This window comes from Streptomyces sp. SirexAA-E (genome assembly GCF_000177195.2).
GTDB lineage: Bacteria > Actinomycetota > Actinomycetes > Streptomycetales > Streptomycetaceae > Streptomyces > Streptomyces flavovirens.
Genome location: NC_015953.1, coordinates 5,479,803 through 5,536,959, shown reverse-complemented (window position 1 = coordinate 5,536,959; position 57,157 = coordinate 5,479,803). Strand labels below are relative to the sequence as shown.

The window sequence follows — 57,157 nt, the reverse complement described above, 5'->3', positions numbered from 1 at the left end:
ACCGTCCCGGCTTCTGGGAGGAACGGGGCTATCACCCCGTCGGGGAGGTCCGGACCGGGAAGCGATACAGCTACCAGGACGACGAGGACGACGCCTCACGGGCAGGCGGCTGACGCCCGCTCACCGGATCGCCGGCGCCTGCCGGATTAGGATGGCGCACGCGTCGTTCCGGCACCGCCGCGATCGGTGCGAACGCCACTCTTGGACCGGTTCCCGCACCGGCCGAACCGTCGCGCCGGCGGGGCGCCACGACACGAAGACCACAGGGGGCCACGACATGACGTCTGATCTTTCCGGACCGGATGAGGCCCGGCGGGCCGCGGGACTGGTGGCGGCGCAGGAGAAGGCCGTCGCTCTGTTCGCCGAGGCGGAGGCGCGCGGACTGGTCGCCCCCGGCGTCGGGGAGCGCGAGGCGAGCGACCGTATCCGGGACCTGGCCAACGACATGTTCGGCACGACCAAGCACTGGCACAAGCGGATCATCCGTTCCGGGCCGAACACGCTGCTCCCCTACCGGGACAACCCGCCCGACCGCCTCATCGGCGAGGACGACATCGCCTTCGCGGACTTCGGCCCGATCTTCGAGGAGTACGAGGCGGACTTCGGACGCACCTACGTCTTCGGCGACGATCCGGACAAGCACCGGCTGCTGCGGGACCTGCCGCGCGTCTTCGACGCCGGGCGCGCGGTGTTCGCGGCCGACCCGGACATCACCGGCCGCCAGTTGTACGCCGAGGTCGAGAGGCTGGCGGGCGAGGCCGGCTGGGAGATCGGCATCTGGCACACCGGACATCTCGTGGGCGAGTTCCCGCACGAGACGAACGACGGCGCCAAGGCGGATTCCTACATCACCCCGGACAACGCCACACCGCTGCGGCGTACCGACCGAAGGGGGCGGACCTGTCACTGGATCCTCGAACTGCACTTCGTGGACAGGCGACGCGGGTTCGGCGGTTTCTACGAGCAGTTGCTGGATCTGGCCTGACCTCCGCGAGGGCCGCCCGCGGCAGGTCCTCGTCGTCCGGGTCTTTACCAGTGCTTGACGGCTGTGCGAACGGGCAAGGATATCGGGAGGGATATCCGTGTCATTCCGCCTGATACCCGTCAGCCGCATCAATTGCTCGTTGCCGCCTGCCGGTACGACAGGAAGAATTGGACTCGCTCCCCGCACGGTCTTTTCGCGGGCCCGGAAGGGCTGTGCCGCGGCGCGCCCTCACTCGATCCTGCCCGCACCGTGGGCGCGTAGCGAAGGGAGGACCATGACCTTCGGATTCGCTCCGTCCGCAGCCACGTCGCTGTCTGCGTCCCCGGTGTCCGCGGGCTCCGTCAACAACCTTGCCCGCATGCTCGAACCCGCCGAATGGGCGGCCGCCGGAATACCTCTTCTGCGCAGTCCCCGCGAGGTCGTCAGCGGCCTGCACGCACGGCACCGGCCGACCCCTGACATGGCGGTCGTCGCCGTCCTCGACCACGAGGAACGGCTCACCGCCAGCGCCTCGTTCACCCGCCGGACCACCGTGGCCGCGGACGGCTGGGAGTTCCGCAACGAGCTGCTGGCCCACCTGCGCCGCGTCGTCCCGCACGACCTGCGCCGCCGGACCCCGGTGCGTACGGCCGTACTGCTCTACTGCCGCGAAGGGGACGAGCGGTGGACGGAGGAGGACGGGGCGTGGATGTGGGGCCTGAGGGATGCCTGCACGCTGCACGGCCTGCGCTGCGGGTCGTACATCACGCTCACCCGGGGCGGTTGGCAGGTTCTGGGCGAGGGCAGGGGCGGCCGCAGGCCCAGTTCGGTGTCGCCACCGGCCTCTCTCGCCGAACTCTCGGCCGAGGACGACCCGGGGCCGGTACGCACCGGGGGCGGTGCGTCGGAGGCGCTGAGGCGGACCGCCGCCCGGTGAGCGGGGCCTGACTCCCGGATCACGCGGACGGTCCCGGACGCCCTCACGGACGGCCGGGACCGGGACGGGCTCGGGTCAGACGCCCGCGCCGAGCGCGGCGTTGATCTTCTGCGGGTCACCGCACGCGATCAGCAGCGCGCCCGCACGCTCGCGGGCGACCGCCAGCGCACGGGCGGTCGGCTCGTCGATGCCGCTGTTGACGGCCACGACGACGACCGAACGCCGGTCGCAACGCCCGGCGTGCGAGACGTGAGCGAAGAAGACGTCGTCACCGGCGTCGTGCTGGGCCCAGTACGCGCTCTCTCCGAAGGAGAGTTCGTGGACGGCCCAGGGGTGCTGTTCACCCGTGGTGAGCACCAGGATGTCACCGGGCGCGCGACCGGAGTCGAGCAGCAGGTCCACGGCCTCCTCGGCGGCGTCGAGCGCGCCGCCCGCAGGGGCGGGGATCAGCTGGAGCTGCGCCGCGGAACGGTTCTCCGGCCGGTCGCGCCGGGCCGGGCGGGCCGTCGCGGACGGGGTGGGTGCGGGATTCTGGCGCTGCGCCGGGGGCGCGGGCCGTGCGGGGCCGGGGCCGGGATGTCCGGGACGCGGCGTGGCCGCGGAACGCGGTCCGGGTACGGGGCGGGGGGTCGGCGCGGTGCGGCCGGCGGCCGGTGTGACGCGGGGACCCTGGGCACTCTCGGGAATCGGAGGCTCCTCGGGGATGAGAGGCATGAATGGTTGTCTGTCGAACGCCGGCGTTTCACGCCGGATGGGATACGCCTTGCGATCAGAAATCGAAGCCGAGCTGGCCCCCGCTTTCCAGTGCAGCCGCCTCGGCGGAGAAACGGACCTTCTTCAGGTGCTGCCACTTGGGCAGCGCGTCGAGATAGGACCAGCTGAGGCGGTGGTGAGGCGTGGGCCCCCACTCCTCCAGCGCGGCCCGGTGAACCGGTGACGGATAACCGGCGTTCGCGCCGAAGGCGAAGTCTGCGTACCGGTCGGAATCCGCGCCGAGTTCGGCCATCATCGTGTCCCGGCGTACCTTGGCGATCACCGAGGCCGCTGCGACGGCGATGCAGGACTGGTCGCCCTTGATCACCGTGCGGACCTTCCAGGGGTCTCCGAGGTAGTCGTGCTTGCCGTCGAGTATCACCGCGTCCGGCCGGACGGGCAGCGCGTCGAGGGCCCTGACCGCCGCGAGACGGAGCGCGGCGGTCATGCCGAGGTCGTCGATCTCCTCCGGCGAGGCGTGACCGAGCCCGAAGGCGGTGACCCAGCTCTCGAGCACAGGCGCGAGTTCGGCACGGCGCTTGGGACTGATCAGCTTGGAGTCGGTGAGGCCCTCAGGGGGTCGGCGGAGACCGGTGACGGCCGCGCACACGGTCACGGGGCCCGCCCACGCTCCGCGTCCGACCTCGTCGACACCGGCGACGGTCTTGGCACCGGAAGTGGCGCGCAGTGAGCGCTCGACGGTGTGCGTGGGTGGTTCGTACGGCATGGCGCCTGCCAGGGTACGCCGACGGGCACGGCAAGAACACCCCGGGGGCACCCTCGGGCGGCGCGGGAAGGGAAGTCCTAGGGGTTCGCGTCGCCGTCGTCGCCCCGCTCGTCCTCGGTCCCGCCCCGGTCGCCGCGCTCGTCGGCACTCCGGGCGAGGGCGAGGCAGTCGGCACCGTGGGACCGGGCCGGGTTCGCCGCCAGGACGTCCCGGGCCCTCGCCTCACCCCAACTGGTGGCGTACCAAGGTGCGTCCGAGGTGGCGAGGGTGCGCTGGATCCGTTCCAGCGCACAGGAGCGCAGCGGCTCGGGCAAGGTGTCCAGCGCCGGTACCGCGTCGGCCGACAGGTCGCGGAGGTAGTCGATGTCGATCGCCATGCCCTTGTCGTGGCGTCCGACGTTCTGGTCCGCGATGAGCCCGTCGGGCGAGACCAGTCCGAAGACGAGCACGCCCGCGGCCGCGCTCACGGCGACGGCCCGCGGCAGCAGCCAGGCGCCGAAGACGCCCGCCAGGAGGATGAGGACGAGCACGACGCCGAGCCAGAGCTCCACCGCGGCCACGGAGATCCGCAGCCGGGTGAGGCCGAACGCCTCCACGTAGAGGCCCATGCGGCGTAGCGCCGAGGCGACGACGACGAGGGTGAGGACACACAGGGCACCGAGGACGCTCCGGACGAGAGCGCGGTCCCGGGGGCCGCCTCGCGGCGCCCAGCGCAGAGCGAGTGCGATGACGACCAGGGTGAGCACCGTGGCCCACAGGAGCTGCCAGAAGCCCTCACGCGCGTAGGCGGCCGGGGTGAGGCCCGTCTTCTCCAACACCTTGTCGTACCCGCCGAGCAGGACGACGAGCTGGAGTCCGAGGAAGACCGCGAAGAGCAGGTCGAGCACGATGAGCGGGACGGCCCACTCGGCCCTCCTGCGGGCCCGGCCCGGCTTGACCGTGAGGGTGTCCCAGCGCGCCGGCGCGGCCGCGGTGTACGCGGCCGCGAGGGAGCCGAGGAGCCCCAGCACGAACAACAGGGCCTGCCAGGGACCGCCGCCGAGCGTCACGTCCGGGGTGAGACTGTTCAGCAGGTCGGCGAAGGCGGCGTCCGCGCCGGCGAAGAGCGCGCCGAACACGACCAGCAGGGCGAGGGCGACGGCCGCGCTGCGCACCGCGGTGCCCAACCGGCCCCGGGAGCCGTCCGCCCGGTCGCGCACCCCGCGCCATCCCCAGCGGACCCCTGCGGCGACCGAGGTGAACAGTCCCCAGGAGCCCAGGAGCACGCCCGGCCAGCTACGGCCGCCGTGCAGGGCGAGCGAACCGACGGCGAGGGCGGAGACCACGGCGAGGAACGTCGGCCAGCCCGCGTCCCGGAGTGCCGGTATCGCCAGGAGCGCCAGACCGCCGACCGCCCAGACGGCGGTCCAGGGCCGGAGCCTGCGGCCCGCCGCCCGCGCGGCGAAATGGGCGGCCAGCGCGGCGGGCACCGCCACGAGCAGCAGATTGAGGCCCAGGCCGTCACCGAGCAGCAGCGCGCTGAGCAGCCCCGTGGCGAGAGCCGACCAGAGCGTGGCGAGGCCGATCGCCGACGGTCCGGAGGGACGCAGCCGGGTCAGGAGACCGCGCGGCTTCCCCTGGGAGCGGCGCCGCCACGGGTCGTCCGGGGGCGGCGGAGCCTTGAGGTAGGCCGGGACGTCCGGGATGTCGGGGCCGGAGTCCTCGAACGAACCTGGGTCTTCCGACGGCTCCTCGCCCCCGGACGGGTCCGCGCCCTGAGCCGGAACACCTCCCCGGGACACGGCCGGCCCCGGGGCCTCGACTACGGGCTCCGGCGCGTCGGGCTCGCCGGAGTGCGGCGGCGTACCGGGCGCAGCGGCTGCTTCGGACGAACGATCGGTCATGGGACCCCTCCCCCCACCGAGGTCCCCCCGTGCGGCCACGCGGCCCACAGCGTCCCCGGCGTCTCATCGACTCACGCCTCAAGATCACTGGGCATGGTGTGGCCGAAAGAGTAGCCGCGTGCCGACGCCGTCATCCCGCCCGGAATCGGCTGTGGCAGGACCGTGACACAGGGGGGCGGCACATCCGGGACATCGGACGCGAGGCGGTACAGGTCCGCGTCCCCGAGTCAGGCGGCCGTCCTGGGGAGCCAGTCGGGCAGGTGCTCCGTCCCGGCCAGCCACGCGGGCGGAGGGGCGCCCGCCGCGCCCGACGAGACGACGCCGCCGACGATCGCGCAGGTGGTGTCCACGTCGCCGCCGGCCTGGGCGGTCACCCAGAACGCCTCCTCGAAGTCGCCGAGGCTTCGGGCGGCCGACCACAGGGCGAACGGCACGGTGTCGTGCGCGCTCGTACGGCGCCCGTTGCCGAGCACCGCCGCGACCGTCCCCGCGTCCTGGTAGTCGAGCATGTCGCGCGCCCTGCGCAGTCCCGCCCCGACCGCGCTGCGCGGTACCAGCGCCACGACGCCGTCGAGCAGCGCCTCCGGCGTCGGCGGGCCCCCGGGGGCGGCGACGAGCGCCGCGGCCGCCGCCACGGCCATCGCGCCCACGACGGCTTCCCGGTGCTGGTGGGTGGTGTACGAGGAGATCTCGGCCTGGTGCGTGGCCTGCTCCGGGTCGTCCGCGTACCAGGCGCCCAGGGGCGCGATGCGCATGGCGGAGCCGTTGCCCCAGGACCCCTGCCCCTGGAAGAGCGCGGACGCCAGCTGACGCCAGTCGCCGCCCTCCCTGACCAGTCGCAGCAGACGGTTCACCGCGGGCCCGTAGCCCCGGTCGAAGTCGTGGTGCCGGGCGAACGAGCCGGCGAGCGCGTCCTGGTCGACGCGGTGGTGCGTGGCCAGTACGGCCAGCACCGAGCACGCCATCTCGGTGTCGTCGGTCCACTGCCACGGGCCGGGCGGCAGCTGTCGTTCCTTGAGCAGCGGATAGTTGGCCGGGACGAAGAACTGGGAGCCGAGGGCGTCCCCCACGGACAGTCCACGCAGGCTGGCCAGGGCGCGTTCGAAGCGCCTGTCGGTAGCGGAATCAGGGGTCATCGCCCGGCCACTCTATCCGGTGGGGCCGTACGGCTCGGGGGTACGCCACCGCACGAACGGCCGGTCGAGCGTGTAGCGGCCGTCCGGTCCGAGCAGCAGCGTCCTCGTCTCGCCGTTCCCGGGATTGGAGAGCGACTCGAACTCCGCCACCGACCAGTGGAACCAGCGCATGCAGAACAGGCGCATGGTCAGGCCGTGGGTGACCAGCAGGACGTTCTGGAAGTGGTCGTTGGTCTCGAAGCTGCGGTGCAGGCTCTCCAGGAAGGCGTCGACCCGGTCGTACACGTCCGCACCGGACTCACCCTGGGCGAAGCGGTAGAAGAAGTGCCCGTACGCGTCCCGGTAGGCCTTCTGCAGCCTCACGTCCTCCCGGTCCTGCCAGTTGCCCCAGTCCTGTTCCCGCAGCCTCGGCTCCTCCCGGATCCGTATGCGCTCCGGGTCGAGACCGAACGCGGCGAGCGTCTCGTGGGTGCGGCGGTAGGGGGACACGAAGACACTGACCCGCTCCTCCCCGAAGACCTCGCGCAGCTCGGCGCCGGTCTTCCGGGCCTGGCGCAGTCCCTTCGCCGTCAGCCCCAGGGCGTGGTCGGGTTCACGTTCGTACACCGAGTCGTCGGAGTTGCCCTGGGACTCGCCGTGCCGGACGAGAACGATGCGCTGCGGTCGTGCCATGTACCGACCCTAGAGGGCGACCGGCGTGATCGAGCAGTCGTGCGGGAGTCACGCGGCGTATGTGACCAAGGAAACGCGCGGAGCGGCCGGCGAGGGGCCGTCACACCGTCCAGGACGGCTCGAGCTCCACCGCGTCGCCGGTCAGAGCCTCGACGTCCCTCTCGGTCTCCGCGCGGGCCGACAGGCGGGCGGCGCCCTCCGGGCGGTACTTGCCGCGCTCGGCGCTGGACTGCCACATCGAGAGGACCAGGAACTCACGCCCCGGCGCCTCGCCGAAGATCCCACGCAGCATGCCGGGGGAACCCGCCATGGCGGGGTTCCAGACCTTCTCCTGCATGAGCGCGAAGTGCTCGACCCGGTCCTCGCGCACCCGGCTGTGGGCGACCCGGACCACGTCCGCGTCGGTGAAGTGCGGCTCGAATCCCGTCTTCACGTCGAACCGGTACTCGAAGAGTTTGACCTGAGGGTCGGTGTACGTGCCGGACTGGTCGGCGGCCAGCCGGTCGTGGCCGCGGGCCATGAACGAGTCGTAGAAGACGCGGTTCTCCCAGAAGGCGAAGACGTGGGCGACATCGGGGCGACCCCGGCTCCACCCACCGCCCTGCCCCCGGAATCCGGGCTCGCCGAGCAGCTCGGCCCACTTACGCTGCCCTTGTTCGAAGCCTCGACGGTCCACCACGGTGCAGCGCATCCACTTGACCAGCACCGCGCCATCGTACGGGGCTTGCCGTGGCGCGCGTCACGCCCGTCCCGGTCCTGGGCCGGCGGCGACGGCTCCACCGATCATCCTCGGCCATGCGATGGCCCGAATCCGCCGCAGGGAGCCAACACGGTTGGATCCACGCAGCGTTACCGACATCATCTGTGGTGGAAGCGGCCGGCCTGCGCAGCGGCGCCATCCGTAGGGCGTCGGCCAGCGGCAAGGAGGGAAGTCCGGATGAGCACCCCCAACAAGGACATCGACAAGGTAGAGGTGCGGATCAAATGGGATCCCAGCGAGACCGGTGAACCCGCCAACGACCTCGACATCATCGCGGCCACGTACACGGCCGACGCACCGTTCGGCAGCCCCGCCTACCTCGTGCACTTCGACAGCAGGTCACCTGACGGCACGATCACGTTGAACCGCGACAGCAGGACCGGGCAGGGCTTCGGCTTCGACGAGGTGATGACGCTCGAACTGAACCGGCTGTCGGAGACGTACTCCAGGGTCGTCGTCGGTGTCGCGATCCAGCAGCGGGACGGGCGCAAGACCTTCGGCGAGGTGGAGAACACGGCGGTGGAGATCCTCGAGGGGTACACCACCCTGTTCGAGGACGACTTCTCACGGGTGTCCGCCGCCACGGCCGCCGTCGTCGCCGAGTTCACCCGGGACTCGGCGGGCGCCTGGGGGTTCCGTGACGCCGTCCGCGGCTTCGACGCCGACCCGGAGGCGTTCGCCGCGGCGATGGGCGGCCGGGCCGGCTGACGCCGGGCCCCGTCCGCACGCGGGAACATGAAGGGGACCGGCCGTGGGCCGGTCCCCTTCATGGTGTCGCTGGTCAGCTACGCGTACGGGCTACGCCGGACGGTGCGTCCGGCGTCTTCCCGAGTCAGCTGCAACCGCTGGTCGAGCCGCAGCCCTCGCAGATGTAGCAGGAGCCGGCGCGCTGCATCTTCGTACCGCAGGAGAAGCAGAGCGGGGCATCGGCACTGATGCCGAGCTGCATCTCCACCAGTTCCGCCGACGTGTGCGCCGTCCGGGGAGCGGGCTGCGCCGCGGCTCCGTCCTCGGTCACCGTGACCGTCTTGAGCGGCTCGGCCTGCACGGGCGCGGACTGGGCCAGGCTCTCCACGTCGACGTCACCCTCGCCCTCCCCGTACGCCGGCTCGTACGAACCGGTGTCCAGGTGACGCTGGCGCTCCTCGGCGGAGTGGATGCCGAGCGCGGAGCGCGTCTCGAAGGGCAGGAAGTCGAGCGCCAGGCGACGGAAGATGTAGTCGACGATCGACTGCGCCATCCGCACGTCCGGGTCGTCCGTCATACCGGCCGGCTCGAAGCGCATGTTGGTGAACTTGGAGACGTAGGTCTCCAGCGGCACGCCGTACTGCAGACCGACGGAGACCGCGATCGAGAAGGCGTCCATCATGCCCGCGAGGGTCGAGCCCTGCTTGGACATCTTCAGGAAGACCTCACCGAGACCGTCGTCCGGGTAGGAGTTGGCGGTCATGTAGCCCTCGGCGCCGCCCACCGTGAAGGAGGTGGTGATGCCGGGACGGCCCTTGGGCAGACGCTTGCGGACGGGGCGGTACTCGACGACCTTCTCGACCGCGGCACGGATGGTGTCCTCGGTCTTGGCCGTGACCTCGTCCTTCTTCTCCTCCCACTTCTTGGTGGAGAGGGGCTGGCCGACCTTGCAGTTGTCGCGGTAGATGGCGAGCGCCTTGACGCCCATCTTCCACGCCTCGAAGTAGACCTCCTCGACGTCCTCGACGGTGGCCGTCTCCGGCAGGTTCACCGTCTTGGACAGCGCGCCGGAGATCCACGGCTGGATCGCCGCCATCATCCGGACGTGGCCCATGGCCGAGATGGAACGCTCGCCCATGGCGCAGTCGAAGACCTCGTAGTGCTCGGTCTTGAGGCTCGGGGCGTCGATCACATTGCCGTTCTCGGCGATGTGGGCGACGATCGCCTCGATCTGCTCCGCCTGGTAGCCGAGGCGGCGCAGTGCCTGCGGGACCGTGCCGTTGACGATCTGCATCGAGCCGCCGCCGACCAGCTTCTTGAACTTGACCAGGGCGAGGTCGGGCTCCAGGCCGGTGGTGTCGCAGGACATCGCGAGACCGATGGTGCCGGTCGGGGCGATGACCGAGGCCTGCGAGTTGCGGAAGCCGTTCTTGGCGCCGAGGCGGAGAACGTCCTGCCAGGCCTCCGTGGCGGCGGCCCAGACCGGCGAGTCCAGGTCGTCCACGCGGACGGCCGTGGCGTTGGCGTCGGAGTGCTGCTTCATGACGCGCTGGTGCGGCTCCGCGTTGCGGGCGTAGCCGTCGTACGGGCCGACGACCGCGGCGAGCTCGGCGGAGCGGCGGTAGGAGGTGCCGGTCATCAGGGAGGTGATGGCACCGGCGAGCGAGCGGCCGCCGTCGCTGTCGTAGGCATGGCCGGTCGCCATCAGCAGGGCGCCGAGGTTGGCGTAGCCGATGCCGAGCTGGCGGAAGGCGCGGGTGTTCTCGCCGATCTTCTGGGTCGGGAAGTCCGCGAAGCAGATCGAGATGTCCATCGCGGTGATGACCAGCTCGACGACCTTGGCGAAGCGCTCGGCCTCGAAGGACTGGTGTCCTTCGCCGTCGTCCTTGAGGAACTTCATCAGGTTCAGCGAGGCCAGGTTGCACGAGGTGTTGTCCAGGTGCATGTACTCGCTGCACGGGTTCGAGCCGTTGATCCGGCCGGACTCCGGGCAGGTGTGCCAGGCGTTGATCGTGTCGTCGTACTGGATGCCCGGGTCGGCGCAGGCCCAGGCGGCCTCGGCCATCTTGCGGAAGAGGGACTTGGCCTCGACCTCTTCGATGACGTCGCCGGTCATACGGGCGCGCAGGCCGAACTTCCCGCCGGACTCGACGGCCTTCATGAACTCGTCGTTCACGCGGACCGAGTTGTTGGCGTTCTGGTACTGGACGGACGTGATGTCGTCGCCGCCCAGGTCCATGTCGAAGCCCGCGTCGCGCAGGGCGCGGATCTTCTCCTCCTCCTTCACCTTGGTCTCGATGAAGTTCTCGATGTCGGGGTGGTCGACGTCGAGGATGACCATCTTGGCCGCGCGGCGGGTGGCGCCACCGGACTTGATCGTTCCGGCGGAGGCGTCGGCACCGCGCATGAAGGAGACCGGACCGGAGGCGTTGCCGCCCGAGGAGAGGAGTTCCTTGGAGGAACGGATGCGGGAGAGGTTCAGGCCGGCCCCGGAGCCGCCCTTGAAGATCATCCCCTCTTCCTTGTACCAGTCGAGGATCGACTCCATGGAGTCGTCGACGGCCAGGATGAAGCAGGCCGAGACCTGCTGCGGCTGGGGCGTGCCGACGTTGAACCAGACCGGGGAGTTGAAGCTGAAGATCTGGTGCAGGAGGGCGTACGCCAGCTCGTGCTCGAAGATCTCCGCGTCGGCGGGGGAGGCGAAGTAGTTGTAGTCCTCGCCGGCCTTCCGGTACGTCTTCACGATCCGGTCGATCAGCTGCCGCAGACCGGTTTCCCGCTGCGGCGTGCCGACGGCCCCCCGGAAGTACTTGCTGGTGACGATGTTGACCGCGTTCACCGACCAGAAGTCGGGGAACTCGACGCCACGCTGCTCGAAGTTGATCGAGCCGTCGCGCCAATTGGTCATGACGACGTCACGGCGCTCCCACGCCACCTCGTCGTACGGATGCACGCCGGGGGTGGTGTGGATGCGCTCGATGCGCAGACCCTGCTTGTTCGCAGTCGACTTGGCTCCCTTGGTGCGGGAACCTCGTGCCGGGCCGCTCGCCGTCTCTGTCATGCCGCCTCCCATATATGGGCAAAAACGCCCTGAAGTGCCCAGTTCTTCCCAGGGCACAGTGTGTGTCTGATGCTCGCGGCGCCACGCACAGCGCCGCGGAGCAGGTCTTGTAACGCCTACCGCCGGTCCGGCCCGCCCCTGTCCTGAGCAGGCCCCGTCAATCAGTCGGCGGCGACGGCGGCGGGGGCTTCGAGGGTCTCTCCGCTCCCCCGCTCCCCCGTGGGTGGCCGCTGCTCGCGGAGTTCCGCGATGGCCGCCTCGAAGTCGTCGAGCGAGTTGAACGCCCGGTACACGGACGCGAAGCGCAGGTAGGCCACCAGGTCGAGTTCCTGCAGGGGACCGAGTATGGCCAGACCCACGTCGTGCGTGGTCAGCTCGGCGCTTCCGGTGGCCCGCACCGCCTCCTCGACCCGCTGGCCCAGCTTCGCGAGGGCGTCCTCGGTGACGGGGCGCCCCTGGCAGGCCTTGCGAACGCCGGAGATGACCTTGGTCCGGCTGAAGGGCTCGGTCACGCCACTGCGCTTGACCACCATCAGCGAGCAGGTCTCCACCGTGGTGAAGCGGCGCGTGCAGTCGGGGCACTGGCGCCGCCGTCGGATCGACGTCCCGTCGTCCGTGGTGCGGCTGTCGACGACCCGGCTGTCGGGGTGCCTGCAGAAGGGGCAGTGCATGTCTCCGAACCCTCCTTCACGGCACGACTGAATAGCCTTGTCAGGTCCGTCACGGACCTGTCCGGGCAGCAGTAAGCATAGGCGATGGATCCGGCCCCGAAAGACCCGGGACCACTACTTCTAGGTGTGCGCGGCAATCCAACCACTAGATCTAGGGTTTTGCCGCAGTGGCGCCCTGGGGCGTGTCGCACTCCCCAGGTCGTTCGGGGGGCAGCGTACGGCCCGGCACGAGGGTACGTGAAACGCATGCCCGATCCGATCGCGGGTCCCCGGGGTGGCAGACTGGCGCGGGACCCCGGAGGGGGCCCGCACCGGTCCCCGTACCGGCGCTCGGGGCACCCCGGAAGCGGGTGCGCGGAGCCCCCACGCCGGGCTCCGGAGGCCCCGTCCCGGGGGCGCCGTCGGCGAGGTCACCGCATACACCTCGCGGCACACCCGCGACAGGCCTTTATTCGTTTTTCACTCGAACGTGTGTTTGGCGCAACCTTTCGAAAGCTACTACCGTTGCCTAACTAGGGAGAACACTCGAGAGGGGCCGACGTGACCACCACCGCTGACAGTGCCACCATCACCGCCCAGGACCACCGCTCCCAGAGCCGACTTGAGCCGGTGCATGCCATGAATGACGCAGCCATGAACCCGGAGGGGCCAGAGCCCGCGCGACCCGCGAGGTCCTTGCCCGGAAGGCCCCCAGGGATCCGGGCGGACAGTTCGGGGCTCACCGACCGCCAGCGGCGCGTGATCGAGGTCATCCGGGACTCGGTGCAGCGGCGCGGGTACCCGCCGTCGATGCGGGAGATCGGTCAGGCGGTGGGGCTGTCCAGCACCTCGTCCGTCGCCCACCAGCTGATGGCCCTCGAGCGTAAGGGTTTCCTGCGCCGCGACCCGCACCGCCCGAGGGCATACGAGGTGCGCGGATCGGACCAGCCCAGCACCCAGCCGACGGACACGACCGGCAAGCCCGCCGCTTCGTACGTCCCCCTGGTCGGCCGGATCGCGGCCGGCGGCCCGATCCTCGCGGAGGAGTCGGTCGAGGACGTCTTCCCGCTCCCCCGCCAGCTCGTCGGCGACGGTGAGCTGTTCGTCCTCAAGGTCGTCGGTGATTCGATGATCGAGGCCGCGATCATGGACGGCGACTGGGTCACCGTGCGTCGCCAGCCCGTCGCGGAGAACGGCGACATCGTGGCCGCCATGCTGGACGGCGAGGCCACCGTCAAGCGCTTCAAGCGGGAGGACGGCCATGTGTGGCTGCTCCCGCACAACTCCGCCTACCAGCCCATCCCGGGTGACGAGGCGACCATTCTCGGCAAGGTCGTGGCGGTCCTCCGGCGCGTGTGAAGGCTGCTGCCCTCACCTCGGGCCCTGGGCCTCCGTACCGCCGTTCCCAGGGCCTGTTCGAGGAGGCACGCGCCGGGCTGCGCGGCGTCCGGGGACGCCGCGCCTCGGTAATGCCCTCTGCCCACGCCCTCGGGCCCCTGCCCTCCCCGGCTACGCCGTCGGGCCTCCGGCCCTCCCCGCTCCCGCCTACGGGGCAGCCTTCGCCGCCGCGTCGATCGCCGCGAGGGAGCGCCGCACCTGGTTGCGGTCCGTGGTGTACCAGAAGTCGGGCAGCGAGGCTCGCAGATAGCTCCCGTACCGGGCGTTGGCCAGCCGTGGGTCGAGCACGGCGACCACACCCTTGTCCCCCGTGGCGCGGACGAGCCGCCCCGCGCCCTGGGCCATCAGCAGCGCCGCGTGCGTGGCCGCGACCGCCATGAAGCCGTTGCCCCCCGCTTCCTCGACCGCCTTCTGGCGCGCGCTCATCAGCGGGTCGTCCGGCCGGGGGAAGGGGATCCGGTCCATGACGACGAGCTGGCAGCTCGGCCCCGGGACATCGACGCCCTGCCAGAGCGACAGCGTGCCGAAGAGGCAGGTCTCCGGGTCTGCGGCGAAGTTCTTGATCAGCTCCCCGAGCGTCTCCTCGCCCTGCAGGAGAATCGGCCTGTCCTGCCGGCCGCGCAGCTCCTCCGCCGCCGCCTGCGCCGCGCGCATCGACGAGAAGAGGCCCAGGGTGCGGCCCCCGGCCGCCTCCACCAAATCGGCGAGCTCGTCCAGCATGTCCGTGCGGGACCCCTCGCGCCCGGGTGTGGCCAGGTGCCGGGCGACGTACAGGATGCCCTGCTTCGGATAGTCGAACGGGGATCCTACGTCCAGCCCCTTCCACTGCGGGACGTCGTCACCGGCCGTGCCCTCCGGGGCGAGGCCGAGCGACGCCCCCACCCCGTTGAAGTCGCCGCCCAGCTTGAGCGTGGCCGAGGTCAGGACCACCGAACGCTCCGTGAAGAGCTTCTCGCGGAGCAGCCCGGACACCGAGAGCGGGGCGACCCGCACCGAGGCGCCGAAGCGGTCATGGCGCTCGTACCAGACGACGTCGTACTCGGACCCCTGGGTGATGCGCTCGGCGACACTGTGGATGGACTCGACCGACGCCATCGCCTGCTTGCGCACGGCGTCCTCGTCCTGCACCGACTTGTCCCGGGTGGAGCCCAGGGCGGAGATCACCGTACGGGCCGCGTCGCGCAGCGCCATCAAGGCGTAGCCGAGGTCCTCCGGCACCTCCTCCAGGCGCCCCGGCAGCGCGAGCTCCATGACCCGCTCGAACCCCTCCGACGCCGTCTGCAGGGCGTCGGCCGCCTTCTCGTTGACCAACTTGGCCGCACGGCGCACCGCTCGGTTCACCTGGCCGGGGGTGAGCTCGCCGGTGGCCACCCCGGTGACCCGCGAGACCAGCTCATGGGCCTCGTCGACGATCAGCACCTCGTGCTGCGGGAGGACGGGGGCGCCCTCGATGGCGTCGATGGCGAGCAGGGCGTGGTTGGTGACGACGACGTCGGCGAGCTTGGCCCGCTCCCGCGCCGTCTCGGCGAAGCACTCGGCGCCGTACGCGCACTTCGTCGCACCCAGGCACTCGCGCGAGGAGACCGAGACCTGGGCCCAGGCCCGGTCGGAGACGCCAGGGGTGAGGTCGTCCCGGTCCCCGGTCTCCGTGTCGTCCGCCCAGTCGCGCATGCGCAGCAGGTCCTGGCCCAGCTTGCTGGAGGGCGCGGCCGCCTCGAACTGGTCGAACAGCCCGTCCTCCTCGTCCTGCGGGACCCCCTCGTGGAGCCGGTGCAGGCAGAGGTAGTTCGACCGGCCCTTGAGCATGGCGAACTGGGGGCGGCGGCGCAGCAGCGGATGGAGCGCCTCGACCGTACGCGGAAGGTCCCGCTCCACCAGCTGGCGCTGGAGGGCCAGGGTCGCGGTCGCCACGACGACGCGCTCCCCGTGGGCCAGCGCGGGCACCAGGTACCCGAGGGACTTGCCCGTGCCGGTGCCGGCCTGGACCAGCAGGTGGGCGTTGTCGTCGACGGCCTCGGCGACGGCCCCGGCCATGGCGGCCTGGCCGGGCCGTTCCGTACCGCCGACGGCGGTGACGGCGGCGTGGAGGAGCTCGGGGAGAGATGGCTTCGTCATAGCGCGTCCACCCTACGGCTCCCCACCGACAACGCCGCTCACTCCCGGACGCCCGTGCGGGACCGGACCCGCAGGAGGAGCCGGGGGCCTGCCGGGGACCCCGTCGGCGGGGAGGGGCGGATTCACGCGGACGGGTGGAGCGGGTTGGGAACACGGCCGTGGACCGCGGCGTGCGGGCGTTCCGGTCGGTCGCGGTAACCGTCCACATGCAGACGGTTACGGTTGAGGCAGAGGCGCTCGATGGTCGGGGTCAGCATGTCGAAGATCTCGAACCGCTCCTTGAGTTCGGGGAAGCGGGCGTGGTGGCGGAGGATCTCGGCGCGGACGAGTGACCAGAATTCGTCCTCCGTGACGCCCAGTTGCTCCTCGCAGAGCGGCGACAGATAGCGGAAGACGCCGACGAAGAGCCCCGAGTGGATGAACTGGGTGAGGAATCCGGGCTCTTCGGTCAGCAGGGTGCGCCGGACCTCCTCCGGCATCGAGTCGTGTTCGGGCAGGTGGCGGGCGCTGACGTTGACGTCGTCGACGAAGTCCTTGATGGCGAGGCGCACCGGCACGTCGTTCGCGTCGAACACGACGATGGCGTTCTCGCCGTGCGGGGAGAACACCGTGCCGTACCGGTAGAGGAAGTGCAGGAGCGGAGGCAGCAGCGCGGCGAAGAGGCGGGTCAGCCAGGTCTGCGGGGTGAGCCCGGAGCGGGCGACCAGCTCGGCGGTGAAGGCCCGGCCCCCGGGGTCCGTGTGGAGCAGGGAGGCCAGGGTGCGGGCCCGTTCGCCGGGCGCGAGCCGGGGCGGCAGCGGCTCCCGCCAGATCGTGCCGAGGATCTCCTTGAACTGGTAGGGCGCCTCGGGGAGGTGGTCGTACAGCGGGTGCTCGACGGACACCGAGGCGACCTCGCCGAGCAGGATGACCCCGCAGGTGTCCCGGAGGAAGGGGTCGCCGTCGCACAGGCCCTGGACCCAGGCGGTGACCGCCGGGGCGGCGAGGGTGCGCTCGGTCGGCAGCCCGCGGTAGACGAGGGTGTTCAGGATCGACAGCGGCAGCTTGACCGTGTGCCGGTCGGGCCGTCGGACGTTGCTGAAGGTGCGGATGGACTGCTGCGGGAGCCGGAGGTCGTCGTCGCTGTGCAGGGGCACGATGTCGCCGGCGGCGATGGCGGGGGCGAAGAGGGGGACGATCCACTCGTCCCACTGCCAGGGATGGACCGGGAGGAACAGATAGGCCGCGGGGTCGAGCCCCCGGGCACGCAGGATGCCGGCGAAGGAGTCCCGCACGGTCGCGTCGAGCTCGCGGGAGTAGAGGGCTTCCGGAGTCGCCAGGCGGGCCACGCCCCGGTAGCGGGCTATGCGGGTGCTGACGGCGATCCAGGGCAGTGTGGTGGCCGTACGCGCCTCCGGGGTGAACCGGGCCGCGTCGGTGGCGGAGAACCCGAGCCGGCCCTTGTTCGCCACGAGCCACGGGTGGCCCGTCTGGTGCCCCTCCAGTTCGGCGTACGGGAGGTCCGCGAGCCGGTCCGCGCCGAGCGCCGTGTGGGCGAGCCGGGCGTCGGCGGCCAGGGTGGCGGTGAGCTCCCGCACCAGGTGGCCGAGGGTGGCCCCGTCGAGCGCGAGGAGGCGGCGGGACCTGACGAGGAAGGCCAGCGGGTCCCGGAACGGTGTGCCGGCGTCGTCCGGGCCGTCCTCCCCGGCTCCGCCGGTCGCCGAGACCGAGTCGGGGTCGACGCGCCAGCTGCCGTACACACCGCGCCGGGCCCGGAAGCCCAGGGTCGCGCCGTCGTCGAGCGGAAGGGTGTAGCGCCCGGGGTCGGCCGGGTCCGGTGCGGGCTCGACGACCTCCTCGTAGGCGAACTCGCCGAGCATCTTCGCGAGCAGCCGCGCCGAGACCCGGTCCCAGACCGCCCCGGTCAGCTCCGGGGTGTCGTGTGCGGGGAACGGTTCGGCCGAGTCGTGGCGCGCAGGGTATGTCGGCACGGGGACACCTCCGGGTGGGACCGATGGGGTTCGAGCGGGACGGATATGAGGGCGCGTTGGTCACAGCTGTGCACGGTGGGCTCGCTCTCTGATCATCAGGGCGGCTCGCTTGCCGGGCAGTTCCACTTCTGCGGAGAAGCGGAATCCGGCGCCGAGGAAGGCGGCGACGGACGGAGTGTTGCGCAGGTCCGGCTCCGCGACGACCCGGGCGCAGAGCGGGTGGTTGTCGAGCACGAGGTCGCAGACGGCCCTCAGCAGCACGGTGCCGTTGCCCCGGCCCCGGTTGGCGACGCCTCCGACGAGGAGGTGGACGCCGATGTCGTGGGGCCGGGAGGGGTAGTGACGGGCCAGCGGGTCCAGGTCGGCGCGGTAGATCTCCCAGTAGCTCATCGGCCTGCCGCCCAGGACACCGAGGCAGGGGACGCTGCGGCCGTCCCCGGCCAGCTGCCGGCTCAGATGGTCGGCGGTGACGGACTCGGGCCCGGCGAGCTCCCAGAACGCGGCCACGGCGGGGTCGTTCATCCAGCGGGTGAGCACGCCCAGGTCGCGTGCGAGCTCCACCGGGACGAGCCGGAACTCCCCGGCGGAGGTGGTGACCGGGGGCCACGCGGCCGGGTCACCGACGAGATCGAAGGCGCCCCGGCGCACGCCGGACGACTGGGGCACGTCCCCGAGAACGGCGAGCAGTTCCTCCGTGAGCCGTAGTTCCAGGGTGTCTTCGCCCCCCGTGCCACCGGCCGGTCCCGCTCCGTCGGCGGCCTCGGGGCGCGCATCGGCCTGGTCCACCGTGACGCTCTCCTCTCGTGGGGTCGGCTGGTGAGATCCGTCAGGCGCGGAGCGGGTTGGCGATGGTGACGTAGACGGACTGGGTGTCGACCGGGCCGACCAGTTCGTCGAGGCCGTGCAGCCTGGTCAGCATGTTGGCCTTGCACCGGAGTTGCCCGGTGGTGAGCAGGTGTCCGGGCAGCGACGAGCCCAGTGCCTCGGTCTCCTGGAGGAACGAGCGCAGCGCGGCGAGGAGTGCCTGCTCGTCGGCCAGACGCTGGGAGCCGAAGGCCCCGATGAGCCCGAAGACGTTGTTGATGCCCAGGTAGTAGGCGAGCCGCTCGTCGGTGACGGCGTCGGTGACGAAGGTGTCGCTGACGGCGCCGATGCCCGGAAGCCGGTGCTCCAGAGCGGTGCGGTGGGACTCACGGAAGTAGTACCCCTGGTTGTCGCGATACCTGCCGCCGGCCGGCCAGCCGTCCGTGTCGAGGAGGACCAGCGTGTTCTGCTGGTGCGCTTCGAGGGCGACGCCCGCCGTGGCGTCCAACCAGATCACGGGGCGGATGACCTTGTCCAGATAGCGCCGGAACCACTCCACGCAGACCGCCTGGGTGGTGCGTCCGGTGCGTGCGGCGAGACGGGAGACGAGGTCCGCGAGCCGGGAGTAGGTGCCGGTGCGGCCGGGCCAGGGACGTGGTGCGGTGAGCCCGGCGATGCACACGGCGTCGTCGGTCGTCGCGAAGGGATTGTGACGGAGCATCACGTCGAGGCCGCGGACGGGGCCGCCGTCGGGGGCGTCGACGGCGAGCCACGCGGGGTCGCGGACGATGTCGAAGCCGGGGTGGGCCCGGTGCCACTGCCGCGCCAGCCCCGTCTCCAGCAGCCGGTGGACCTCTACGCCCCGGTGGAGTTCCTTGCGGAGGTTCTCCCGGCGGGAGTTGGTGATACGGACGCCCAGGGACAGCTTGAGCATGACGCCCGCGCCGGGCCGGTGCACGGTGCGTACGGAGGACGTGGGGTGCCAGTGGTCGCCGTAGGGACCCAGGTCGTGCAGGAGGCCCTTCTCCAGCAGGGCCACCACGTCCGGCCGCCGCGTGAGCTCCGCCGCCTGCCAGGGGTGCAGGGGGAGGGGGGCGGTGCCGTCCGGCAGCCTGAGCCCCTCGGTGTGGGGGGCGAGGAGTTCCTCGGCGGTGACCGCGTGGCCGTCCTGGACCCAGGACGACTCGGTGGCGAGGACCGACCGGTCGACGGCCAGCCAGTGCAACGGGAAGGATCCGCGCAACTCGGGTGAGTAGTGGGCGGTTTCGGACTCGGAGAGGCCTTCGCGGCTCTTGGGCGTGGGGTGCAGGGGATGGCCGAGGAGGAGCGCCTGTTCGGCGGTGAGGAAGAGGTCGGCCTCAGGGGCGGCGGCGGGCTGCCGGCGGCGTTCGGTGAGGAAGAGGGTGGTCTGGCGGACCGAGTCGGCGACCCGGGCCACCAGGTCCGTACCCGCGTTCCGGCCGCTCTCGCGCCCGAGGAGGGCGGCCACGGTGACGGCGTCGACGCCCGGGGCACCGGCCGGCGCGCTCTCCAGGACGGGGGTGTCCAGGCGGTGCCAGCCGGTCGCCGACCAGTGCCTGACCGGGACGAGCAGAGCGGTGCCGGTGGCGGGCAGGGGGACGCGCAGGGTGCCGCCCTCGGGCCGGGGCAGGTCGTTCTCCCGGATCCAGCACCGCAACAGGTTCTCGGTGCCCGCGTGGTCGGCGGCGCGGGACGGGTCGGGATCGTCGAGTACGTCCGGTTTGTCGAGCGATTCTGGGGCGCCGGACGGGTGCTCCTGGGCCGCGCCGGTGGCCTCCGGGGTGCGCGGCGTCGCACCGGGGCCGGATTTCTGACGCGGCACCGTCGCCGGTTCGACGGCGACGTCGCCGTCCGGCAGTTCCGCTCCTCGCTGCTGGCTGGTGAGGGGGCCGTCGGCCTCGGGTGCAGGGGTGGGGTTCACGGCGGTCTTCCTTGTGAGGGATCCGGGATCAGCGGGTCGGCCCGGCAGCGGCCCGACGGGGCGAAGAACGCTCCGCCGCACTCAGCGCGTCGGCGAGGCGGTCCACGACCGCCGTTGCCTGTTCGTCGGTGAGCGTGAGCGGAGGAAGCAGTCGGACCACGGCGCTGTGACGTCCGCCGAGTTCGACGATAAGGCCTCGGCGCAGACATTCCTGCTGGACGGCGACGGCGAGCGCGGGGTCGGGCGGCGGAGCGGATCCGTTCTCCGAGGTGACGTCGCCGGGCCCGGCCTCCGGGTCGACGAGCTCGATGCCGATCATCAGGCCGCGGCCCCGGACGTCCCCGATGCTGGGGTGGTCCGCGCTCAGCGCCTGGAGCCGGGCGAGCATCCGGGCACCGAGTGTCCCGGCGCGCTCGGCGAGGCCGTTCTCCCGCACGTACGCCAGAGTGGCGGCGCCGGCCGCCATGGCGAGCTGGTTCCCGCGGAACGTGCCGGCGTGGGCACCCGGTTGCCAGAGGTCGAGCCCGGAGCGGTAGACGATCACCGCGAGGGGCAGCGAGCCGCCGATGGCCTTCGACAGCACCATCACATCCGGGACGACACCGCTGTGTTCGACCGCCCAGAACGTCCCCGTCCGGCCGACGCCGGTCTGCACCTCGTCCGCGATCAGCGCGATGGACCGGTCCCGGGTGATCTCACGCATCCGGCGGAGCCAACCGTCGGGCGCCGGGTTGACGCCGCCCTCCCCCTGGACCGGCTCCACGATCATCGCGGCGGGGTCGGGCACCCCGCCCTTGGGGTCGTCGAGGAGGTATTCGGTCCAGCGGGCCGCGAGGTCGGCGCCGCGCTCCCCACCGGTACCGAAGGGGCAGCGGTAGTTGTGCGGGAAGGGCAGCCGGGTCACCCGTACGTCGGTGGCGCCCCCGGAAGCGGCCAGTGCCCCCGCGGTCATCCCGTGGTAGGCGCCCGTGAACGCCAGCAGTTCGCTGCGTCCGGTCGCCGCCCGCACCAGTTTGAACGCGGCTTCGACGGCGTCCGTCCCGGCCGGTCCGCAGAACTGGATGCGTGCGTCGTCGGCCAGTTCGGGGGGCAGCGTGGCGAACAGCTCGGTGGTGAAGGCGTCCTTGACGGGTGTGGCGAGGTCGAGCACGTGCAGCGGGGCACCGGAGTCGATGACCTTCCTGATGGCCTCCAGCACCACGGGGTGGTTGTGCCCGAGGGCCAGGGTGCCCGCACCCGACAGACAGTCCAGGTATCGCCGCCCGTCCGCGCCCTCGATGGTCATGCCCCTGGCCCGCACCGGCACGATCGGCAGCGAGCGCGCGTAGGTACGGGCGGCCGACTCCCGCAGTGCCTGGCGCCGCAGGATTCCCTCGTGCGCGGCGGGTGGTACCACCGGAGCTGGTTCGGTCACGGCCACGGCTGTTCGGTCCTCCTGCTGTCACGTTTGCGTCGCACGCCCGTACGGCGCCGGAAGGACGGACCGCGCCGGTCAACGCTGCCGGGGTGTCCCTCGTACGTACCAACGACGCCGCCCGCGAGGGATCACGGGTGGGCCGGAAGATCCTCGCGATGCGGAACCGCGGCCCTGCCGCGTACCGTCCCCCACGGCACCGGCATAGTGGGGGCCGCACAGGGAAGGAGCCGGCGCTCCGGCCCGGCGTGCGCGCCCGGCACCGGGTGTCCGCGCCGCACGGACCGGGCAACTCCGCAGTGCGGTATCGAAGTCAGTGACGAAGTCCCAGGGGGATCACCAGATGCGACCCATGCGCCCGACCGACACAGCACGCCGTGGGAGGGGCGCACGCCGCCCCGCCCTCACGGCGGCCGCCCTCGCCGCCGTGCTGACGTTCACGGCCACCGCCTGCGGCCCCGACGAGGACGGCCCGAGCGACAAGGCGAGTGACGCCGCCGCCGGACAGTCCGACGGCAAGATCACGATCCCGGACGACCTGAAGGACCGTCTCAAGGAACACGGGATCGACGTCGACAAGTGGCGGAACGGCGAGTGGAAGAACTGGGACCGGGACACGTGGCTGCGTGAGGCCAAGGACTACGTCAACCCGATCATCGAGGGCCTCTGGGACCCGGACCGGATGCGTGAGGCCGAACAGCCCCCGGAGAACCCGGTCGACAACGACATCTCCGGCGACGAGGGCGTGACGGACCCGACGCCCGCCCCGGTCGAGGCGGCGAAGCTCCCGACGCCGTACCACGACGAGGCACCGGCGTCCGGGAAGCTGCTCTTCGACGGGCCCGAGGGGCCGATGGTCTGCTCGGCGACCGTGGTGCGGGACCCGGCCCACCCGGGCAAGTCCAACATGGTGTGGACCGCGGGACACTGCGTCCACGCGGGCAAGGAGGGCGGCTGGTACCGCAACATCGCCTTCGTCCCGTCGTACAACGACAGCGGCCTGTCGACGGCGGAGCTGGACAGCGCGTCCAAGGAGCAGGTCGCTCCCTACGGCGTGTGGTGGGGCCAGTGGGCGCAGACGTCGGACCAGTGGATCGCCCAGGGGGCGTCGACCGGTGGCCAGGGCGCCCCGTACGACTTCGCCGTCCTCCAGGTCACCCCGGAGAAGGGCTCGACGGCCAAGTCCCTGGAGGAGACGGTCGGTTCCGCCCTCCCGGTGGACTTCGACGCCCCGGCGGTACCGGAGGTCCGGAGCATGACGGCGACCGGGTACCCGGCGGCCCCGCCGTTCGACGGCCAGGAGGCGTACCGGTGCACCGACAAGCCGGGCCGTCTCTCGGTCTTCGAGGACGAACCGACGATGTACCGCGTCGGGTGCACGATGACCGGTGGCTCCTCCGGCGGCGGCTGGGTCGCCGAGGGCGAGGACGGCGAGCCGGCCCTGGTCTCCAACACCTCCATCGGCCCGGTGACCGCGGGCTGGCTGGCCGGTCCGCGCCTCGGCCCTGAGGCCAAGGAGATCTACGAGTCGGCCAGCAAGAAGTACGCCGATCGCTGAGGCCCGCGCAGGGCACACCGAAGGCCCGGCCCCCTCTTCCACGAGGGGGCCGGGCCTTCGGCCGTGTTGTGCGGGCGTCCGCGGTGCCTAGTGGGCCGCGAGCGCGAACGTGGAGAGCTCGGCGGCCAGTTCCTCGTGGACCCGCGCCTTGAGCAGCGTGCCCTCCGAGGTGTGCTCCTCGGAGACGACCTCGCCCTCGGCGTGCACCCGGGAGACGAGCGCGCCCTGCACGTACGGCACGAGCGCCTCGATCTCGACGGACGGCCGGGGCAGTTCCGCGTCGATGAGCGCGAGCAGTTCGTCGATCCCCGCGCCGGTACGCGCCGAGACCGCGATCGCGTACTTCTCGTTGCGCAGCAGCCTCTGGAGCACTTCCGGATCGGCGGCGTCCGCCTTGTTGACGACGACGATCTCCCGTACGTCGACGGCGCCGACGTCCCGGATGACCTCGCGCACGGCGGCGAGCTGCTCCTCCGGCACCGGGTGGGCACCGTCCACGACGTGCAGGATCAGGTCGGAGTCGCCGACCTCCTCCATGGTGGAACGGAACGCCTCGACCAGGTGGTGCGGAAGGTGACGCACGAACCCGACGGTGTCGGCCAGCGTGTAGAGGCGCCCGCTCGGCGTCTCGGCCCGGCGCACGGTCGGGTCGAGGGTGGCGAACAGGGCGTTCTCCACCAGGACGCCCGCGCCGGTGAGACGGTTGAGCAGCGAGGACTTGCCGGCGTTGGTGTATCCGGCGATCGCCACCGAGGGCACCTTGTTGCGCTTGCGCTCCTGGCGCTTGATCTCGCGGCCGGTCTTCATCTCCGCGATCTCCCGGCGCATCTTCGCCATCTTCTCGCGGATACGGCGCCGGTCCGTCTCGATCTTGGTCTCACCGGGACCACGGGTGGCCATGCCCCCGCCGCCGCTGGAACCGCCGCCACCCATCTGCCGGGAGAGCGACTGACCCCAGCCTCGCAGCCGCGGCAGCATGTACTGCATCTGCGCCAGGGACACCTGCGCCTTGCCCTCTCGGGACTTGGCGTGCTGGGCGAAGATGTCCAGGATCAGCGCGGTCCGGTCGACCACCTTCACCTTCACGACGTCTTCGAGGTGGATCAGCTGGCCGGGGCTGAGCTCACCGTCGCAGACGACGGTGTCCGCACCGGACTCCAGGACGATGTCACGCAGCTCCAGTGCCTTGCCCGAGCCGATGTAGGTGGCCGGGTCGGGCTTGTCCCGGCGCTGGAAGACGGCGTCGAGCACCATGGCCCCAGCCGTCTCCGCCAGGGCCGCCAGCTCGGCCAGCGAGTTCTGCGCGTCGGTGACGGTCCCCGAGGTCCAGACACCGACCAGCACGACGCGCTCGAGGCGCAGCTGGCGGTACTCGACCTCGGTGACGTCCTCGAGCTCGGTGGAGAGCCCGGCCACGCGGCGCAGTGCCGCGCGCTCGGAGCGGTCGAGCTGCTCGCCGTCCCGCTCCGTGTCGATCGCGTGGCTCCAGGCGACGTCCTCTTCCATCAGGGCGTCGGCCCGAAGGCTCTCGGTGAGGCTTTCGGACGCGGTGTCCGTGGCGCTCTGCGCGTCCCGCGCGTCCTGGGGAAGGGAGGAAGAGGAGGTCATTGGATCCTTACGTCGATGGAAGTCGTTGTGTCAGTCACAACGCGTGACACAGCCGGAAGATTCCCGTGGGCAGGGATCCGTCGGCCGGCCGCCGTGCCGACCCGTCGATAGTGGCATGTCCCCGCCGGGGCCGTCACTCGGGTTTCGGTGCGGGGGCGGGGCCCTGCGCACCGCCGGCGGCGCGGGGCTTCGCGCTGGTCCAGTCGGGGTGCCCGGGCATGGGCGGCGTCTTCTTCCCGTGGAGCCAGCCGTCGAAGAACGCCGTGAGGTCCTTCCCGGCGATCCGTGAGGCGAGCCGCGTGAAGTCCGCGGTGGTCGCCGACCGGTCCCGGTGGGCGCGTACCCAGGTCCGCTCCAGGCGGTCGAAGGCGGCCGCGCCGATCTCCTGGCGGAGGGCGTACAGAACCAGTGCGCTGCCGTCGTAGACCACCGGCCGGAACAGGTTGATCTTGTGGTCCGGGGAGGGGACGTCGGGGTGGGCGGGCGGTCCGCCGGCGGCGCGCCAGGCGTCGGAGCGGGTATAGGCCTCGCGCATGCGTTGTTCGAGCGGCTTGTCGGCGTGGTCCTCGGCGTACCGGGCCTCGTACCAGGTGGCGTGCCCCTCGTTGAGCCAGAGATCGGACCAGACCCGGGGCGAGACGCTGTTGCCGAACCACTGGTGGGCGAGCTCGTGCACCATGATCGACTCGATGTACCAGGCGGGGTACCCGGGCTCGGTGAACAGTGACCGTTCGAAGAGCGAGAGCGTCTGGGTCTCCAGCTCGAAGCCGGTCTCGGTGTCGGCGACCAGCAGTCCGTAGGTCTCGAAGGGATACGGGCCGATCTGCTCCTCCAGCCAGGCCAGCTGTGCCGGCGTCTTGTCCAGCCAGGGTTCGAGCGTGTCCCGGTCGGCCGACGGCACCACGTCGCGGACCGGCAGCCCCCTGGGGCCGGTGCGGTGCAGGACGGCGGAGCGGCCGATGGAGACCTGGGCCAGCTCGGTGGCCATCGGGTGCGCGGTCCGGTAGGTCCAGGTGGTCGTGGCTCCGTGCCGCTGCCGTCCCGTCGGCAGACCGCCCGCCACGACGGTGAGGTCCTTCGGCGCGGTGACCCTGAAGGTGAAGTAGGCCTTGTCGGCGGGGTGGTCGTTGCCCGGGAAGACCCGGTGCGCGGCGTCCGCCTGGTTGGCCATGGCGAGACCGTCCGCGGTGGGCACCCAGCCGCCGCGCGCGGGGTCCCCGGAGGGATCGCTGGTGTGCCGGACGGTGATGTGTACGGGGGCGCCGGCGGGAAGGCGGTCCGGGGGCCGGATGACGAGGTCCTCGCCCTTGGTGGCGAACTCGGAGGGCCGCCCGTCGACCTCGACGGAGCGGACGGTGCCCTGGGCGAAGTCGAGGTTGATGCGCTCCAGGGGTGCCGTGGTCCGCGCGTCGATGCCGGTGACGGCGTCGAGGGGCTCGGTGTTCCTGCCGTGGTAGGTGAGCGAGATGTCGTAGGAGAGGACGTCGTACCCGGGGTTGCCGAGCTGCGGGAAGAGGCGGTCGCCGATGCCGAGCGGTTCCGGGGCGGGCAGGGCCGCGGCGACGAGGGTGGCCGACGCGGTGGCCACCAGGGCGGCACGCAGTCGGCGGGAGGTGTGCGGCATGGACTACGGCTACCAGCGCGGGCGCCCGGGGCCGGGGTGGCGCGCGCCGCACCACCCGAACGGGGTCGGCGGGACCCGTCATGGGGCGGCGGGTCAGCGGGCCGCGGCGGGCTGCTGGGCGCGACTGACGTCGTACACGCCCGGTACGTCGCGCATGGCCCGCATCAGGCCGGGGAGTCCGGCCGCGTCGGGGAGCTGGAGGGTGTAGGTGTGCCGGACGCGCTGTTCGCTGGGCGGCTCGACGGTGGCCGCCACGATGGCCGCGTCGGCGGCCGCGATGGCCTCGGTGAGGTCGGCGAGCAGCCGGGGACGCCCGAAGGACTCGGCGACCAGGGTGACCCGGTAGTCGGTCGGCCGACTCCACGCACCGGCGTCGTTCCAGCGGGCGCCGACGGCCGCACGGCCCAGGGCCTGCATCCGGGCGACGGCGGCGCACTCCCGGCGGTGCACGGTGACGGCTCCACCGCGCACGGGGAGACCGATGACGTCGTCGGGCGGGACGGGGGTGCAGCAGCCGGCGAGCCGGACCGGCGCCCCCGGGATGTCGACGGTCACCCCGGCGTCCCGGTCGCCGGTCCCGGCGGGCCCGGGAGCGCCGTCGTCGGCGGACCGGTCCGGCGCCCTGAGGGGCGTCGGGTGGCTCTTGGGATGTCCCGGGGCGCCGTCGGGGTGCGCCGCGAGCCATCCGGCGATCGCGATCCTGGCGGCGGGCGTACGGGCGTGGTCCAGCCATTCCGGGGAGGGACCGGAGGAGGCGTCCTGGGCGAGCAGCAGCTGCACGGTGTCGCCGTCGGTCAGGACCGTGCTGAGGGTGGCCAGGCGCCCGTTGACACGCGCCCCGATACAGCCGTGTGCCGCGTCGCCGTAGCGGGCGTACGCGGCGTCGACGCAGCTGGCACCGGCGGGCAGCCCGAGCGTCCCACCCTCGGCGCCGAAGACGGTGATCTCCCCGTCCTGGGCGAGGTCGTCGCGCAGGGTGGTCCAGAAGGTGTCGGGGTCGGTGGCGGACTCCTGCCACTGGAGGAGGCGCGAGAGCCAGCCGGGCCGGGTGGGGTCGGCCCGCTCGCCGTCGGCGGGCTCGTCGTGCTGGGCCGCGGTGCTGCCGTCCTGGGCGTAGGGGTTGCCGAGGGCGACGACGCCCGCCTCGGCGACCTTGTGCATCCGGTGGGTGCGGATGAGGACTTCGGCGACCGCTCCCTCGGGGCCCACGACCGCGGTGTGCAGCGATTGGTACAGGTTGAACTTCGGGGCCGCGATGAAGTCCTTGAACTCGGAGATCACCGGGGTGAAGCAGGTGTGCAGCTCCCCCAGGACGGCGTAGCAGTCGGCGTCCTCGGCGACCAGCACCAGCAGCCGTCCGAAGTCGGTACCGCGTAGTTCTCCGCGTTTGCTCCTGACCCGGTGCAGCGAGACGAAGTGGCGGGGCCTGATGAGGACTTCGGCGGTGATGCCGGCTTCGCGCAGGGTCGCGCGCACGCCTTCGGCGATCTCCGCCAGCGGGTCCGGTCCGCTCTCCGCCGCGGTGATGAGCGCCCGGGTGTCCTCGTACTCCTCGGGGTGCAGGATGGCGAAGACCAGGTCTTCCAGCTCCGTCTTGAGTGCCTGCACCCCCAGGCGCTCGGCGAGGGGGATGAGCACGTCCCGGGTGACCTTGGCGATCCTGGCCTGCTTCTCGGGGCGCATGACGCCGAGGGTGCGCATGTTGTGCAGCCGGTCGGCCAGTTTGATCGACATGACCCGCACGTCGTTGCCGGTGGCGACGAGCATCTTGCGGAAGGTCTCGGGCTCGGCGGCCGCGCCGTAGTCGACCTTCTCCAGCTTGGTGACCCCGTCGACCAGGTAGCAGACCTCGTCGCCGAACTGCTCGCGTACCTGATCGAGCGTCACCTCGGTGTCCTCGACGGTGTCGTGGAGGAGCGAGGCCGTCAGCGTCGTCGTGCCGGCGCCGAGTTCGGCGAGGATCAGGGTCACGGCGAGGGGGTGCGTGATGTACGGCTCGCCGCTCTTGCGCGTCTGGCCGCGGTGCGAGGACTCGGCGAGGACGTACGCCCTGCGCAGGACGGTCAGATCGGCGTCGGGACAGTGCGCGCGGTGGGCCTCCGCGACGTGTCCGATGGCGTCGGGCAGCCGGTCGCGGGCCACCGGGCCGAGCAGGGCGACACGGCCCAGTCTGCGCAGGTCGATCCGTGGGCGACTGCGCTTACGGGCGTGAGCACCTGGATCGGTGGCCTCTGCGCTCATGGGGCACCTCCGGCAGCGTCGACCGGCGGTGGAGGCGCGGATGCGCCTCCGGGCCGGTGCTTGATGCTATCGAGCCCACCACGTGGCACAGTCCGGCTCTCGCCCAGCGTGAAACGGATCACCCATTCGAGCGAAGCTCTACCCGCTCACCGTTTCGAGCCCGCCCGGGTCGATGACACCCTCGGCGACGATGACGGCGGGACCCGTCATGTCGACGGTGCCGTCGGGGAATTCGGTGATCACCAGCGTGCCGCCGGGCAGGTCCACGGTGTACGTGGCGGGCGCTCCGGTCCGGGCCGGGTCCACGCCGTCCCGGCGCGCGGCCGCGACGGCCACGGCACAGGCACCGGTGCCGCAAGAACGCGTCTCGCCGGAGCCCCGCTCATGGACGCGCATCGCGACGTGGCGCGGCCCGCGGTCGACGACGAACTCGATGTTGACGCCGTCCGGGTAGACGGACGACGGGCTGAACGGCGGCACGGAGCGCAGGTCGCCGGCGTGGGCCAGGTCCTCGACGAACGCGACGGCGTGCGGATTGCCCATGTTCACGTTGCGCGCGTCCCAGGTGCGGCCGTCGACCGTGACCCGCACACCGTCCTTCGGGAGCCTGGCGTGCCCCATCGAGACCGTGACGGCACCGTCCTTGGCGAGGTGGACACCCTTGACGCCGCCTCGGGTGGCGACGGCCAGGTCGCCCTCCGCGGCGAGCCCGGCGCGCTGGAGGTAGCGGGCGAAGACCCGCACGCCGTTGCCGCACATCTCGGCGACGGAGCCGTCGGCGTTGCGGTAGTCCATGAACCATTCGGCCTGCTCGGCCATGGCCCGGGCCTCCGGGTGCGCGGCGGACCGCACGACGTGCAGCAGCCCGTCGCCGCCGATGCCGGCGCGCCGGTCGCAGAGCCGGGCGACGAGGGAGGCGGGCAGGTCGATGGCGTTGTCCGGGTCGGGAACGATCACGAAGTCGTTCTCGGTGCCGTGCCCCTTGAGGAAGGCGATCTGCGGAGTGCTCACGTTCCCACTCTACGAGGCGACGCCCACGGTGCGCGGTCCCGGGCCGGGTGCGGAGGGGCCTCAGCCCAGCCGGGCCACGCGCCAGACGGCGAGCGCGACCAGTACGGCGCACACGGCGACGTACAGGCCCACCATGCGCCAGTCCGGGCGTTCGGGCGCTCCTCTGGCCGGCAGTCCCGGCCACGTGTGGCCCACCCGGCGCGCCGCCATCATGCCCCAGCCGGCCGCGCATCCGCTGATCAGCAGACCCAGCATGGCCACGAGGGGGCCGCCGTCGCCGAATTCGAAGGCGAGGGGGAAGGCGAACATCAGGGAGCCGAGTGCGGCCAGGACCACGATCGGCGCGAGCTGCCAGATCCGCAGTCGGCGTGCCGGCCGGAGCTCGACCTCGACCTCCGGGACGACGGCGTGCTCGTCCGGTCCGTCGGGGCTGAGGCGTCCCGCCTCGTGCCGCGCGTCCGGTGCTTCCTGGTCGGTGTCACGGGGGCCGGCCTCCATCGCCACGCGCCCTCCCCACTCTGACTCCACTGGTCGATCGATGCTCGATGATGGCACGCTCGCAGGGCCCGAAATGACGGTCGGAGCGTCCCGATGCCATCACGTGATCAGGCTGTAACCGCTCGTTCGACCAACGCCAGCGCCAGCTGCGGGAGTTCCCCGCGCCGTGCCTCGGCGCCGCTCAGCCACCGCACGCGCGCGTCGCGCCGGAACCACGAGTCCTGACGGCGCGCGAAGCGCTTGGTGGCGCGTACGGTCTCGGCGCGCGCCTCCTGTTCGGTGTACTCCCCCGCGAGCGCGGCGAGCACCTGCTGGTAGCCGAGGGCCCGGGAGGCCGTGCGCCCTTCCCGCAGCCCCAGGGTCTCCAGGTGGCGCACCTCGTCCACCAGGCCCGCCTCCCACATCCGGTCGACCCGGGCGCTGATCCGCGCGTCGAGCTCGGGGCGTTCGACGTCCACCCCGATCTGCACGGCGTCGTAGACGGCTTCGTCACCCGGGAGGTTGGCCGTGAAGGGTTTGCCCGTGATCTCGATGACCTCGAGGGCGCGCACGATGCGGCGTCCGTTGCTGGCCAGGATGGCCTGGGCGGCCCCGGGGTCCGCGGCGGCCAGCCGGGCGTGCAGGGCTCCGGAGCCGGCGCGGGCGAGTTCCTCCTCCAGCCGGGCGCGCACCTCCGGGTCCGTGCCCGGGAACTCGAGGGCGTCGATGGCGCCCTTCACGTAGAGCCCGGAGCCGCCTACCAGGACGGGGCTGCGCCCTTCGGCCAGCAGCCGGTCGATCTCGGCGCGGGCCAGCCGCTGGTACTCGGCGACGCTGGCCGCCTCGGTGACGTCCCAGATGTCCAGCAGGTGGTGGGGGACCCCTCCGCGCTCGGCGGGCGTCAGCTTCGCCGTACCGATGTCCATCCCGCGGTAGAGCTGCATGGAGTCCGCGTTGACCACCTCGCCGCCGAGCTCCTGGGCGAGGAACACCCCCAGATCGGACTTGCCGGCCGCGGTGGGGCCGACGACGGTGATGACGCGGGGGACGGGAGGCAGTCTTCTCACCGAGACAGTGTCTCAAACTTCAAGACGCCTCCCGGACCCCCCGGGGCGTCAACCCGCGCACGTCCCCCTCCCGGGACCACGCGTGCCGGGCCCCACCCGGGTAAAGTGTGGTCACAGTCCCCCAGCACGGAAGGTGGCCCCATGGGTTTCCTGGACAACGTGAAGGCCAAGCTGGCCCCGGTCAAGGAGAAGGTCGGCGACCTCGCGCAGCAGCACGGGGACAAGATCGACCAGGGCCTCGACAAGGCCGCGCGCACGGTCGACCAGCGCACCAAGGGCAAGTACAGCGACAAGATCGTGTCGGGTACGCAGAAGGCGAAGGACGCGGTCGACCGCCTGGGTCAGAAGAACGAGGGCGGGACACCGCCGACGCCGCCCGCCGCCTGACGGGTACCGCCGGAAAAGGGCCGTGGAGCATCCGCTCCGCGGCCCTCGGTCGTCTCAGGACCAGGAGGCGACGACGTAACCCACGCCGTACGGGGCGTCCTCGTACAGCAGTTGTCCGCCCAGCCCGGCCCCTTCGGCCGCGCCCGCGAGCACCTGCCAGGGCGCCCGCCCGGCCACCGCCAGTTCGTGCGCGAGCGACGCGTCCAGCGCGCCGAGCGCCGCGACGTCCGCGGCGCCCAGGGCCCGGGCGGCCTCCGCGTCGAAACCCACCGCCCGGTCGTCCAGGTAACCCGGCGCCTTGACGGTGCGGCAGGCGCTTCCGTCGCCCATCACCAGCATGGCCACCCGGTCGGCCCGTGCCGCGGCCTCGCGCCCCGTCTCGGCACAGCGGCCGACGGCCGCCCGCTCATCGATCCCGAGCCCTTCGACCGGCGCTCCGGCCCACCGGGCGCGCTCCAGCAGCCAGGCCCCCACGGCCAGGGAGGCGGGCAGCGTCCGCGGGGCCGCACCGGACAGCGCGGGGGCCTCCCCGAGCCGCACGGTGAGCTCGACACCGAATCCCGCGAAGGAGCCGGACGAGCCTGCCGGGAAGGCGCCCTCGTCCTCGGGGCCCGCGGGCCCCGTCACGATCAGCAGGTCGGGACGCGCGGCGGCGAGCACGCCCACGGCATCGGCGCACGCGGCCCTCGCGGCGTCGAGTTCGGGGGCGGCGCCCGCGGCCACCTCGGGCACCAGGAGCGGCGGACAGGGGCAGACGGCGGCGGCGACGAGCATGCCGGTCAGCGTACTGCGGTGACGGGCACGGATCACGGCCGCCCGAAGACCGCGCCACCAGGCACGAGGCGTCAGGCCGGAGACCGCGCCGCCGAGCACGGGCGTCCACCCCGGAACCACCCCATCGGGCACGGGTGCGTCGGCCCGGGTGATGCCCCGGGGCACCCGTCACACAGGGCGTGCCCCGGGTGAAGCGGCTCGGGGCCGCCCCGGGAGGGTCAGTCGCAGCCGCACCCGGGGGCCGCCGCGGCGGGCAGCGGGGCCGGGGCGCCGATGCCGGGGATGCCCAGCATCACTCCGGCGGACTTGGCGGCGGCGGCCGCGGTGCGCTTCTCCCAGGCGTCCCCCGACCGGGTGCGCCGTACGCCCACCGGCTCGCCCTCCGCGAGGAGGTGGTGCGGTGCCGCGTAGGTGATGTCGACGGTCACCACGTCGCCGGGACGGACGTCCTGGGCGGGCTTGGTGAAGTGGACGAGACGGTTGTCCGGGGCGCGGCCGGAGAGCCGGTGGGTGGCGCCGTCCTTGCGGCCCTCGCCCTCGGCGACCATGACGTCCAGGGTGCGGCCGACCTGCTTCTTGTTCTCCTCCCAGGAGATCTCCTCCTGGAGGGCGGACAGTCGCATGTAGCGCTCCTGGACGACCTCCTTGGGGATCTGCCCCTCCATGTCGGCGGCCGGCGTCCCGGGGCGCTTGGAGTACTGGAAGGTGAACGCGTTCGCGAACCGGGCCTCACGCACGGCGTGCATGGTCTGCTCGAAGTCCTCCTCGGTCTCCCCGGGGAAGCCGACGATGATGTCGGTGGAGATGGCCGCGTCCGGCATGGCCGCCCGCACCTTCTCGATGATGCCGAGGAACCTCTCCTGCCGGTACGAGCGGCGCATGGCCTTCAGGATCCGGTCCGAGCCCGACTGCATCGGCATGTGGAGCTGCGGCATGACGTTCGGTGTCTCGGCCATCGCGGCGATGACGTCGTCGGTGAAGTCGCGGGGGTGGGGCGAGGTGAAGCGGACCCGCTCCAGGCCCTCGATCGTGCCGCACGCGCGCAGCAGCTTCGAGAAGGCCTCGCGGTCGCCGATGTCCGAGCCGTAGGCGTTGACGTTCTGCCCGAGGAGCGTGATCTCGCTGACGCCCTCGGCGACGAGTGCCTCGATCTCGGCGAGGATGTCGCCGGTGCGACGGTCCTTCTCCTTGCCGCGCAGGGCCGGAACGATGCAGAAGGTGCAGGTGTTGTTGCAGCCCACGGAGATCGACACCCAGGCGGCGTACGCGGACTCGCGGCGGGTGGGCAGCGTGGAGGGGAACGCCTCCAGGGACTCGGCGATCTCGACCTGCGCCTCCTCCTGGACGCGGGCACGCTCCAGGAGCACCGGCAGCTTGCCGATGTTGTGCGTACCGAAGACGACGTCCACCCAGGGCGCGCGCCGGACGATGGTGTCGCGGTCCTTCTGCGCCAGACAGCCGCCGACCGCGATCTGCATCCCGGGGCGCTTGGTCTTCATGGGGGCGAGGCGGCCGAGGTTGCCGTACAGCTTGTTGTCGGCGTTCTCGCGGACGGCACAGGTGTTGAAGACGACGACGTCGGCGTCCCCGTCGGAGCCTTCCGGGGCACGGACGTATCCGGCGTCCTCGAGCAGCCCCGACAGGCGCTCGGAGTCGTGGACGTTCATCTGGCACCCGTAGGTGCGTACCTCGTAGCTCTTCTGGACGTCCACTGCTTCGCTCCGGTTGCCGCTGCTCATGGGACAAGGGTAGGCGGTGGCGCCGGTCCCCCCGCCGCCGGAGTCTTCGCCCGGGTCCGGCCTGGCCAGGACAGGGACCGGCCTGGCAGGATCGCGCCATGCTGCACGCACTGTCCCGTTTCGGCCGTCGGCGCGCCTTTCAGGGGGGCGCGGCCGCCGCGGTGGTTCTGGGGCTCCTGGTGTGGTGGGTGTTCCCGCTCGGGAAGCCGGAGCCGAGCGGGACGCTCACGTTCTCCACGGGCGTGCGCAGCGGGGTGTACGAGCGCTACGGGCAGCGCCTGGAGGGCGCCCTGGCCAAGGACATGCCCAAGGTGTCGATACGGCTGCAGACCAGCGAGGGCTCGCAGCAGAACATCGAACGCGTGGCGACGGGCGAGGCCGACTTCACGATCGCCACCGCCGACGCCGTCGCCACCTACCTGCAGAGCGGCCGCCCCGGGGGCGAACGGCTGCGCGGGTGCGTGCGCCTGTACGACGACTACGTGCAGCTGGTGGTCCCCCGGGACTCCGACATCCGTCGGGTCGCCGATCTGCGGGGCAAGCGGGTCGGCGTGGGCCAGAAGGGCTCGGGGGTCCTCCTCGTCGCGGACCGGCTGATGGCGGCGGCGGGCGTCGACCCGGGCGGGGACGTCACCCCGGTGGAGGCGGGCATCGACACGATGCCCCAGCGGCTCGTCGACGGCCGTCTGGACGCGTTCTTCTGGTCCGGGGGGCTGCCGACGGCCGCGCTGGAAGACCTGTCCAAGAAGTTCGCCGTCCGGCTGGTGCCGCTGGAGGACTCGCTGATCAGCCGGCTCCAGGCGGTCGGTGGCTCCACCCGGCACTACCGCTCGGCCGTGATGCCGGCGGACGCGTACCGCGACGCGCAGCAGGGACAGGCGGTGCGTACGGTCGCGGTGGCCAACCTGCTGGTCACGACGGACCGTACGGACCCGCTGATGACCGAGGCGTTCACCCGGACCGTGATCGACAGCCGGGACCGGATCGGCCGCGAGGTGCACGCCGCCCAGCTGGTGGACCTGCGCACCGCCATCTACACCGACCCGCTTCAGCTCCACGAAGGGGCCAGGCGGTACTACCGCTCGGCCAAGCCCTGACGGTTCAGGCCTGCGGCGGGTTGCGGGGCACGGTGACCGTCACCCGCAGGCCGTGCGGCTCGTGCGTGCCGTAGCCGATCGATCCGCCGCCCGCCGTGAGCAGGGTGCGGGAGATGGACAGGCCCAGGCCCGACCCCTGGACGTTCTGGTGCCGGTTGCTGCGCCAGAAGCGGTCGCCTATGCGCTCCAGCTCCTGCTCGGTGAGGCCGGGCCCCCGGTCGGCGACGACGACGGTCGCACCGGCGCCGTCGGCCCCCACCGTGACCCTGACCTCCTCGCCCGGGGGCGTGAACTTCAGCGCGTTGTCGACGACGGCGTCCAGCGCGCTGGAGAGGGCGACCGGGTCGGCCCAGCCGGTCACGGCGGGCGAGCCGTCCTGCGTGAGCCGTACGCCCCTCTCCTCGGCCAGCGGACGCCAGGAGGCGACCCGTTCCGCGGTGAGTGCCGCGATGTCGGTGAGCTGGAGGTCGGCCGCGGTGTGTTCGGCCAGCGCGAGGTCCAACAGGTCGTCCAGGACCCGGGCGAGTCGCTTGCCCTCCGTACGGACGGAGGTGATCTCCTCGTTTCCTTCGGGGAGTTCCAGCGCGAGGAGCTCGATCCGCAGCAGCAGCGCGGCCAGTGGATTGCGCAACTGGTGCGAGGCGTCGGCGACGAAGGCGCGCTGCTGCTCCAGCACGTCCTCGACGTTGTCGGCCATCTCGTTGAACGAGCGGGCCAAACGCCTGAGTTCCGGCGGCCCTCCGGACGCCGCGACCCGCGACCGCATCCGTCCGCTGGCGATGTCGTGGGTGGCCGCGTCCAGGACCCGCACGGGCAGGAGCACCCATCCGGCGAGCCGGAACGCCGCGCCCAGTGCCACCAGCATGGCGAGGGACTCGCCGAGCCCGATGAGCAGCCAGCCGCGCAGGGTCCGGGAGCGCATCTCGCCGGTGGGCGAGTCGGTGACCACCACGGCTACCACGTCACCGTCCCGGACGACCGGTGAGGCCACGACGACCCGGCCGTCCTGCCAGGGCCACACCTGGGGCGGGTCGTGCGAACGGCGCCCGAGCAGCGCCTCCTTGAACGCCTCGCGCCCCTCCCCCTCGCGCGGCAGGAACCAGGAGGCGGGCGCCTTCGCGAGGGCGCGGTCGTCCCGGTAGAAGACTCCGACCCTGATCCCGTACACCGATTCGTAGGCTTCGAGCTCGGTCTGCAGGATCCGCTGCCGTTCGTCCGCGCCCTCGACGGGCTCGCTCACGAACTGGGCGAGCGCGGCGAAGCGGGCCGTGTCGTCGATCCGGTCGATGACGACCCGCTGCTGTTCGGCCGCGGCGACGCGGACGCCCAGCGGCAGTCCGAGGGCGAGCAGGACGGCGGCCATCAGCACGATGAGCACGGGGAGCAGGCGGGTACGCACCGGTGACGTACGTCCTCAGCGGGACGGCGGGACGAGCCGGTAGCCGACGCCCCGCACGGTCTCGATCAGGGCGGGGAGCCGCAGCTTGGAGCGGAGCGACGCCACATGCACCTCCAGCGTGCGGCCCGTCCCCTCCCAGCTGGTGCGCCATACCTCGCTGATGATCTGCTCGCGGCGGAAGACGACCCCGGGGCGCTGCGCGAGAAGGGCGAGCAGGTCGAACTCCTTGCGGGTGAGCTGGACCTCCTGGTCTTCGACGCTGACCCTCCGGGTGGGCAGTTCGATGCGCACGGGTCCGAGCAGCAGGGCCGCAGCGGGGTTCGCCCCGGTGTCCTCGCCCGTCGTCCCGCGCCGGGCGACGGCGTGGATCCGGGCCAGCAGCTCCCCGGTGTCGTAGGGCTTGACGACGTAGTCGTCAGCGCCGAGGTTCAGGCCGTGGATCCGCGAGCGGACGTCGGCCCGGGCGGTCACCATGATCACGGGGATCGCGGACCGCTTGCGGATCTTCCCGCACACCTCGTAGCCGTCCTGGTCGGGCAGCCCGAGGTCCAGGAGCACGACACCGAAGGGTTCCTTGTCGGCGGGGAGCAGCGCCTGGAGGGCCTCCTCGCCGCTGCGCGCGTGCACCACCTTGAACCCGTGCCGTGCGAGCACGGCGGACAGGGCCGCCGCGACGTGGTCGTCGTCCTCGACGAGCAGCAGCCTCATGGCCCTCCTCTCCGTCTCGCGGGTGCACGGACGGTTAAAACCAAGCGTGATGTTGCGTACAGGGCATCCACTCCGATGACGGGTACGCACGTCAAGCCCCTCCCCGTTACCACTGGGTTTCCGTTACCCACCCGGTACGCCGACGTGCGGGTCATGACGTCCTGTTCACACGGAGTGTCCTGTTGCAACCGGATCGTTATGCTCAATTTCCGCTCAGATGTAATGACGCTGATCGCACTGCGTCACTAGGGTCCTTCCCTAACCGAGGAGGACGGAGCAAGAAGCCGATGAGCGGAGTTTCAGTGACCAAGGCCGCCGAGGATGCCGCACCTGTGGCGAACGACCTTGTCGTACTGAGCAACGTCAACAAGCACTTCGGCGCGCTGCATGTGCTCCAGGACATCGACCTGACCATCGCCCGTGGCGAGGTCGTCGTCGTCATCGGACCCTCCGGGTCCGGTAAGTCCACGCTGTGCCGCACGATCAACCGCTTGGAGACGATCGACTCGGGCGCGATCACCATCGACGGCAAGCCGCTGCCCCAGGAGGGCAGGGAGTTGGCCAGACTGCGTGCCGATGTCGGCATGGTCTTCCAGTCGTTCAATCTCTTCGCGCACAAGACGGTGCTCGAGAACGTCATGCTGGGCCAGATCAAGGTCCGCAAGGCCGACAAGAAGGCCGCGGAGGAGAAGGGCCGGGCCCTGCTCGACCGGGTGGGTGTCGGGGTCCAGGCGGACAAGTACCCGGCGCAGCTCTCCGGTGGTCAGCAGCAGCGTGTGGCGATCGCCCGTGCGCTGGCGATGGACCCCAAGGTCATGCTCTTCGACGAGCCCACGTCGGCGCTCGACCCGGAGATGATCAACGAAGTGCTCGAGGTCATGCAGCAGCTGGCCCGGGAGGGGATGACGATGGTCGTCGTCACCCACGAGATGGGCTTCGCCCGCTCGGCCGCCAACCGGGTCGTCTTCATGGCGGACGGGAAGATCGTCGAAGAGGCCACGCCGGACCAGTTCTTCAGCGCTCCGCGCAGCGACCGGGCCAAGGACTTCCTGTCGAAGATCCTTCACCACTGACCGTCTCGCGCGACGGACGTCCGTCAGCACTGCCACCACCGACCTACGACACGAGGACTGTTCCCATGAAGCTCCGCAAGTCGGCCGCCGTCGCGGCCATCGCCGTACTCGCCCTGACCGCGACCGCCTGCGGCGGCAAGGAGGGCTCTGCCGGTGACAAGCCGTCGGGCGTCAAGCCCGGCGGGTCCGAGGCCCCCGCGCTCCCGAAGTACACCGTGGCGACCGGCGTCGACCTCGACTCGCCGGCCTTCAAGAAGGCCAAGGAGCGCGGCAAGCTGATCATCGGCGCCAAGGCCGACCAGCCCTACCTGGGCTTCGAGGACCAGGCGACCAAGGAGCGCTCGGGCTTCGACATCGAGATCGCCAAGATGATCGCGGCGGACCTCGGCTTCTCCGACAAGCAGATCGAGTGGAAGACGGTCGACTCCGGCATCCGCGAGACGGCGATCGCCAAGGGCCAGGTCGACTACCTCGTCGGTACCTACACGATCAACGACGAGCGCAAGAAGCAGGTCGGCTTCGCGGGCCCGTACTACAAGGCCGGCGCCGACCTGCTGGTCCGCAAGGACGAGAGCTCCATCACCGGCAAGGACGCGGTGAAGGGCAAGAAGGTCTGCTCGATCGTGGGCTCCACTCCGCTCCAGGAGATCAAGAAGCCGGAGTACGGCGCCTCGGTCGTCGAGCTGGCCAAGTACTCGGACTGCGTGCAGCAGCTCCTGACGAAGCAGGTCGACGCCGTCACCACGGACGACTCGATCCTCAAGGGCTACGCCGCCGCCAACTCCGGCAAGCTTAAGGTCGTCGGCCAGCCGTTCACCGAGGAGCCGTACGGCGTCGGTCTGAACAAGGACGACAAGGCTCTCCGCGACGCGATCAACACCTCGCTGGAGAACCACACCAAGGACGGCACCTACAAGAAGATCTACGAGGCGACCCTGGGCCTGTCCGGTTCGGCCTACACCGAGCCGCCGGCCATCGAGCGCTACTGACCCCGGCGCCTCGCCGACGTCCCACCCCGGCACCCCGCGTGCCGGTGAGGCGTCCCGTATGCCGCCGTCCCTGAGCACGGTGGGCGTACGGGGCGCCGCTTCCCCTGCCCTGATGCCGCTGACCGCCGACGCGGAGACCTCATGAACGTATTGCTCGACAACTTCCCAGAGTTCCGCGACGGCTTCATAGGAACTGTGTCGATCACCGTCGTCAGCTCGGTCATCGCCCTGGTCCTGGGTGTCCTCATCGCCGGCTTCCGGGTCTCTCCCGTACCGCCGCTGCGAGTCTTCGGCACCGCCTGGGTGACCCTGCTGCGCAACACTCCCCTGACCCTGCTCTTCCTGATCTTCTTCTTCGTCGTACCGGAGATCCTCTTCCCGGGCATGAGCCCCTTCCTGCTCGGCTCGCTCGCGCTCGGCCTCTACACCTCCTCCTTCGTGTGCGAGGCCGTCCGTTCGGGCATCAACACCGTCCCCCTGGGACAGGCCGAGGCCGCGCGGTCCATCGGTATGACGTTCGCCCAGACCCTGCGCATGGTGATCCTGCCGCAGGCGACCCGGACCGTCATCCCGCCGCTGAGCAGCATCTTCATCGCGCTCACGAAGAACTCCGCGATCGCCGGCGCCTTCAGTGTCACCGAACTCTTCGGCTGGCAGAAGCTGATGAGTGACAGGGGCTACGACATCGTCCCCGTCTTCATCTGGGTGGCCCTCGGCTACCTGGTCGTCACCTTTGCCATCAGCGGTCTGTTCCGGCTGCTCGAGCGCCGTATGGAGGTCGCCCGATGAGTGCCAGCGTTCTCTACGACGCCCCGGGCCCCAAGGCCGTCGTCCGCAACCGCGTCTACGCGGTCGTCGGGTCCCTCGCGATCGTCGCCCTGCTCGCCGTCGGTGTGATGCGGCTGGCGGACAAGGGGCACCTCGCCCCCGAGATGTGGGACATCTTCAACTACTCCGGCATCCGGCAGAACATCGCCGACGGCATACTCGCCACGCTCAAGGTGTTCGGCCTCGCCGCGGTCGGCTCCCTGGTGCTCGGCGTCGTGCTCGCCGTGGGACGGCTCTCCGACCACAAGCCGGTCCGCTGGCTGGCGACCGGGTTCATCGAGCTGTTCCGCTCCATCCCGCTGCTGATCACGATCTACGCCATCTGGGTCGGCTTCCTGACCGACTACTCGATGTGGGCGCTGGCCGCCGGCCTCTCGGTCTACAACGGCTGCGTCCAGGCCGAGGTGCTGCGGGCGGGCGTCAACTCGGTGCCCAAGGGGCAGAGCGAGGCGGCGTACGCCCTGGGGATGAGCAAGACCCAGGTGATGGTCGGCGTGCTGATCCCCCAGGCCGTCCGGGCGATGCTGCCGACGATCATCAGCCAGCTCGTGGTGACCCTCAAGGACACCTCGCTCGGCTACATCATCCTGTACCCGGAGCTGCTGAACAGTGCCCGTCTGATCGCCTCCAACACCCTGGTCAACGGCCAGTACCCGTACGTCTCGACGATCGTCGTCATCGGCGTCATCTACGTCGCGATGTGTCTGCTGCTGTCGGCGCTCGCGACCTGGATCGAGAAGCGCGGTCGCCGCGCCAAGACGGGCATCGTGGTGGCCGACGCCACGCCGCCCACCGAGATGGGCAATGTCATCGACGGCTCGGGCGGCCGGTAGGTAGGTAGGTAGGTAGGTAGGGCACACGGACGACGCGAGGCAGCGGTCGGCGGCGGGCACGGTGCTCCCGCCGACCGCCGACCGCGTTCCGCCGCCCGCCGCCCGCCGCCCGCCGCCCATCGGAACGGGTCCGCCGGTTCACCCGGGGGCCCGTTCGGTGTCTCCCGCCGTCCTCCACGGCGCACCCCGGGCGCACGCCGGACGGGTCGGTCGCCTCCCTCCGGGTGCGCTGTGCGAAGCCCTGTGACGTGGGCGTGCGCCCCGGGGCACCCGTACCCGCGCCGGGACACGGCTGTCACTTGACGCAAGCACCGGCAGTGAGTTGCATACGTTCTGTGATCGCGCCCCGAGCATCCGCCTCCGCCCCATCGTCGGCCTCCTCCTCCCTGTCCGCCGTGCCGCGCCGAGGAGCCTCGCCGTGGACCCGGTGATCGTCGTCGGCGCCGGTCCGGTGGGCCTGGCGTTGTCGCTCGCCCTCGCGGACCAGGGCGTCCCCTCCGTCGTACTCGACGAGGGCCCCGGGAAGGACGAACCGCGTCCCGCCCGCACCGTCGTCCTGCGCGAGGACACCGCAGACCTGGTGCGGCGGCTCGGCTGCGCGTCGCTGCGCGAGAAGGGGCTGCGCTGGACCGGCTGGCGGTCGGTCCGCCGTAAGCAGTTGGTACGGGCCGTTCCGCTCGGCGAGGAGGACGGCACCGTCCCCCTGCCGTCGCCCGTCCATCTGCCCCAGCACGCCCTGACGTGGGAGCTGCGGGCGGCAGCCGAGGCGCGTGAGCTGGTGCGCCTGGTGCCCTTCAGCCGGCTCGACACACTGGAACAGGACCCGCACGGAGTCACCGCGCACACCAGGGAGCCCGGAGCCACCTGGTGGCGCGGTAGCTATCTGGTGGGCTGCGACGGCGCGCGGTCCACGGTGCGCAAGCTGCTGGACATCCGGTTCCCGGGCCGTACGGCGGTGGAGCGGCACGCCGTCGCCGCGCTCCGTGCCGAGCTGCCCTGGCCCGGTGAGGCCGTGCTGCACCGGTCCCCGCCCTGGCGCACGGGAGGTGCCGAGGTCACGGCGCGCCCGCTGCCGGACGGGGTCTGGCGGCTCGACTGGCTCCTGCCGCCGCGCGGTGAACTCGTCACCCCTGACGCCCTGATCACCCGGATCCGCGACACCCTGGCGGGCTGGTGCGGCGAGACCCCGCCCTACGAACTGCTCGACACCGGCGTGTACACCCTCCACCACCGGCTGGCCCGGCGGTGGCGCTCCGGGCGGGCCTTCCTGGCCGGGGACGCCGCGCACCTCCTGGGAGCGCTCGGTACCCAGGGCCTGGACGAGGGCCTGCGGGACGCCGAGAACCTTGCCTGGAAGCTGGCGCAGGCCTGGCACCAAGGCGCCTCCGAGCTGCTCCTCGACAGCTACCAGGCCGAGCGGCGAGCCGCGGTCGCCTCCCGGCTGCGCGCGGCCGACCAGTCACTGCCGATACTGCGCGGCGGAGCGGGCCTGCGGACGCTCGTACCGGGCAGCGCGCGCGGGCACGACACCTTACTGGCCGACGGCCACTTGGGGTGCGGCCCGCTGGGTGCGCCCCCCTCGTACACGCACTCCCCCCTTTCGCCTCAACGCGCCGGGGCGCACACCCCGGTGAGTACGCCCCCCGGTGCGCCGGTCACCGATGTGCGGGTGACGGCGCCGGACGGGGCTTCGGTTCGGCTGCGCGACCGGCTGGGGCAGGGGCGCCTGCTGGTGGTCCTGGTGGCTCCGGGCACCGGGGTGTGGGACCGGCGGCACTGGCTGACCGCCGGTGTCATGCCCCGGCTCGTCGAGGCGGTGGACGCGCTGCCCGTGAGGGCGGAGCTCCTGGTGTCCGAGAGCTATCCGGGGGCGACGGCCCACACCGTGCTGCTGGTGAGGCCGGACGGGCACCTGGTGGCGGCCTTCAACGGGGTCCGGCCCGCGGAACTCCTCGCGGCGGCCGACGCGGCCCGCGGAGGCGCCCCCGGTACGGCGTACGACGCCGGGGCCACGAACGACGACGAGGGCGCACACGGGCACCGGGACCGGGACCCGGCCGGGGACCGCGCGGACGACCGCCCGCGGTCCCGGGGCGAGGTCCGGGCACCCGGCGGCTCCCGGCGGTCCGGTGGTTCCGGCCGGTCGAAGGGGCCCGGCCCGTCCAGGGGCCAGGGCCGGTCCGGAGGAGGTTCCGACCGCACCGCGGACGTCGATTGACCACCGCAGGCGCACATGGTGTACTCCAGATCATGACCGACACCGATGTGCGCCTGTGGCGGAGGGTCCATATGGACCTCGTCCGCTATGCGGGCTGCGTGTGTCGTCCGTCCTGCTGAATCGCCTTCCCCACGCCCCGTGCTGTGTGCCGCACGGCTGCGTCTCCACGCGAACTCTCAGGACGGTCCCTGTGTCTGTGCCCTCTCCCTCCACGCCCACGTCTCTTTCCACGTCCACGCCTCCTTCCACGGGCACGGCTGCCTCCGGCGGCGAGTCCGGACCCGCTTCCTCCGGGCCGAGCGTCGCGGACCTGCTCGCCTTCGTCCGGCGGGCCGCCGAGGACACCGCGCTCATCGCATCTCTCCCTCTCGACCCCGAGGGCCGCACCTGGCTCCGGCTGGAAGGGCCCGGGGGCAGCGAGGCATGGCTGATCGGCTGGCCGCCCGGTACGGGCACCGGCTGGCACGACCACGCCGAGTCCACCGGCGCCTTCACGGTGGCCACCGGCGCCCTGCGGGAGCACTCGCTGGCCGCACGGCTGCCCGCGGACGGCTGGAAGTCACTCGAACTGGACGAAAACATCGACCGTACGCGGCAGTTGGCGACCGGTCAGGGCAGGGGGTTCGGCCGGCACCACGTGCACGAGGTGCTGAACGAGTCCGAGCACGAGCACGCCGTGTCCGTGCACGCCTACTACCCGCCGCTGCCGCAGATCCGCCGGTACAGCCGCACGGGCGCGGTCCTTCGCCTGGAGCAGACCGAGCGTCCCGAGGACTGGCAGTGACCGCGGAACACCGGGGCGCCCCGCGCCTCCCCCACCCGGACGTCACGGAGCCAGGTGTCACCGAGCCGGGTCTCCCACAGCCGGGTGCCACACGCGCAGGCCCCTCGGAGCCGGTGGGGATAGACGAGCTGCTGGAGCGGGTCCGGGCCGGCTACGACCGGGTGGACCCGTCGCAGGCCGCCGCGGCAGCGGCCGAGGGCGCGCTGCTGGTGGACATCCGTTACGCGGCTCTGCGTGAGAAGGACGGCCTCATCCCCGGTGCGCTCGTCGTCGAACGCAACGAGCTGGAGTGGCGTCTCGATCCCCGGGGCAGCCATCGCCTCCCTCAGGCGGTGAGCCACGACCAGCGGGTCGTGGTGATCTGCAACGAGGGGTACGCGTCGAGTCTCGCGGTCGCGTCCCTGCGGCAGCTGGGCCTGCACCGGGCCACCGATCTGACCGGCGGTTTCCAGGCCTGGCGCGCGGCGGGACTACCGGTCACGGCGCCGGGCACCACGACCGCCTGACCGCCCTGCCGTGCCTGACACCGGGGCCCCGGCACCGGTACGCCCGGACTGACATGCTCCGACACCGACATGCTCTGACACACCCGAACGCCGCTCCCCGGTGGAGGGAACGCCTCACGCGACGGACATTCGGCTCAGTAATGAGCCGCAATGTACGGAGATGTCGCGCCGATGGAAACCGTTCCCCTCACCCCCGACCAGCTCGACGCCCAGGCCGCCCGACTGCACGACACGGACGCGTGGCGGCAAATCGTCACGGGCTGGCAGGACACCGCTGCGGAGCCGGTGCTTCCGGACCCCGCCCCACGCCCGGTCCTCCCGGAACCGGTTCTGCCGCAACCCGTCCTGCCCGAGCGGGTACCGCCACTCCGGGCCCCCGGCTCGGCGGTACCGGCCGAGCCGGGGGAACGGACCGGGCCGGCGGAACGAACGGTTTCGGCAGAGTCGGCGGGGTCGGCAGCCGACTGGCGTGGGCTGCTCTCGCTGTCCGTCGACAGCCTCGTGGAGGAGTCGCTGCGCGCGCTGCCTCCCTCGGCACCCCGCGAACGCCCGCTCCCCGGCCGACTGGGCGCGCTGCTGCCGGACCGCCTCCACACCTGGCGGCGGATCGGGCAGCCGGATGTGCCGCCTTCCGTCCACCTCGCTCACGCGCGGCAGATCCTGACCGAGTGGGGCTGGCAGAACACCCCGTACCGGCTGCGCAACGCCCGGGGCGCACGCTGTCTGTGCGGAGCCATGCTGACGGCGCACCGTCTGGGGTACGGCTCGCTCGAAACCGTGGACCGGGCCGGCGCCTGGCTGATCACCGAACTGCGTGCCCAGGGCTGGACCGGCCTGATCGGCCCCTGGAACCGTCAGCCCGGGCGCACGGCGTCGGACGCCCTGTCCCTGCTCGACGCCACGATCCGCCGGGCCGCACTCGCCGGGCACTGAGCCCCGCCCAGAAGGGCTCATTCAGAAGGGTTCGTCGAGCCCTTCCGTCTCCTCCCCCTCCGCTTCGAGCGCTTGGCGCACCACACGCAGTGCCATTCCCTCCCCGTACCCCTTCCGCGCGAGCATCCCCGCCAGCCGGCGCAACCGCTTGTCGCGGTCCAGACCGCGGGTGGAGCGCAGTTTGCGGTCAACGAGTGCTCGGGCGGTCTCCTCCTCCTGCTCGGAGTCGAGCTGCCCGACCGCCTCGTCGATCAGCGCCGAATCCACGCCCTTGGTGTGCAGTTCGCGTACGAGAGCCCGTCTGGCCAGCCCTCTGCCGCGATGCCGGGACTCGACCCAAGCACCCGCGAACGCGGCGTCGTCGATCAGCCCGACGTCCTCGAACCGCGACAGCACCTCCTCCGCCGCCTCGTCCGGGATCTCCCGCTTGCGCAGGGCGTCCGCGAGCTGTTTCCGGGTCCGCGGAGTCCCGGTCAGCAGCCTCAGGCAGATGTTCCGCGCCTGCTCGACCGGGTCCAGCGGCTCCCCCTTCCCGGCCCTCGACGGGAGGGAGGAGCCGCCGTCTCCTGAGCGGGAACGGGACCTGCGCCCCTTCCCCTGGCCGGACCCGGCCCCCGCACCGGGTCCGAAGCCTTCGGCGGACTCCGCGGCGGACTCGGGGCCGGCGCCCGCGTCCGCGCCGGACCACTCCGTACGTCGCGTCACGGTCTAGCTCTTGGCCGCCGCGGCCTTGGCCGGCTTCGCCTTGGCCGCTGGAGCGGGCACCGACTTCGCCGCCGGGTCCGCTGCGGCCCCGGCTGCCACCACCGCATCGGCCGCGGGCTCCGCCGCCGGGTCTTCCGGCCGGACGCCGACACCGAGCTTTTCGAGGATCTTCTTCTCGATCTCGTTGGCGAGGTCGGGGTTGTCCTTGAGGAAGTTGCGGGCGTTCTCCTTGCCCTGGCCCAGCTGGTCGCCCTCGTACGTGTACCAGGCGCCGGCCTTGCGGACGAAGCCGTGCTCCACGCCCATGTCGATCAGCCCGCCCTCACGGCTGATCCCCTGGCCGTAGAGGATGTCGAACTCGGCCTGCTTGAACGGCGGCGCGACCTTGTTCTTGACGACCTTGACTCGGGTGCGGTTGCCCACGGCGTCGGTGCCGTCCTTGAGCGTCTCGATACGCCGGATGTCCAGACGCACCGAGGCGTAGAACTTCAGCGCCCGGCCACCGGTCGTGGTCTCCGGCGAACCGAACATCACACCGATCTTCTCGCGCAGCTGGTTGATGAAGATCGCGGTGGTCTTGGACTGGTTGAGCGCGCTGGTGATCTTACGGAGCGCCTGGCTCATCAGACGGGCCTGCAGACCCACGTGCGAGTCGCCCATCTCGCCCTCGATCTCCGCACGGGGCACCAGGGCCGCGACGGAGTCGATCACGATCAGGTCCAGCGCACCGGAGCGGACCAGCATGTCCACGATCTCCAGCGCCTGTTCACCGTTGTCCGGCTGGGACAGGATGAGGCTGTCGATGTCGACGCCCAGCTTCTTCGCGTACTCCGGGTCCAGAGCGTGCTCCGCGTCGATGAACGCCACCGACCCGCCGAGCTTCTGGGCGTTCGCCACGGCGTGCAGCGTCAGCGTCGTCTTGCCGGACGACTCCGGGCCGTACACCTCCACCACGCGGCCGCGCGGCAGACCGCCGACGCCGAGCGCGACGTCGAGCGCGGTCGATCCCGTGGGGATCACCTCGATCGGCTCGTTCGGCCGCTCACCGAGACGCATCACCGCACCCTTGCCGAATTGGCGTTCAATCTGTGCGAGCGCGGCGTCCAGCGCCTTCTCGCGGTCGTTTCCTGCCATGGGTTCCACCCGATTTGCTTGTGTCGATCGCTTCACGTCAACGACGCTAACCCCTGCCACTGACAATGGGCCTCGGCGTCCTCCCGACCTGTGGATAACTCCGCGGCCGGGGACCGGGAAACAGCGGCCGGAACCCCATATGAATGGATGTTCGATTTTGGTGTCAAGCGCACCACGCGTGTCCCGTGCCGGCGCGCGCACGGTCTGCCACGGTCGTGGAGCGGCCCTGCGGCCGGGACGACATGGCGCCGCCGGCCCGCTCACTCGCCGGATGCCGGCCGCCGCTCTTCTCCGCCACCGTCGTCGGTACCGCCGCCGTCCTCGTTCTCTTCTCCCCTCCCGGTCACCGCACGGTGGACCCGCGACAGCACCGGCTCACCACGCCGCCAGCGACGTCCGCCGGACACCCTCGGATCGTCCGTGACGTCGTAGCGCTTCACGTACGCGCCCAGGAACGCCTGGAGCGTCGCCACCGCCGGGATGGCGACCAGAGCACCGACGGCACCCATCAGCGCCGTTCCGGCGATGACCGAGCCGAAGGCGACCGCGGGGTGGATGTCGACCGTCTTGGAGGTGAGCTTCGGCTGGAGCACGTAGTTCTCGAACTGCTGGTAGACCACGACGAACGCGAGTACCCACACCGCGTACCAGGGATCGACGGTGAAGGCGATCAGCATGGGCAGCGCACCGGCCAGATACGTGCCGATGGTGGGGATGAACTGGGAGACCAGCCCCACCCAGACGGCGAGGGCGGGAGCGTAGGGCACGTCGAGGAAGACGAGCAGGACGTAGTGGGCGATCCCCGAGATCAGGGCCATCAGGCCGCGTGAGTAGAGGTAGCCGCCCGTCTTGTCGACCGCGATCTCCCAGGCGCGCAGCACCTCGGCCTGCCGGGCGGGCGGCAGCACGGAGCACAGCGCGCGCCGCAGCCTGGGGCCGTCCGCGGCGAAGTAGAACGAGAACAGGAAGATCGTCAACAGCCGGAAGAGGCCGCCGAGCACCGTCGTGGAGACGTCGAGCACCCCGGTGGCGCTGTTCTGGACGTACCTCTGCAACCAGTCGGAGTGCAGCAGGCTGTCCTGGACCCCCACCCGGGACAGCTCGGTGTGGAAGGTCTGGTTGATCCAGTTGATCACCGAGTCGAGGTACTTGGGGAAGTCCTCGATCATGTTGGCGATCTGCCCGGCGAGCATCGAGCCGAGCAGCACGACGAAGCCGACCCCGGCGATCAGTACCGCCAGGAACACCAGGAAGGTGGCGAGCCCCCGGCGCATCCCCCGGTCGGCCATGCGGCCGACGGCGGGCTCGACCGCGAGGGCCAGGAAGAAGGCGATGACGATGTTCGTCAGCAACCCGATGAGCTGGTAGAAGGCCCAGCTGCCCAGCTGGAAGCACCCGTAGAGGGCCAGGGCCATGATCATCGCGCGCGGCAGCCACCCCGGCATGCGCACGGGACCGGAACCGGGCGGTTCGGGTGGCGCGGCCGGCGGGACAGGTGGTGCGGCGGGCGGCGGATTCTGGGCGGTCTCGTCTGTCGGTGCCACGGCACAAGTCTCGCCTACCGACGTACGGTCCCGGCGCCTGCCCCGGGCCCGGGCCGACCACCGCGAGCGGGCGCCGGACCTCAGCGCTTGTCCGGGGGGATCCCCACCGCCGAGCAGACCCCGCGCCACACGTCCTTGGTCTCCCAGCCCGCGTCGAGCGCCTCGTGCACCGTACGGCCGCCGAGTTCGGCCATCACGTGATCGCGTGCGAAGGAATCGGCGTAGGCCTCACCGAAGTGATCGGCCATCCGCTCCCAGAAAATCGTCAACCGCATGACTCCAGTATCCCGCTCCTGCGAGTGCAGCCGGGCCGGTACGCCCTGGCGCCGTCTGTTTCCCCTCTACGGTCGGTCCATGGCTGGAACCGGAGCACCCTCCCTCGCCCGCGCCGAGCAGTTCGTCTGGCTCACCGCACGCGTCCTGGAACAACGGCGGTTCGCCCATCTCTTCCTGGGCGGGAGCGCGGACGCGGTCGAGGCCGCTCTCACGGCCTACCTCAACGAGGACGGCGGCTACGGTCACGCGCTCGAACCCGATCTCCGGGGGCCCGTGAGCCAGCCGCTGCACACCGCCCACGCGCTCAGCGTCCTCGACTCGATCGGGCGGTGCTCGGGACCGCGGGTGGAGCGGATCTGCCGCTATCTGACCGAGGTGTCGACCAAGGAGGGCGCACTGCCCGCCCTCCACCCCTCGCAGCGCGGCTACCCCGCCGCTCCCTTCATCCCCGTCGTGGACGACCCGCCGGCCGAGTTGCTGGCGACCGGTCCGGTGGTCGGGCTGCTGCACCGCAACCGGGTGTGGCACGCGTGGCTGTTCCGGGCCACCGACTTCTGCTGGGCCGCCGTCGACGCGCTGGAGCGGTCTCACCCGTACGAGATCGAGGCGGCCGTCGCCTTCCTGGACGGTGTGCCGGACCGGGCGCGCGCCGAGGCCGCCGCCGACCGGCTCGGGCACCTTGTGCGCGAGCAGCGCCTCGTGGTGCTGGACCCGGGGCGCCGGGCGGAATACCCGGTGGCTCCCGGTTATGCCCCCGGGGAGCACCACTTCCCGTACGACTACGCGCGCACCCCCGGGTCGTTGGCGCGCCGCTGGTTCAGCGAGGACGAGCTGGAGGGCTCCCTGGACCGGTTGGCGGCCGAGCAGCGGGAGGACGGTGGGTGGCCGGTCAGCTGGCGACGGTGGGCGCCCGGCACCGAGCTGGAGGGGCGGCCGCTCGTGACCCTCAGGGCCCTGCAGACCCTGAGGGCCTACGGGCGCGGCCCGCGCTGAGGTCCTACGCCAGGGCGCGTACGCCCGCCGTGACGACGACGGCCGCGCCGACGACGACGAGGAAGGGGGCCCGCAGGACGAGCGCCAGGGCGGCGGCCGCGAGCCCCGCCGCCCTGGCGTCCGGCGCCAGCTGCTGTCCGTCGCCGAAGGTCTGCTGGGCGGTGAGGGCCGCGAGCAGGGCGACCGGCAGGAGCGCGGCCAGCCGCTGTACGAGAGGGCGTTCGAGTACGCCGGCGGGGACCAGCAGTCCCAGGAGCTTGGCCAGGTAGCAGCCCACCGCCGTGAGCCCGATGGCGATCCAGATGTTCACCGGCCCTCCCGGGGGTTCGTCGTCTCCACCTTGCCGGCCGTGCCCGTACCGCCGCTTTCCCCGCGCCCCCTGAGGAAGAGGACGACGGGGGCGGCCAGGGCGGCCACCAGGACCGGCACGCCCGCCGGCAGGACCGGCAGCAGCCCCAGGACGAGGAGGACCGCCAGCCCGGCCGTCACGCGCTCCGTGGCGCTCTTGAGCATCGGCGCGAGCAGGGCCAGGAAGACGGCGGGGCTCGCCGCGTCCAGCCCCCAGGTGTCGGTGTCACCGAGCGCCTCCGCCCCGAGCGCGCCCACCAGGGTGGTGAGGTTCCACAGGACGTAGAGGGTGAGGCCGGTGACGGTGAAGCCGATGCGCGCGGACCGCCGGGTGGGCTGGGGCAGTGTGACGGCGGTCGTCTCGTCGATGACCCAGTGGGCGGCCAGCGGCCTCAGTACGCGCGGCACGGCCAGCAGCTGGGAGAGCCGCAGTCCGTAGAAGGCGTTGCGTACACCGAGGAAGAAGGCACCGGCCGCGGCGGTGTAGGGGTTGCCGCCGGCCGCCAGCGCGCCCACGAGGGCGAACTGCGAGGCCCCGGTGAAGACCAGGAGGCTCAAGGCACAGGTCTGGAGCAGGGTGAGCCCGGATCCGGCCGAGGTGACCCCGAAGGCGAAGCCGGAGAGGCCCACGGCGACACCGACGCCGAGCGCATCCCGCACGACCGCGGCATCCGGCTGCCCGCCGTCCGGCGGGGCGCCGGTGTTCTGAGGGGATGCTGTCTGTTCTGGCACGCCCGGAACGTTACGGCGGGGATCCGGGACCCGTCTTGTACGTTCCTGCGCGTTCCCGCCGGTAGGCACCCGGGGGTACTCCCACGATCCGGGTGAAATGACGGTTGAGATGGGGCTGGTCGGTGAAGCCGACCGCGGTGGCGGCCTCGGCGGGGGCCGTCCCCTCGTCGAGCATGCGCCGCGCACGACGCACCCGGGCGTCGGTGAGCCAGGTGTGCGGGGGCATCCCGTACTGCTTCCTGAAGGCGCGCAGCAGGGCGAAGGGGCTGGTGCCCAGTTCGCTGGCGAGGGCCTCCAGGGTCGGCGGGCGCTCCATCCGCTCCTCCAGGACAGCCCGGGCACGGGCCGCGTCACGCGAACCCGCGGCGCGGGGTGCCCGGGAGGGCAGCACGGTGCCGTGGCTGTCGAGCAGGCGGGCCACCAGGACGCGCAGGACGCTGTCGGCGGCCAGTGCGTTGCCCTCCTCGGCCGCCCGGTGGACCTCGGCTATCAGCCGGGCGGCCTGGGGGTCCACCACGCTGGTCCGGGCGAATCCGACCGTGCCGCGCAGGCTCGTCAGGTCGGCGGCGATGTCGTTGACCACCCGGGCAGAGGGGTAGAGCGTGGCGTACACCCATCCGTCGGGCACCCCGGCGCGCGCGGTGTGCGGCACCTCCGGGTTGATCATGACGACACTGCCGGGTCCGGCGTGCACGGTGCCGTCCGGCAGGCCGACATCCTCGATGCCCTGGGTGACGGAGCCGAGGACGTAGCCCTCGTGGCTGTGGCGCGGGAAGGTGTGGCGGACGTAGCGGGCCCGTAGCAGGTCCAGGTCCGGCAGCTCGGCGTACTGCCAGTGCCGTGCCCACTCCTTCACCGCTCCCGCTGCCGCCATGGCCGGATTCTCGCAGGTCCGGACCGCCGGCCGGGGGGGCCGGGCGGCGGTCCGGACAGGGCGCGCGGGGCGGGCGCCCGGCCGTTGTCAGTGACGGGGTGCACGATGGTGGGCATGGCCGGTTCCGCACTCGATTCGTTCTCTCCCGCGACCCGCGGCTGGTTCACGGGCGCCTTCGACGCGCCCACCGCGGCGCAGGAGGGTGCCTGGCGGGCGATCGGCGAGGGCTCGGACGTGCTCGTCGTCGCACCGACCGGATCGGGCAAGACCCTCGCCGCGTTCCTCGCCTCGCTCGACCGGCTGGCGGCCGTGCCGCCGCCCGCCGAGGCGAAGAAGCGCTGCCGCGTGCTCTACGTCTCCCCGCTGAAGGCCCTCGCGGTGGACGTGGAGCGCAATCTGCGCTCGCCGCTGACCGGGATCCGCCAGGAGTCGGTGCGCCTGGGCCTTCCCGAGCCGGAGGTCCGGGTGGGGATCCGTTCCGGCGACACCCCTCAGGCCGAGCGGCGTTCGATGGCGACGAAGCCGCCGGACATCCTGATCACCACCCCCGAATCGCTGTTCCTGATGCTCACCTCCTCGGCGCGGGAGGCGCTCGCCGGTGTCGAGACGGTGATCCTGGACGAGGTGCACGCCGTCGCGGGCACCAAGCGCGGGGCCCATCTCGCTCTCTCTCTGGAGCGGCTGGACGAGCTGCTGGCGCGGCCCGCGCGGCGCATCGGCCTGTCGGCGACGGTCCGCCCGGTCGACGAGGTGGCCCGGTTCCTGTCGCCGCAGCGGAAGGTGGAGATCGTCCAGCCCCGGTCGGCCAAGGAGTTCGACCTCTCGGTCGTGGTGCCGGTGGAGGACCTGGGGGAGCTGGGCGGCTCCCCCGCCACGGACGACCCGGCCGGGCAGGCGGAGAAGCCGTCGATCTGGCCGCATGTCGAGGAGCGGATCGTCGATCTGGTCCAGGCCCACCGCTCGACCATCGTCTTCGCCAACTCCCGTCGGCTGGCGGAGCGGCTGTGCAACCGGCTCAACGAGATCGCCTACGAGCGGGCGACCGGCACCGTGTTCGACGAGGACTCGCCCGCCGTGCCGCTGCCGGAGGCCCACTCCCCCGCCGAGATCATGGCGCAGTCCGGTGCGGCCAGAGGTGCGCCCGCTCTGCTCGCCCGCGCGCACCACGGCTCGGTGTCCAAGGAGCAGCGGTCCCAGGTCGAGGAGGACCTCAAGGCCGGCAGGCTGCCGGCCGTGGTCGCCACGTCGAGTCTGGAGCTCGGTATCGACATGGGCGCGGTCGACCTGGTGATCCAGGTCGAGTCGCCGCCGTCCGTGGCCTCCGGGCTGCAGCGGGTGGGCCGCGCGGGGCACCAGGTGGGCGCGGTGTCCACCGGGGTGGTCTTCCCGAAGTACCGCGGCGACCTCGTCCAGGCGGCCGTCGTCACCGAGCGGATGCGTGAGGGTGCCATCGAGGCCCTGCGGGTCCCGTCCAATCCTCTGGACGTGCTCGCCCAGCAGTTGGTCGCCATGGTCGCGCTCGACAGCTGGCAGGCCGACGACCTGCTGGCCCTGGCCCGCCGGGCCGCCCCGTTCGCCTCACTGCCCGAATCGGCGTTCACGGCCGTCCTCGACATGCTCGCCGGGCGCTATCCGTCCGACGCCTTCGCCGAGCTCCGCCCGCGGGTGGTCTGGGACCGGATCGCCGGTACGGTCACCGGCCGCCCGGGCGCTCAGCGGCTCGCCGTCACGTCCGGCGGCACCATTCCCGACCGCGGGCTCTTCGGAGTCTTCCTGGCCGGCGCCGACCCGAAGAAGGGCGGCGGCCGAGTCGGCGAGCTGGATGAGGAGATGGTGTACGAGTCCAGGGTCGGCGACGTGTTCACCCTGGGCACCACGTCCTGGCGGATCGAGGACATCACCCGGGACCGTGTCCTGGTCTCGCCGGCACCGGGAGTCCCGGGACGCCTGCCGTTCTGGAAGGGCGACCAGCTGGGCCGCCCGCTGGAGCTGGGGCGTGCGCTGGGAGCGTTCCTCCGGGAGATCGGCGGGCTGTCGCCCGAGGACGCACGGCTGCGGCTGCTCGCCGCCGGTCTCGACGCCTGGGCGGCCGACAACATCCTGTCGTACGTCGACGAGCAGCGCCGCGCGTGCGGTCATGTCCCCGACGACCGGACCATCCTCGTCGAGCGGTTCCGCGACGAGCTGGGCGACTGGCGGATCGTGGTGCACTCGCCGTTCGGCGCTCAGGTGCACGCCCCCTGGGCGCTCGCCCTGTCCGCCCGGCTCGGCGAGCGGTACGGCATGGACGCGCAGGTCATGCACGCCGACGACGGCATCGTCCTGAGGCTGCCGGACGCCGACATGATGGGCCTCGACCTTCTCGACTTCGACCCCGTCGGGACGGATCCCGGCGATCCGGCGACGGGCGCGGGGGCGGGCACACCGGCCCCCCTCTTCCCCGGTGGCGGGTTCGACAGCGACCAGCCGCCCGTCGGTGCCACCGATGTGGTCTTCGACAAGGGCGAGATCAGTCAGGTCGTCACCGACCAGGTGGGCAGCTCGGCCCTGTTCGCCTCCCGTTTCCGCGAGTGCGCGGCGCGGGCCCTGCTGCTGCCCCGCCGCAGTCCGGGCAAGCGCACCCCGCTCTGGCAGCAGCGCCAGCGGGCGTCCCAGCTGCTCCAGGTGGCTTCCGAGTTCGGTTCGTTCCCGATCGTCCTGGAGGCGGTCCGCGAATGCCTGCAGGACGTGTTCGACGTCCCGGGGCTCACCGAACTGATGGGCGACCTGGAGGCCCGCCGTATCCGCCTGGTCGAGGTGACCACCCAGGAGCCCTCGCCGTTCGCCCGTTCCCTCCTCTTCGGCTATGTCGCGCAGTTCCTGTACGAGGGCGACTCCCCCCTGGCCGAGCGGCGTGCCGCCGCGCTCTCGCTGGACTCCCACCTCCTGGCCGAACTGCTCGGGCAGGCGGAGCTGCGCGAACTGCTGGATGCCGACGTCCTCGGCGAGCTGGAGCGCGAGCTGCAATGGCTGACCGACGACAGGAAGATCAAGGACGTCGAGGGCGTCGCCGATCTGCTGCGCGTCCTCGGTCCGCTCACCGGCGCGGAGCTCGCCGAGCGCGGCGCCGAGCCGCAGTGGGCACAGGACTTGGCGACGACCCGCCGTGCCATCGAGGTCCGCATCGGCGGAGCACCCCACTGGGCGGCGGTCGAGGACGCGGGCAGGCTGCGTGACGCCCTGGGCACCGCGCTGCCCGTAGGCGTCCCGGAGGCCTTCACCGAGCCGGTGAAGGACCCGCTCGGCGATCTCCTCGCCCGCTACGCCCGTACGCACGGACCCTTCACCACCAGCCAGGCGGCGAGCCGCTTCGGACTCGGCACGGCCGTCACGGAGGGAGCGCTGCAGCGGCTCGCCGCCTCGGGGCGAGCCGTCCAGGGTGAGTTCCACCCCGCCGGGATCGGCCAGGAGTGGTGCGACGCAACGGTCCTGCGCCGGCTGCGCCGCCGCTCGCTCGCCGCCCTCCGCCAGGAGCTGGAACCGGTTGTGCCCGCGGCGCTGGCCGGCTTCCTGCCCCAGTGGCAGCACATCGGCGACAGCAGCCTGCGCGGGATCGACGGACTGGCCCGTGCCGTCGAGCAGTTGCAGGGCGCACCGGTGCCCGCGTCCGCCCTGGAGAAGCTCATCCTTCCGAGTCGGGTGGCGGGGTACACACCCGCGCTCCTCGACGAACTCACCACGACCGGCGAGGTCGTGTGGGCCGGTGCGGGAGCGCTGCCGGGCAAGGACGGCTGGCTCTCCCTCTACCTCGCCGACAACGCCCCCCTGTTGCTGCCGCCGCCCCATCCGCTGGAGGAGACCGCCCTGCACGAGTCGGTCCTCGGTGTCCTCTCCGGCGGCTACGGCCTGTTCTTCCGGCAGATCGCCGACCAGGTGCGTGCCACCACTCACCCGGACTGCACCGATCCGCAACTCGCCGATGTGCTCTGGGACCTGGTCTGGTCCGGTCGGCTCACCAACGACACCCTCGCCCCGCTGCGGTCGCTCCTGGGTTCGGGCCGTACGGCCGGTTCCACCGCCCACCGGGCGAAGCGCAGTGTCCCGCGCGGGCGTTACGGCACCCTGACCGGGGCCGCGCGGCCCGCCTCCCGCACCGGCCCGCCGACCGTATCCGGCCGCTGGTCCCTGCTCCCCGCGGCGCAGCCGGAGCCCACCCATCGCGCGCACGCCCTGGCCCGGACGCTCCTCGACCGCCACGGTGTGGTGACCCGGGGGGCGGTGCAGGCCGAAGGCGTCGAGGGCGGGTTCTCCGCGACATACCGCGTCCTCGCCGCGTTCGAGGACAGCGGCCAGGCACGCCGGGGCTATGTCGTCGAGGGACTGGGGGCGGCGCAGTTCGCGATGGAAGGCGCGGTCGACCGGCTCAGGGCGGTGTCCACCGCCCGCGAGCGCCGGGACCCCGACGCGGCTCCCCGCGCGGTGGTCCTCGCCGCGGCGGACCCGGCGAACGCGTACGGCGCGGCGCTGCCCTGGCCGGAGTCACCGGACGGGGCGGGGCACAAGCCCGGACGTAAGGCGGGCGCCCTGGTGGTCCTCGTCGAAGGGGAGCTGACGCTGTACATGGAGCGTGGCGGCAAGTCCCTGCTGGCCTGGCCGACCGACCCCGGCGATCCAGCACTCGTGGCCGCGGCGGAGGCGCTCGCGGCGGCGGCCCGCGCGGGCACACTGGGCACCGTCACGGTCGAGCGCACCAACGGCGCCTCGTCCCTCACCTCGCCGCTGGGCCGCACCTTGGAGGCGGCCGGTTTCCTCGCCACCCCGAGGGGCCTGCGCCTGCGCGCCTGA

The 57,157-nt window shown here is 71.9% G+C and carries 48 protein-coding genes (1 of these 48 running past the window's edge); 18 read left to right on the top strand and 30 right to left on the bottom strand.

Features of this window, described 5'->3' with window-relative positions; genetic code table 11:
* From SACTE_RS24760 to SACTE_RS24750, 3 genes are all read left to right on the top strand, one after another.
* A protein-coding gene (locus tag SACTE_RS24760) for a molybdopterin-dependent oxidoreductase (protein WP_014048754.1) crosses the window boundary here: on the top strand, positions 1-113 show its final stretch. It extends 532 nt beyond the left edge of the window; only the last 113 of its 645 coding nucleotides appear in the window; its start codon lies beyond the left edge, outside the window; the stop codon is at positions 111-113.
* A 164-nt stretch (positions 114-277) separates the two neighbouring features.
* Complete coding sequence (locus SACTE_RS24755) at positions 278-985, top strand: M24 family metallopeptidase (RefSeq protein WP_014048753.1); 708 nt, start codon at positions 278-280, stop codon at positions 983-985.
* A 274-nt stretch (positions 986-1,259) separates the two neighbouring features.
* Positions 1,260-1,901 carry a hypothetical protein gene (locus SACTE_RS24750; RefSeq protein WP_014048752.1) on the top strand — a complete coding sequence of 214 codons (642 nt, stop codon included), beginning with the start codon at positions 1,260-1,262 and terminating at the stop codon, positions 1,899-1,901.
* A gap of 75 nt (positions 1,902-1,976) precedes the next feature.
* Here SACTE_RS24750 and SACTE_RS24745 read toward each other — a convergent pair whose 3' ends face one another.
* The 6 genes from SACTE_RS24745 to SACTE_RS24720 all read right to left on the bottom strand — a co-directional run bounded on the left by SACTE_RS24745 (position 1,977) and on the right by SACTE_RS24720 (position 7,778).
* Positions 1,977-2,615: a hypothetical protein gene (locus SACTE_RS24745; protein WP_014048751.1), complete on the bottom strand. Its 639-nt coding sequence runs from the start codon at positions 2,613-2,615 to the stop codon at positions 1,977-1,979.
* Positions 2,616-2,670: 55 nt separating this feature from the next.
* Entirely contained in the window at positions 2,671-3,381 is a 711-nt protein-coding gene (locus SACTE_RS24740) for a ribonuclease HII (RefSeq protein WP_014048750.1), read from the bottom strand.
* Between the two features lie 77 nt (positions 3,382-3,458).
* Positions 3,459-5,264, bottom strand: coding sequence for a DUF4173 domain-containing protein (locus SACTE_RS24735; RefSeq protein WP_014048749.1), 1,806 nt, complete (start codon positions 5,262-5,264; stop codon positions 3,459-3,461).
* Between the two features lie 227 nt (positions 5,265-5,491).
* The gene (locus SACTE_RS24730) at positions 5,492-6,400 is read right to left on the bottom strand and encodes an ADP-ribosylglycohydrolase family protein (protein ID WP_014048748.1); all 909 of its coding nucleotides are present in this window, start codon (positions 6,398-6,400) and stop codon (positions 5,492-5,494) included.
* A gap of 12 nt (positions 6,401-6,412) precedes the next feature.
* Positions 6,413-7,072, bottom strand: a complete 660-nt coding sequence (locus SACTE_RS24725; RefSeq protein ID WP_014048747.1) for a histidine phosphatase family protein — start codon at positions 7,070-7,072, stop codon at positions 6,413-6,415.
* A gap of 100 nt (positions 7,073-7,172) precedes the next feature.
* Positions 7,173-7,778 carry a YdbC family protein gene (locus tag SACTE_RS24720; protein WP_019993279.1) on the bottom strand — a complete coding sequence of 202 codons (606 nt, stop codon included), beginning with the start codon at positions 7,776-7,778 and terminating at the stop codon, positions 7,173-7,175.
* 231 nt (positions 7,779-8,009) lie between these two features.
* Between SACTE_RS24720 and SACTE_RS24715 the strand changes: the two genes are divergently transcribed.
* Positions 8,010-8,540, top strand: a complete 531-nt coding sequence (locus SACTE_RS24715) for a TerD family protein (protein WP_014048745.1) — start codon at positions 8,010-8,012, stop codon at positions 8,538-8,540.
* A 124-nt stretch (positions 8,541-8,664) separates the two neighbouring features.
* Here SACTE_RS24715 and SACTE_RS24710 read toward each other — a convergent pair whose 3' ends face one another.
* Positions 8,665-11,580 (bottom strand): vitamin B12-dependent ribonucleotide reductase, encoded by a 2,916-nt coding sequence (locus tag SACTE_RS24710; RefSeq protein WP_014048744.1) that lies wholly within the window; start codon positions 11,578-11,580, stop codon positions 8,665-8,667.
* A gap of 161 nt (positions 11,581-11,741) precedes the next feature.
* Positions 11,742-12,251 (bottom strand): transcriptional regulator NrdR, encoded by a 510-nt coding sequence (gene nrdR, locus SACTE_RS24705; protein ID WP_014048743.1) that lies wholly within the window; start codon positions 12,249-12,251, stop codon positions 11,742-11,744.
* Between the two features lie 540 nt (positions 12,252-12,791).
* Between nrdR and lexA the strand changes: the two genes are divergently transcribed.
* Positions 12,792-13,589 carry a transcriptional repressor LexA gene (gene lexA / locus SACTE_RS24700; RefSeq protein ID WP_014048742.1) on the top strand — a complete coding sequence of 266 codons (798 nt, stop codon included), beginning with the start codon at positions 12,792-12,794 and terminating at the stop codon, positions 13,587-13,589.
* A 186-nt stretch (positions 13,590-13,775) separates the two neighbouring features.
* Here the strand turns inward: lexA and SACTE_RS24695 are convergent, their stop codons facing one another.
* The 5 genes from SACTE_RS24695 to SACTE_RS24675 form a co-directional block, all read right to left on the bottom strand.
* The gene (locus SACTE_RS24695; RefSeq protein WP_014048741.1) at positions 13,776-15,743 is read right to left on the bottom strand and encodes an ATP-dependent DNA helicase; all 1,968 of its coding nucleotides are present in this window, start codon (positions 15,741-15,743) and stop codon (positions 13,776-13,778) included.
* 122 nt (positions 15,744-15,865) lie between these two features.
* Positions 15,866-17,713: an IucA/IucC family siderophore biosynthesis protein gene (locus SACTE_RS24690; RefSeq protein WP_014048740.1), complete on the bottom strand. Its 1,848-nt coding sequence runs from the start codon at positions 17,711-17,713 to the stop codon at positions 15,866-15,868.
* A gap of 60 nt (positions 17,714-17,773) precedes the next feature.
* Positions 17,774-18,499 (bottom strand): GNAT family N-acetyltransferase, encoded by a 726-nt coding sequence (locus tag SACTE_RS24685; RefSeq protein ID WP_014048739.1) that lies wholly within the window; start codon positions 18,497-18,499, stop codon positions 17,774-17,776.
* Between the two features lie 40 nt (positions 18,500-18,539).
* Positions 18,540-20,459: an IucA/IucC family protein gene (locus SACTE_RS24680; RefSeq protein WP_014048738.1), complete on the bottom strand. Its 1,920-nt coding sequence runs from the start codon at positions 20,457-20,459 to the stop codon at positions 18,540-18,542.
* A gap of 28 nt (positions 20,460-20,487) precedes the next feature.
* Complete coding sequence (locus SACTE_RS24675) at positions 20,488-21,879, bottom strand: diaminobutyrate--2-oxoglutarate transaminase family protein (protein WP_014048737.1); 1,392 nt, start codon at positions 21,877-21,879, stop codon at positions 20,488-20,490.
* A gap of 337 nt (positions 21,880-22,216) precedes the next feature.
* On the opposite strand from SACTE_RS24675, the gene SACTE_RS24670 reads away from it, so the two are divergent.
* A complete protein-coding gene (locus tag SACTE_RS24670; RefSeq protein ID WP_014048736.1) occupies positions 22,217-23,431 on the top strand; it encodes a hypothetical protein in 1,215 nt (404 codons plus the stop codon).
* Positions 23,432-23,518: 87 nt separating this feature from the next.
* Here the strand turns inward: SACTE_RS24670 and hflX are convergent, their stop codons facing one another.
* The 6 genes from hflX to miaA all read right to left on the bottom strand — a co-directional run bounded on the left by hflX (position 23,519) and on the right by miaA (position 31,459).
* Positions 23,519-25,039, bottom strand: coding sequence for a GTPase HflX (gene hflX / locus SACTE_RS24665; RefSeq protein ID WP_014048735.1), 1,521 nt, complete (start codon positions 25,037-25,039; stop codon positions 23,519-23,521).
* Between the two features lie 133 nt (positions 25,040-25,172).
* Positions 25,173-26,663 (bottom strand): M1 family metallopeptidase, encoded by a 1,491-nt coding sequence (locus SACTE_RS24660; RefSeq protein WP_014048734.1) that lies wholly within the window; start codon positions 26,661-26,663, stop codon positions 25,173-25,175.
* A 93-nt stretch (positions 26,664-26,756) separates the two neighbouring features.
* Positions 26,757-28,904 (bottom strand): HD domain-containing protein, encoded by a 2,148-nt coding sequence (locus SACTE_RS24655; RefSeq protein WP_014048733.1) that lies wholly within the window; start codon positions 28,902-28,904, stop codon positions 26,757-26,759.
* A gap of 138 nt (positions 28,905-29,042) precedes the next feature.
* Entirely contained in the window at positions 29,043-29,915 is an 873-nt protein-coding gene (dapF, locus tag SACTE_RS24650) for a diaminopimelate epimerase (protein WP_014048732.1), read from the bottom strand.
* Between the two features lie 60 nt (positions 29,916-29,975).
* Positions 29,976-30,413, bottom strand: a complete 438-nt coding sequence (locus tag SACTE_RS24645; RefSeq protein WP_014048731.1) for a hypothetical protein — start codon at positions 30,411-30,413, stop codon at positions 29,976-29,978.
* A gap of 107 nt (positions 30,414-30,520) precedes the next feature.
* Positions 30,521-31,459 (bottom strand): tRNA (adenosine(37)-N6)-dimethylallyltransferase MiaA, encoded by a 939-nt coding sequence (gene miaA, locus SACTE_RS24640; protein ID WP_014048730.1) that lies wholly within the window; start codon positions 31,457-31,459, stop codon positions 30,521-30,523.
* A gap of 141 nt (positions 31,460-31,600) precedes the next feature.
* Between miaA and SACTE_RS24635 the strand changes: the two genes are divergently transcribed.
* Positions 31,601-31,846, top strand: a complete 246-nt coding sequence (locus tag SACTE_RS24635; RefSeq protein WP_014048729.1) for an antitoxin — start codon at positions 31,601-31,603, stop codon at positions 31,844-31,846.
* Positions 31,847-31,900: 54 nt separating this feature from the next.
* Here the strand turns inward: SACTE_RS24635 and SACTE_RS24630 are convergent, their stop codons facing one another.
* Both SACTE_RS24630 and miaB read right to left on the bottom strand, forming a co-directional pair.
* Entirely contained in the window at positions 31,901-32,620 is a 720-nt protein-coding gene (locus tag SACTE_RS24630) for a class III extradiol dioxygenase subunit B-like domain-containing protein (RefSeq protein ID WP_026359126.1), read from the bottom strand.
* A gap of 218 nt (positions 32,621-32,838) precedes the next feature.
* Positions 32,839-34,359: a tRNA (N6-isopentenyl adenosine(37)-C2)-methylthiotransferase MiaB gene (gene miaB, locus SACTE_RS24625; protein ID WP_176724307.1), complete on the bottom strand. Its 1,521-nt coding sequence runs from the start codon at positions 34,357-34,359 to the stop codon at positions 32,839-32,841.
* A 98-nt stretch (positions 34,360-34,457) separates the two neighbouring features.
* Between miaB and SACTE_RS24620 the strand changes: the two genes are divergently transcribed.
* Positions 34,458-35,456 carry a TAXI family TRAP transporter solute-binding subunit gene (locus SACTE_RS24620; protein WP_014048726.1) on the top strand — a complete coding sequence of 333 codons (999 nt, stop codon included), beginning with the start codon at positions 34,458-34,460 and terminating at the stop codon, positions 35,454-35,456.
* A gap of 4 nt (positions 35,457-35,460) precedes the next feature.
* On the opposite strand, the gene SACTE_RS24615 is transcribed toward SACTE_RS24620, so the two are convergent.
* Entirely contained in the window at positions 35,461-36,855 is a 1,395-nt protein-coding gene (locus tag SACTE_RS24615; protein ID WP_014048725.1) for a HAMP domain-containing sensor histidine kinase, read from the bottom strand.
* 15 nt (positions 36,856-36,870) lie between these two features.
* Positions 36,871-37,563 carry a response regulator transcription factor gene (locus SACTE_RS24610; protein ID WP_014048724.1) on the bottom strand — a complete coding sequence of 231 codons (693 nt, stop codon included), beginning with the start codon at positions 37,561-37,563 and terminating at the stop codon, positions 36,871-36,873.
* A 287-nt stretch (positions 37,564-37,850) separates the two neighbouring features.
* Here SACTE_RS24610 and SACTE_RS24605 point away from each other — a divergent pair, with 287 nt between their 5' ends.
* From SACTE_RS24605 to SACTE_RS24570, 8 genes are all read left to right on the top strand, one after another.
* Positions 37,851-38,636 (top strand): amino acid ABC transporter ATP-binding protein, encoded by a 786-nt coding sequence (locus SACTE_RS24605; RefSeq protein WP_014048723.1) that lies wholly within the window; start codon positions 37,851-37,853, stop codon positions 38,634-38,636.
* Between the two features lie 65 nt (positions 38,637-38,701).
* Positions 38,702-39,625, top strand: a complete 924-nt coding sequence (locus SACTE_RS24600; protein ID WP_014048722.1) for a glutamate ABC transporter substrate-binding protein — start codon at positions 38,702-38,704, stop codon at positions 39,623-39,625.
* Positions 39,626-39,766: 141 nt separating this feature from the next.
* Complete coding sequence (locus tag SACTE_RS24595) at positions 39,767-40,414, top strand: amino acid ABC transporter permease (protein WP_014048721.1); 648 nt, start codon at positions 39,767-39,769, stop codon at positions 40,412-40,414.
* Complete coding sequence (locus SACTE_RS24590; RefSeq protein ID WP_014048720.1) at positions 40,411-41,286, top strand: amino acid ABC transporter permease; 876 nt, start codon at positions 40,411-40,413, stop codon at positions 41,284-41,286. The genes SACTE_RS24595 and SACTE_RS24590 overlap by 4 nt, the downstream gene beginning before the upstream one ends.
* A 418-nt stretch (positions 41,287-41,704) precedes the next feature.
* On the top strand, positions 41,705-43,504 hold the full coding sequence (locus SACTE_RS24585) for an FAD-dependent monooxygenase (RefSeq protein WP_014048719.1): 1,800 nt from the start codon (positions 41,705-41,707) through the stop codon (positions 43,502-43,504).
* 190 nt (positions 43,505-43,694) lie between these two features.
* Positions 43,695-44,288, top strand: coding sequence for a cysteine dioxygenase (locus tag SACTE_RS24580; RefSeq protein ID WP_014048718.1), 594 nt, complete (start codon positions 43,695-43,697; stop codon positions 44,286-44,288).
* A gap of 113 nt (positions 44,289-44,401) precedes the next feature.
* Positions 44,402-44,794 carry a rhodanese-like domain-containing protein gene (locus SACTE_RS24575; protein ID WP_226995183.1) on the top strand — a complete coding sequence of 131 codons (393 nt, stop codon included), beginning with the start codon at positions 44,402-44,404 and terminating at the stop codon, positions 44,792-44,794.
* Between the two features lie 171 nt (positions 44,795-44,965).
* Positions 44,966-45,727, top strand: coding sequence for a hypothetical protein (locus tag SACTE_RS24570; protein ID WP_014048716.1), 762 nt, complete (start codon positions 44,966-44,968; stop codon positions 45,725-45,727).
* 21 nt (positions 45,728-45,748) lie between these two features.
* On the opposite strand, the gene recX is transcribed toward SACTE_RS24570, so the two are convergent.
* From recX to SACTE_RS24550, 4 genes are all read right to left on the bottom strand, one after another.
* Entirely contained in the window at positions 45,749-46,432 is a 684-nt protein-coding gene (recX, locus tag SACTE_RS24565; protein WP_014048715.1) for a recombination regulator RecX, read from the bottom strand.
* Between the two features lie 3 nt (positions 46,433-46,435).
* A complete protein-coding gene (recA, locus tag SACTE_RS24560; RefSeq protein ID WP_014048714.1) occupies positions 46,436-47,566 on the bottom strand; it encodes a recombinase RecA in 1,131 nt (376 codons plus the stop codon).
* Between the two features lie 260 nt (positions 47,567-47,826).
* Positions 47,827-49,011, bottom strand: a complete 1,185-nt coding sequence (locus SACTE_RS24555; RefSeq protein ID WP_014048713.1) for an AI-2E family transporter — start codon at positions 49,009-49,011, stop codon at positions 47,827-47,829.
* A gap of 179 nt (positions 49,012-49,190) precedes the next feature.
* Positions 49,191-49,385, bottom strand: coding sequence for a DUF3046 domain-containing protein (locus tag SACTE_RS24550; RefSeq protein WP_014048712.1), 195 nt, complete (start codon positions 49,383-49,385; stop codon positions 49,191-49,193).
* Positions 49,386-49,464: 79 nt separating this feature from the next.
* Here SACTE_RS24550 and SACTE_RS24545 point away from each other — a divergent pair, with 79 nt between their 5' ends.
* Entirely contained in the window at positions 49,465-50,379 is a 915-nt protein-coding gene (locus tag SACTE_RS24545) for a hypothetical protein (protein WP_014048711.1), read from the top strand.
* A gap of 4 nt (positions 50,380-50,383) precedes the next feature.
* On the opposite strand, the gene SACTE_RS24540 is transcribed toward SACTE_RS24545, so the two are convergent.
* The 3 genes from SACTE_RS24540 to SACTE_RS24530 are packed head-to-tail and all read right to left on the bottom strand — an operon-like array spanning position 50,384 to position 52,333.
* On the bottom strand, positions 50,384-50,689 hold the full coding sequence (locus tag SACTE_RS24540; RefSeq protein WP_014048710.1) for an AzlD domain-containing protein: 306 nt from the start codon (positions 50,687-50,689) through the stop codon (positions 50,384-50,386).
* Entirely contained in the window at positions 50,686-51,459 is a 774-nt protein-coding gene (locus tag SACTE_RS24535) for an AzlC family ABC transporter permease (protein ID WP_026359125.1), read from the bottom strand. Before SACTE_RS24535 ends, SACTE_RS24540 begins: the two co-directional genes overlap by 4 nt.
* Positions 51,460-51,469: 10 nt before the next feature.
* Positions 51,470-52,333, bottom strand: coding sequence for an AraC family transcriptional regulator (locus SACTE_RS24530; RefSeq protein WP_014048708.1), 864 nt, complete (start codon positions 52,331-52,333; stop codon positions 51,470-51,472).
* Positions 52,334-52,447: 114 nt separating this feature from the next.
* Between SACTE_RS24530 and SACTE_RS24525 the strand changes: the two genes are divergently transcribed.
* Positions 52,448-57,157, top strand: coding sequence for a DEAD/DEAH box helicase (locus tag SACTE_RS24525; protein ID WP_026359124.1), 4,710 nt, complete (start codon positions 52,448-52,450; stop codon positions 57,155-57,157).

What these genes read in the sequence shown, in the direction of transcription:
- SACTE_RS24525 (WP_026359124.1), top strand. Translation starts at nt 52,448, where the DNA reads ATGGCCGGTTCCGCACTCGATTCGTTCTCTCCCGCGACCCGCGGCTGG.
- SACTE_RS24630 (WP_026359126.1), bottom strand. Translation starts at nt 32,620, where the DNA reads ATGCTCGTCGCCGCCGCCGTCTGCCCCTGTCCGCCGCTCCTGGTGCCC.
- SACTE_RS24660 (WP_014048734.1), bottom strand. Translation starts at nt 26,663, where the DNA reads ATGCCGCACACCTCCCGCCGACTGCGTGCCGCCCTGGTGGCCACCGCG.
- SACTE_RS24740 (WP_014048750.1), bottom strand. Translation starts at nt 3,381, where the DNA reads ATGCCGTACGAACCACCCACGCACACCGTCGAGCGCTCACTGCGCGCC.
- SACTE_RS24730 (WP_014048748.1), bottom strand. Translation starts at nt 6,400, where the DNA reads ATGACCCCTGATTCCGCTACCGACAGGCGCTTCGAACGCGCCCTGGCC.
- SACTE_RS24620 (WP_014048726.1), top strand. Translation starts at nt 34,458, where the DNA reads ATGCTGCACGCACTGTCCCGTTTCGGCCGTCGGCGCGCCTTTCAGGGG.
- SACTE_RS24715 (WP_014048745.1), top strand. Translation starts at nt 8,010, where the DNA reads ATGAGCACCCCCAACAAGGACATCGACAAGGTAGAGGTGCGGATCAAA.
- miaB (WP_176724307.1), bottom strand. Translation starts at nt 34,359, where the DNA reads ATGAGCAGCGGCAACCGGAGCGAAGCAGTGGACGTCCAGAAGAGCTAC.
- SACTE_RS24590 (WP_014048720.1), top strand. Translation starts at nt 40,411, where the DNA reads ATGAGTGCCAGCGTTCTCTACGACGCCCCGGGCCCCAAGGCCGTCGTC.
- SACTE_RS24745 (WP_014048751.1), bottom strand. Translation starts at nt 2,615, where the DNA reads ATGCCTCTCATCCCCGAGGAGCCTCCGATTCCCGAGAGTGCCCAGGGT.
- SACTE_RS24610 (WP_014048724.1), bottom strand. Translation starts at nt 37,563, where the DNA reads ATGAGGCTGCTGCTCGTCGAGGACGACGACCACGTCGCGGCGGCCCTG.
- SACTE_RS24710 (WP_014048744.1), bottom strand. Translation starts at nt 11,580, where the DNA reads ATGACAGAGACGGCGAGCGGCCCGGCACGAGGTTCCCGCACCAAGGGA.
- SACTE_RS24695 (WP_014048741.1), bottom strand. Translation starts at nt 15,743, where the DNA reads ATGACGAAGCCATCTCTCCCCGAGCTCCTCCACGCCGCCGTCACCGCC.
- SACTE_RS24545 (WP_014048711.1), top strand. Translation starts at nt 49,465, where the DNA reads ATGGCTGGAACCGGAGCACCCTCCCTCGCCCGCGCCGAGCAGTTCGTC.
- SACTE_RS24635 (WP_014048729.1), top strand. Translation starts at nt 31,601, where the DNA reads ATGGGTTTCCTGGACAACGTGAAGGCCAAGCTGGCCCCGGTCAAGGAG.
- SACTE_RS24550 (WP_014048712.1), bottom strand. Translation starts at nt 49,385, where the DNA reads ATGCGGTTGACGATTTTCTGGGAGCGGATGGCCGATCACTTCGGTGAG.
- nrdR (WP_014048743.1), bottom strand. Translation starts at nt 12,251, where the DNA reads ATGCACTGCCCCTTCTGCAGGCACCCCGACAGCCGGGTCGTCGACAGC.
- SACTE_RS24605 (WP_014048723.1), top strand. Translation starts at nt 37,851, where the DNA reads ATGAGCGGAGTTTCAGTGACCAAGGCCGCCGAGGATGCCGCACCTGTG.
- SACTE_RS24595 (WP_014048721.1), top strand. Translation starts at nt 39,767, where the DNA reads ATGAACGTATTGCTCGACAACTTCCCAGAGTTCCGCGACGGCTTCATA.
- SACTE_RS24655 (WP_014048733.1), bottom strand. Translation starts at nt 28,904, where the DNA reads ATGAGCGCAGAGGCCACCGATCCAGGTGCTCACGCCCGTAAGCGCAGT.
- SACTE_RS24725 (WP_014048747.1), bottom strand. Translation starts at nt 7,072, where the DNA reads ATGGCACGACCGCAGCGCATCGTTCTCGTCCGGCACGGCGAGTCCCAG.
- SACTE_RS24670 (WP_014048736.1), top strand. Translation starts at nt 22,217, where the DNA reads ATGCGACCCATGCGCCCGACCGACACAGCACGCCGTGGGAGGGGCGCA.
- recA (WP_014048714.1), bottom strand. Translation starts at nt 47,566, where the DNA reads ATGGCAGGAAACGACCGCGAGAAGGCGCTGGACGCCGCGCTCGCACAG.
- SACTE_RS24735 (WP_014048749.1), bottom strand. Translation starts at nt 5,264, where the DNA reads ATGACCGATCGTTCGTCCGAAGCAGCCGCTGCGCCCGGTACGCCGCCG.
- SACTE_RS24750 (WP_014048752.1), top strand. Translation starts at nt 1,260, where the DNA reads ATGACCTTCGGATTCGCTCCGTCCGCAGCCACGTCGCTGTCTGCGTCC.
- SACTE_RS24570 (WP_014048716.1), top strand. Translation starts at nt 44,966, where the DNA reads ATGGAAACCGTTCCCCTCACCCCCGACCAGCTCGACGCCCAGGCCGCC.
- SACTE_RS24755 (WP_014048753.1), top strand. Translation starts at nt 278, where the DNA reads ATGACGTCTGATCTTTCCGGACCGGATGAGGCCCGGCGGGCCGCGGGA.
- hflX (WP_014048735.1), bottom strand. Translation starts at nt 25,039, where the DNA reads ATGACCTCCTCTTCCTCCCTTCCCCAGGACGCGCGGGACGCGCAGAGC.
- SACTE_RS24600 (WP_014048722.1), top strand. Translation starts at nt 38,702, where the DNA reads ATGAAGCTCCGCAAGTCGGCCGCCGTCGCGGCCATCGCCGTACTCGCC.
- SACTE_RS24555 (WP_014048713.1), bottom strand. Translation starts at nt 49,011, where the DNA reads ATGCCGGGGTGGCTGCCGCGCGCGATGATCATGGCCCTGGCCCTCTAC.
- SACTE_RS24530 (WP_014048708.1), bottom strand. Translation starts at nt 52,333, where the DNA reads ATGGCGGCAGCGGGAGCGGTGAAGGAGTGGGCACGGCACTGGCAGTAC.
- SACTE_RS24645 (WP_014048731.1), bottom strand. Translation starts at nt 30,413, where the DNA reads ATGGAGGCCGGCCCCCGTGACACCGACCAGGAAGCACCGGACGCGCGG.